Below are 56,919 nucleotides of genomic sequence, written 5' to 3' on the forward strand. Positions count from 1 at the left end.
AATTATTTTACCCACTGTTGCTACTGTGCCAACTAGTCATGAAAAATGCTGTAAAGCACACCATCATAGAAAGCGATTGAAGGGAAATAGTCATCTGTTTCTTCACCAGGTGGCAACGGATTAAATCCACCCCAGCTTTGCCCGCCATTGGTGCTAGATGCTACATAGTCCGTCCCATTGGTACCCCGAACTGTAATAAAGAGCGTGTCATCACCATCGTTCGTCATGGATGGGCTACTGTGGCTGAGTCCATCAAGTTCCTGTTGTGCAAAAGTATTACTGAGATCGCTGCCGTCAATGATTAAGCCATTATTCCCCGCAAGATTGGTTAATTTAAGGTTACCGTCGTCTGCCAGCCACTCATGGCCATAGACCACATACACCTGACCACTATAGGGGGAAGCCACGACCAGACTGTCGTAGATTTTGCCATTGGCATCTTGATCGTTCAGGTTACTTCCAGAAAACAGCGCACCTGCTGCCAGTCCCCCTGCAATGCCACCACTCAGCTTCATCACCCCAGCAGCAGCCCCCGGTTGGAGACTTTGATAGGTTGGGGTGCTCCCGTTAAATATATTATCTGAACCAAAAACAATAAAGGCTTCCCCGGTACTGTATTCGGAGTTGGGAGACCCTAAAACTAAATCTGCTAACCCGTCTCCATTTAAATCTCCGGATAAATTCAGGGTTTTACCAAGCTTGGCAAATGTACTACTACCGCCGAGGATTAAGTCTGCCTCCCGACTAAGGACATAGGTTGTTTTATTGAAGGGATTATTTTTGGATCTCCCTTGTAAGATAAAACTTAATCCTGTGGCATCGTTTCCTTCAGGAGCACCGAAAACAACATCATCAAAGCCATCTCCATTGACATCTCCCCCTGTACTCACGGCATATCCCAGTTGGGCATCGCTGTTTAGAATTGGAGCGCCATCAAGAATAATGCCATTACTGCCAGTAAGACTGTTTTCGGAGAGGTTGTAAGTGGGGTTTTGGCTACCAAAAACAATATAAGCACGACCAGTCTGCAAATTCTTAGAGTAGGAAGCACCTCTACCCGTACTTGGCACCGTTGTTAAAGTGGTTGAATAATTCTGGGCTTGGGTTCCGGTTGCGTTCTGGTTGACACCATCCCCATTAAACTCTACATCTTGACGATAATTCGGAGCCCCGATAATAATATCGGCAAAGCGATCTCCATTAACAGATAGAGGAGAGGCAAAATCAAAAAATGGCGGGGTTGGCTTCGGGCTTGACACGGCCACTGAAAAACCGACCTGACTTGTCCAAGTTTTATTCTGAATGTATTGGTCTGTATGACTGCCTGATGTACCTGTGAGGATGACATTGTCAGAGTCTAAGTTGACGGTGTTAGGGTTAGTGCTAGTGTCATCAAAGAACTTCTTGTTACCGAGAACAAGATACACTGCCCCCACTGCTTCATTCTTGTTATTAATGGTGTAGCTGGCATAGGGGGCGCCAACGACAATATCATCAATGCCATCGCCATTGACATCACCTATCGCAATCGAGAATCCGGACTGGCTTCCCTCTTGCCCAATCAGAGTCACCCCTGGATTATTCGCTAAATCAATGGTCTGGTTGGGGGTAATACTTGTACCAGAAATAATGTAAACATTACCGGATTTATCACCGTTGGCATTATTGGCCTGGGAGGCACCAATTATGAGATCATCAACTCCATCCCCGTCAACATCACCAACAGCTAAGACAGTGCCAATTTGTGGGGGAAAGCTGGTACTGCCATCAGGGTTGGAATGTTTAATCAGAACCCCATCTTGAGGAACTGTGGTTGTGGATAGTTCATTGACGTTATTAGCCTCAATGATGTCATTACTGCCAGCGGGTAATACCCAAACAATCCCTCTACCTGCATCAGCACTCGACTGCGAAACGACAATGGCATTTGCTAGATTGGTGCCCACGGAGTTAGACAACATAAAGTGACCCGCTGCAACCGCAGTTCCCGCATTATTGGGAACGTTTAAAATAGCACCACTATCTACCTGATTCAGGTTCGTGACTTCATTTTCTAGAATGGTACCAATGGCGATTTGTTCTTTCCCTGCTTCTGTGGCTTGGGCAATTGTGCTACTGGGGTTAGGAATAATCGTTGCAGTAATAGGAATTGTCGTAGGAATAGGAATCGTCGGCGTACTCTCGCCACTGTTGGTTGAGGTATAAAAGATGACATTAACGGTTTGCCCCGGAAGCAGGTCACTTTCAAACGACGAATCTTGAAAGTATAAATCCAGAGTAGGATTTTCTGACATCACGGTATAGCTAAAGTCAGTACTTGGATTCAGAGGATTGATCAACTGACCATTAACGATGACTCCAATCGCCCAGCCCGGATCGGGGGCATTCCCTACTGTCCAATTCGCGGTGTTATCGGATGAGACAACTTTTAGGATTTTTATGCCGGTAATGGTGGTGCCAGGGGCAATCGTTTCAGGTACTTGGATGCGTACCCGGCTATCAGGCTGGCCATCAGGCATGAGTTGGAAGGAATTGGAGACAATATCGACAACGGGTGAGCGTTCTAAAAGAGGAGATGTGGGCCGATCGGCGGCTTCCGTTGAAAATTGGCTGGGGGTTCCCCAAGTCCCGGAAGCGGCATCATAAACACTATAAAAAGTGGCATCTGTAGCGGCATTAGGACTGGAATAGCGGTTGTTGTAGTGGTTGGTGATTTGGCCAACACTGTTGAAGGTTAAGCTGTCCACTTGCCCGAGGTTATTGGTTGTCCCAACATTGGTATTGGGAGTAAGCAAACCGTTATAGTACGCCACCTCATCGAGTTGACCACTAAAGTTGTAACCCAGTACTAAGGGCACTGAACTGGGAGCAAATCGACTTCCCTGCTGTTGTTTCTTTAACTCCCCATTGATGTAGAGAGAAGCAACTTGGCTATTGGCATCATAGGTGGCAACAACGTAGTACCAGGCCTGGGGCGAAAGGGAATCTGCGACAATTTCTCCACCACCTGCATTAAACACAATGGAGTTATTGGAGCCAGTCCGGACATACCAGCCTGGAGTCTGGGTAAAGGTGAGTCCTTGGTTAAGGGTACTGGTGGTACTGGTTTGCCCTTGCGCGGCCGGATCGATAACAAAGGTTGTGCCTAGAATTTGCGTAACCGGGCCTGGGGTAATGCCAGCCAAGACCTGTGCTTGAATATCTAGGTCTAATTGAGGCACACCAGCGAGAGCGACTTGAGTATCATCGGGAAGGGTTAAAACTCTGTTAGGCAGAAGGCCTGCCAGGTCAAAATCTAGGTTAAAGGAAGAGAGCCCCGATCCTGGATTGTTAACGGTAATTGCTGTAGTTGGTAGCACTGCCACAGCGTAAGCAAAGCCCCAATTACCCTGTTCATCTTGGGTTGGTGTCTTAGTAACTGAGAGAGAAATTGTTGCAGTGGGCAGAACAGCATCAAGATTGTAACCCCCTTGATCCACTAAGCTTTGATTGGGACTTAAGTCATTAGCATTAACCCAGAACTCAACACTAAAATCCCCCAGGGAGGACTGTGTATCGGTGCCTGGGACGAGAATATACCCCTGTCCATTAAAGCCGACACTGGTATTGGGGTCGCCGCTGCCGTTGGCTGCTAAGAGCGCGCCGGGTTGGCCATAGCTCACAGTCCCAACATAGACAGCATTACTCCGTTGGCCACCAGTTGAACCGTTGGTCGCCACTACAGCCCCATTACGCTCATCTAAACGAAAATAAAGATCGGGTTTATCCTTGATCACGCTGTAGGCATAACCAGGATCGGTGGCATCGCTCCAGAAAATTGCGGGACTCCCTTGAAGCTCACCCACTTCGAGGCTGTCAATGCTCTGGCTTGTGGCCAGGCCACTGTTGGGAATGGCTACGGGGCTTGACCACTGCTGTGTGAGTCCATTAAAGATAGCTGTATAAATTGTTTGACCAGTGGTATCTGAGGTATTCACCCAGGCAGCAACTAACTCATTATCGGTGGGGCCTGGGCCTAATGTAACTTTGGTATCACTGCCTGAATTTTGAGTTAGGAGGATCGGGGTTTGCCAGCTATTGCCACTATCGGCATAGGAGTAGTAGATGTCTGTACTCAATAGAGCTTGGGTAATCTCACTACTACTGCTTTGAGAGTTGAGGCTGCTACCATCCGCATGGGCCCAGACCAAAAGACGACTGGGACTTGAACCATTTAAGTAATAACCAATGGCTGGATCAAAATTAAAGCCGCGGGAACCCTCATTCGGAATAGATTCGGGGGCTCCCCAGTCAGAACCAGAGAGTACAGCCGCTTGAACTCGGGAAGTGGGGACAGAATTTTGGGAAAGATTAGTCAGGGGAACTTGGTCATTACTGCCATCGGCTACCCAGGCCATGGTGGTAGCAGTCAGAACCGTGTCCCCTAGTGTTTGGGTGATGGAGCTAATGCTAGGGGGCCCATCATTGACAACATTTTGCACCTGATTGCTTGTCAACGTTGCTGTGGCTGAACCCCCAGTACCACCGCCCCCATTTTGACTAAAGTCAACTGAGACCTGGCCAGGCTGATACCCTGAACCCCCACTGAGGACATTGACAGCCGTAATTACACCATTGGTCACGGTTACAGACAACAGGCCTGGCAAAAAGGATTGCGCTGAAGGAGTAGTGGACTGGGTTGGCGAGACCACAAATATGCCTGATTTACCGCCTAGATAACCTGATCCCCCATTGGTAACAGTCACTTGTCCCAGGCGGCCCGTATTAGTTGTGGTATCAGTAACGGTGACTGTGATCTCTGCGGTTGCTCCAGACCCGCCACTAGAGTTAAGAAATGTATCAAGGGATAGGACTTGATTCGTGCTGTAGCCACTTCCCGGATCCACCACTGTGAAACCAGAAATGACTCCTTGATTGACATACACATTGACTAAGGCTGGATCACTAACCCCTAGAGCGGTGAGGGCAATTTGAAAGCTGCCGTTACGGCCATTGAGATACTGAGAGCCGCCGCTGCTGAGGGTAATATCCCGAATTTGATAGGTCGATGAGGGTGCAATTTGATTGGGGTTGGTGACACTGGAAAATGAATTTTGATAGTTATTTGTGCTGCCAGTATAGGGGTTGTAGCTGACTGTAACGCTGCCATTGAGGGGTATCAGACCACTGGCCAAGTTGTTGGGATTAAATGAGTTGGTTGTGGATGAGGCAGAGCCAGGAGCAGGATTCAGGAAGGTACCGCTAGTCCCCCAGCTCCAGCTCCACTTAAAAATTGCTGCCTGTAAGTCAACTTGAATCCCAACTTGCCACGGAATTGTAAATTGCAGATCGGGATCTACTTCTAAGTCAAAATCTAGACCAGCGGTAGCGATACTTTGGGCTTTGAAGACATTTTTCAGAATCCCGACAGTGCCAGTCAGGGTTAAATCCAGAGGAAGCTGAAAACCATACCCAAACTGCTGATACTCTTCCTTGGCAGGCCAGGGCCAGGGGGGCATACTGATGTCAAAGGCGGAGATTAAAATTGGGCCTGGGTCGAGCTTGCCGACTTCACCAATCGCTGCCCGCTCCACTTTTGAAAGTTTGGAGTAAGCAGGAACAGTGGACATTAGGTAAGCTGTTTCTGGCCCCCCAGAACTTGGGTTATCTATGGCTTTTAGGGCCCAATTAGGTAGGTAATAGGCAAATGGGGGGTTAGTATTGTTTTTGGGGTCGGTAAAGGTATAAGCAACACCCAATCCCAGAAAAAGATCTGCCTCCGCTTGCATTTGGCCAAGATTGATATTCTTCGTGCCGAGATTTACTTGATAGCTCTTATAAAGATCTAAATAAATATCAAAGGAGCGTTGTAGTCCGGCCAATTGCCCGGTTTGGGCTTGATAATTAATTCGTCCTGTTGAATCGATCCCAATATCTCTGACTCCCCAACCGCCAAGACTAATCAAACTACCCTTTCGTGCTTGATTGGAGAATGAAATCCCAGTGTCAGCTTTCTTCTTTCCGTCTTCCCTTGAGTATTTGTTAATTGCCGCAGCTAAACTGGCCTCGAGATACTGCTGATTCCGACTCATCTCAATGTTGCTATCAAGAGTCAGGCCGACAGTAGTTGTTTCGGCTAAGAAGGGTACTTTTAGATTTAGAAACTTGTGGGATAAGGATAGATTTAAGTTAAAGGAGCGGCTGATACCAGCGGGAAATGACTGCTCTGAGAGAGTTGGGCTAGTTTCAGAGCTAAGTCCTTGAACACCTGAACCCAAGGGATAGTAAATTGCCATTTCCCGAGATGAGTTGGGAAAGGTCAGCGGGATTGTCTGTCCACTGGAAAATAAAAGGGAAGTCTGACCAGTTTCACTATCTAGATCAATAGACAGCGCACTCCGATAGAGATCCGAATCATCGCGATTGGGATTTGCTGCATCCGTGCCCATCTGCAATGGATCCAGGGCATATTCAGGATTCCGGGGGTCTAGACCAAGTACCTTTTGATAAACCAGTTCAATGCCGCCATCGCCACTGAAGGTAACATCAGTACCTTGATCAGCAACCCCATCTTGGGTAATTTGAACTGCCTCTGACCAAATGACTGCGCCACTGGCATCGTAACGACCGACAACGGCATAAATTTCCCTAGCATTCCCAATTCCTTTTTCCCAAAATGCCATCAGGCCTGGGGCAAATTCATTTTCACCGTAGGGGATGATTGGGGCAGCGAGGAGCTTGAGATTCTTCCCCCCTTGGGCATTGGTAATGGACTTGGCTTGATCCCAAGTGCCAGAATTTTGATCGTAGATCGCATGAATCAGTTGGCCGTTGTTTTCCCAGATGATGTGATTTGTGCCTGCAATATCAACGGCGGTTGTGGCATAAGATGCGTAGGGATTCATCGGGTATTCCTAGGGAACAGTAAAGGCAAAGCGAGAAGATATCTAAATCTAAGTCAGGATAGATTTTACTGGGAAACCATGAGTAGTTGAACAGCCAGGTTCTAGTATTTCTAGGTTATCGAAAATTTATCAGGTTCATACTTAATTATTTTGACGTTTTCATAACCTCCAATAAATAAATATCCTGGCTAACTACGTCAAAGACGCATGGAAACCTTAATCGGTTCCTCAATGCTGGTAGTTTTAACACTAATTTATATAGTGTATTTTGGTTGACTCACTAAAAATTCAAGTAGGCTCAATGGTTAACACCCGGCGTATTTCATCAGTCGCAAATCCTAAGGCCATGGGTCGTCTGACCCCCGGTAAAACCGCAACATCATAAAGCTCTGTAATCACCCCATCTAAATGGAGCCAATGCACAATATCACCCCGCTTTAAATCCACCACACAAAGCCCACAGCGGGCCTCCGTCTTTAATTCTGCCAATCGTTCATCCAATGGCAACCCTGCGAAAGACTTCTCTCGGGGCTTAGATAAACCAACAATAGCGTAGTCATTACAAAAAGCCAGGCCCCGTAAATAGCCAGGACAAAAACAAACCGATTGAAACCTTGACCCATCCAAATAGCCAAACTCACCCCGACCCGAATTTAACAACCAGAGCCGACCTTGGTACCAGCGGGGGGAATGGGGCATTGAGAGTCCTTGCCCAACAATCTCCTGGGTCTGAACATCAATCACCAGGCCCCCATCGTAACGAAACTGTCGCCAACCATCATGGATATCGCTTTGACTGACTGCGGTGACATAGGCCGGTTGCCCCTCTTTCATCGCCAGGCCATTAAGGTGACAGCGATCTTCCGCCGCCAGTTTAGAAATAAAGTTCGGTTTCCATAGGGGCCTAAAACTGTGGGTAGGACTGGTGGTAGCTAGGCAACTAAAGAGGGTACTGACAAAGGTGATTTGTCCCTCTCGATCCAGGGCCACATCATGGGTATCTAAATCGCCAGTGGTAAAGGCCAGTTGGGGAATATAGAGGCGATCATAGTCCTTATAGGTTTCTCCGGGAGCTAGGGAGTTTTCTAATCGCCAAATCTGATAGAGAGTGCTGAGGTAGATTGTGTCGGGAGTGGCCCAAAGCCCCATACACCGCTGAAAAGTTCGTTCAAAGATTGAGAGTCGTTGTGATTGGCTCTGACCAATAAAGAAGAGTTTGTTGGCTTGATAAGTGCTAAAGACAAGACTAATCACTTCAGAGGATAACCAATCGAAAAACTGCCGTGATGCTGTTAGTTCTAAAGGAGATTCTGGAGAACTTGATGCAGGTGCTATCTGTGAATCGGTTGACATAGAAACCTATGGTGAATGAGCTAAAACAACCTGGCAACAAGATACATTAAATTAATTACAATAACCAACAAAATTTATGAAGCTTATTGGTGATCCAAATTAGGAATAAGACTCCTATCAGAAAGCGTTTGTATGATTTTAGAGACAGATTCCGCAATAGTTTCATCCGCCGTATGACAGATTAAATCCGGCTGTAAGGGAATTTCATAGGGATCGTTCATACCTGTAAATCCCTGCATATCTCCGGCTCTGGCTTGGGCGTATAAACCCTTAGGGTCTCTCATTTCACACACTTCTAAGGGCGCATTGATGAAGATCTCAACAAAATTATGGGTAGTTGCTTTGAGGTGGTTGCGAATTGCACGGTAGGGACTGATCATCGCCACAATCACGAGAATTCCATTGCGACTGAGTAAGTTTGCTACTATCCCCACCCGTTGCACATTCAAATCTCGGTCAGCTTTTGTAAAACCCAGGCCGGGAGATAGCCAGGTTCTAATCTGGTCTCCATCTAAGATTTCCACCTTGAGATTGGCCTGGATTAAGGTTTTGCAGAGATGAGTGGCAATCGTTGATTTTCCTGAACCACTCAATCCAGTCAGCCAAATAATCCCGCCGGAAATAGCCCTATTAATGCTCTTTTCATCGGTCATACTGTTAAAAACCTGTGTACTGACCACCCATCTCTGCCTAAAATGATGTCTAAACATCGGCTTAGATAATAGATTAACTTCAGCAGATACTAAACTGTGTTCATCCTGGGTTGTGGGTTTGCTGCGGGTTAGTCTTAGTCTATGGTTTGGGACTTTAGCTCCTCTCTATCCTCAATAATTGACGATTGCCATGGACAGGAGGGAGATTACCTGGATTAGCGATTTTAATGCCTACTTTCGTCAACCTCCTTAATTCAGTGCCCCCTGAGACGATGAGACCCGCTTTGAATTGCGTTGTGCAGGGAGAGTAAGGCTGCTCTAAGCTAGATAGAAGCTGAACAGGCTCAAGAGACACCGACTATTTACCTCAAGAGGAATGGAACTCGCTGTGTGGCATCGAATTAAGCAAGCGATTAAAAATGACCTGATTGCTGGGTTTTTGGTTGTTATTCCTCTGGCTACAACAATTTGGCTGACTTTTACCATTGCCCGCGCGGTCATTAGCTGGTTGACTCGCATCCCGAAACAGTTAAACCCCTTCACGGCCTGGAATCCAATCATTCTGGAGAGTGTCAATCTTTTTGTGGGTCTGGCTGTACCATTGTTGGGCATCTTGCTGATTGGCCTGATGGCTCGGAATATTGTCGGCCGTTGGCTGTTAGCAGCGGGAGAAGGGATTTTAACCAAGATTCCTTTGGCAGGAACGGTTTATCGGGTTTTGCAACAGTTATTGGAAACCTTGCTCCGAGATTCCCGGAATCGCTTTCGGCGGGTGGTTTTAGTCGAGTACCCCCGGCCTGGCCTGTGGGCAGTCGGCTTTGTCACCGGGGCAATTGCTGGAACCTTGGCAGAAACCTTTCCCAGCCCAATGGTGAGTGTGTTTATTCCCACCTCCCCAAATCCCACCACCGGCTGGTATGCCATTGCTCCAGAACAGGAACTCATTGGCCTGGATATTTCCATTGAAGATGCCTTTAAGCTAATTATTTCTGGCGGTATTGTCACCCCCAATTGGACAGCCATTAACCCCAGGCCTGAGGTTGCCCTCACCAACTTACCCTCTTAATCCCTTACCTTTTATTTTTCAGGAGTGTGAATCCGTGACATCCCCGCGTCGAATTGCCCGCGAATTAGCCCTCCTCAGTGTTGGCCAAGTTTTACGCCAAAAACAACCCCCCAGCAATCAGGACTATAAAACCTTGGTCTTAACGGGGATCCGCACCTTGGCTGGTGAAGCCCAAGAAGCTTTAGAAGTGGCCGGATCTGCGGTTCAAGAAAGTCATGCCACACTTTTGACTGGGGAACTTCAGGCCGCCACCCTCTCCCAGGCCCAGGCCACAGTCCAAAATGCCATCGGCCTGACTGAAAAAGCAATCAATCGTTTAGGCATTGCCCTTGAACTCCCGGAAATTCTCTATCTTGCCCATCAACCAGAAGTCCAGGCCCAGGCCGTGGAAATCTTAATCACCCTCTACAAAAACCATCAGGAAATTGACCAACGCATTACCGCTGCTCTCGTAGATTGGCAGTTAGACCGGATTGCCCAATTAGACCGCTACATCCTAGAAATTGCTGTTGCTGAAATTACCTACCACAACCTGCCCGTCCAAGTCGCCATTAACGAAGCCGTAGAACTATCCAAACGCTATAGCGAAGAAGGGGGGCATCGGTTCATCAACGGAGTCTTACGACGGGTCAGCGATCAACTCCAAGCCATGTCGAAATAACCGCCCTTGTGAAAATCCCTCCAGGCCTTACCATGCAAATATTGGGAATCAGCGATTGCTTGGGGCGTTGAACCCACACTAGAGACCCATTTCAAAAAAATCCAGCCCAATGCGTTGTTTTGCAAGTAGGCAGTCACCCTATGGCGATTAAAAACTCTCCTCAACCCTCCCGCTCCCGTTTGATCGGCAATATTCTCCTGCTGATTGGGGGCATATTACTCTTTATCAACATCTTTTTCCCGCAAATCTTTAGCTCTGGGGTTCCCCGCGTTCCCTACAGCCTGTTTATTCATCAAGTCCAAGAGGGAGAAGTCACCAGTGCCTATGTCGGTCAAAACGAAATTCGCTACCAAACCAAAGCCGAAGGGGAGACACCAGCCACCGTTTATTCGACAACACCCATCTTTGATCTCGAACTCCCGAAACTTTTAGAGTCCAAAGGGGTTGAGTTTGCCGCCGCACCACCGCCTCGAAATGGATGGTTTACCAGCTTATTGGGTTGGGTCATTCCGCCGTTAATTTTTGTCGCCGTGTTTCAGTTCTTTGCCAGTCGGGGGGCGGGTGGCGGTGGGCCACAAGGCGCGCTCTCGATTGGGAAAAGTAAAGCCAAAGTCTATGTAGAAGGGGATGCCCCCCGGATTACCTTTGATGATGTCGCCGGAGTCGAAGAAGCCAAAGCCGAACTGGTCGAGGTGGTTGATTTCCTTAAAAGTCCCGAACGCTATAAAGCCATTGGGGCCAAAATTCCCAAGGGTGTTCTCCTCGTTGGGCCGCCTGGAACCGGAAAAACCCTGCTCTCAAAAGCTGTCGCGGGTGAAGCTGGAGTTCCCTTTTTCTCGATCTCTGGCTCGGAGTTTGTGGAATTATTCGTGGGTGTGGGTTCGGCCCGGGTGCGTGACCTGTTTGAGCAGGCGAAGAAGCAAGCCCCCTGCATTGTCTTTATTGATGAACTTGATGCTATTGGTAAATCCCGCAGTAGCAATGGGTTTTATGGCGGCAACGATGAACGGGAGCAAACCCTCAACCAACTTTTGACGGAAATGGATGGCTTTTCCAATACCGCCACGGTGATTGTTTTAGCTGCCACCAATCGCCCCGAAAGTTTAGATGCCGCCCTCTTGCGCCCCGGCCGGTTTGATCGGCAAGTCCTCGTAGATCGGCCTGATTTGTCCGGTCGGGAAGCGATTTTGAAAATCCATGCCCAGGCCGTGAAACTCGGTGATGATGTAGATCTCCATGCCATTGCCACTCGCACCCCTGGATTTGCTGGAGCCGACTTAGCCAACTTGGTCAATGAAGCTGCCCTCTTAGCAGCCCGGAATCAACGTCAAGCGGTGGCTCAGGCAGATTTTGCCGAAGCGATTGAACGACTGGTGGCAGGCTTGGAGAAAAAAAGCCGGGTCTTAAGTGATCGGGAAAAAGAAATTGTTGCCTATCACGAAGTCGGTCATGCCATTGTCGGCTATGCGATGCCGGGGAGCAGTAAAGTCGAGAAAATTTCGATTATTCCCCGCGGGATGGCGGCCTTGGGTTATACCTTGCAACTGCCCACCGAAGATCGGTTTTTACTGGATGAGGCTGAACTCCGGGGCCAAATTGCGACTTTGTTAGGGGGTCGTTCCGCTGAGGAGATTATCTTTGGCAGTATTACCACCGGAGCCTCTAATGATCTGCAACGGGCCACAGACTTAGCCGAGCGGATGGTACGCAGTTATGGGATGAGTAAAGTTCTTGGCCCCCTGGCCTTTGAAGAACAACGGGCCATGTTTTTAGGGGAAGGTGCGGTGCAACGCTCGGTCAGTGAAGAAACGGCCCAGGCCATTGATCGGGAAGTGAAAGAAATTGTCGAAACCGCCCATCACACTGCCTTGGATATCCTCAAAGCCAATCGGGACTTGCTGGAAACCATCTCCAAAAAACTGCTGGAAAAAGAGGTGATTGAAGGGGCAATCCTACACGAACTCTTAGGGCAAATTCAGGCCAAAGAACCTCAAGTGGCATAGTTAATAATTTACTAACAATCTACAGTGGCCAGGTTGTGAGCAATCTACCTTGGAAATACTGACTACAATCCTTTTCTTATTTCTCAAACTAGAGAGGCTCAAGTAGTCACCCAGTCCAGGTTAGCTCAGATACACTGGCCACACTATTTTTTGAGCCGTTGATAGAAGTCCTAGGGATTAAGCTTTAGTCTGGAAATTCATGACGTTTTGTATCATATTCAACCATTGAAATTGAACTAAATCTAATCATCCCTCAAATACACCAGCATCAAATTAGATTGAGGTCAGATACGGAAGTGTCAAGCTGAGATTTTAGCGAGGTACTTTGTTCTTCAACAAGTAATTTAGGAGCGAATCATGGGACTTCAAGATAGAGTCAAAGCCGCCGCGAAAAATGTTGAGGGTAAAATTCAAGAAACTGTTGGAGATGTTACGGGTAATCAGAAGCAACAGATAGAAGGTAAGGCTAAGCAGGCAGAAGCTCAAGTCCAAAACACTGTAGAAGATGTTAAGGATGAAGTTAAGAAAATTGTTGACTAGTTTTGATTGACTCGGAAAGTCTTCAACGTCATTCCATGATTTAGTTGTTGTGAGCATTAATTATTTCATGGAATGACTTTTTATAAAAATTTTGCAATTGAAAACTTTAAATTCATAACTTAACTCTGTAACTTGAAATATCTTAACAATAAAGAATTGATTAGCCCAAAGTCAGAAATGGAATTCGGTTAATTAATTTTTGACTTTCGATACGTTCGACACTGATCATTGATTTTGAGGATTTAGTCATGTTTTTAACTCAGCGTTATCGCAATGCATTTCTAACTGCCACTCTAGTCATTGTCTTGGGAACAATCGTGCTGATTTCTGGCTGTCAACCGAGTTTTGCGGCTTCCCTGACTATACAATCTAATCCTGAGCCGATTGTTTGGGTAGTGGCAACAGACTCCTCTAACTCCATGATTGATCAGGCCAGGGCTAACATTAAGAGTGGAATTGAGCGGCTAACCAATAAAGTTGAACAGAAAGCTGCAGATGAAGTCAACCAAATGGAAACTAAAACCCGCGCGGCGATTAATACAAGCATTTCTAACCCTGATTATCAACCTCAGGGTAAATCCAAAGAAGCCAATCGCCAGGATCAGAAGGCCCTAGAAGGAATGGAAAACAAGGTTAAGCAAGCTTACAATTAGAATTCTTAATCTGAAATAAACGATCAATAAATAACCAATTCACCCATTGAAAAAAGGAACAAAATCATGATTTCACCTCAACAGTTTCGCCGATTTTTAATTACGATACTTTTAACGGCCATGTTTATGTTGACGCTTGGGTTTGATTTTGGCAAAACGAACACCTGGGCCTGGGCTGCAATGCCAGATTCAAGCCTGAATAATCAACCGTTACTAGCAAATATAAATCGGTCTAAAGCTGCCGCTAAAAACCTGGAAGGGAAAATTCAAGAAGCAGCCGGAAATTTGAGTGGTAATCCTCAAGAGCAACTCATGGGCAAAGCTAAACAAGCCGAAAGCCAGGCCCGTAATATTGTTGAAAATGTGAAAGATCAGATTAAATCCTCCGGTAGGACGCAAGCCTTTGGTAAAAATATTGAAGGTCATCTCCAAGAAGTTCGGGGCAATATTACCGGAAATCCCAGTGATCAAATTGCTGGTCGGGCCAAACAAGTAGAAAGCAAGGCCAGGAACATGGTTGAAAATGTTAAAGACTCGGTTAAGAAAACCGTTGAATAAGTTTGATTCAATCTTAAAAAAAAGGCAAGAAGAATATGTTTGATTTAGTTTGGACAATTGTGGTTGTACTGTTCATCCTTTGGCTATTGGGCTTTACGATTAATATTGGTGGCGGTCTGATTCACATCCTGTTAGTTTTAGTCTTAATTGGCGTGATTTACAACTTATTCATGCGACGGAAAATCTAATATTGCGACTACTCCCACTCCCGATCTTCTAACTCGGCCTGGTCTAAGAGTAAAGTAGATTCAATTTCCTGACGCACCGCCGCAGTAACTTCACAATTACTATTGAGGCAATCAACCAATAATTTATTTGCATCATAGTACTTATTGAGGGTTTCTTTTTGTTCTGGCGTAAAATCCCACTCGTGCAGAATGTTACGATGTGTCCTTAAGGCATTTTTAAGCTGTTCAACCCAGGCCTGGTGATGAATTTGCCACCATTTTTCATATTGTTTTTGATTATTATTATGTTCAGAAAGTTCGCTAGATAGCTGATCTAATGATTTTTTCAAACTAGCATCAATCACAACGCCTAGAATATTACTAATTACATTACTACAAACTATCGAAAACCTAAAATCCGGGCTTTCTTGAATGGCGCATTCCTGCAATAAATTATCTAATGCTACATCGAGTAATAAGCCCTGATCTAAGGTACAGGCTACGGCAAAGTTAGGAGCGAGGTGGGGGACATGAGCCACGGCCAAGTAAAAAGCACGGCGGGTTGCTTCTTTTTGTTCAGGAGGAGTAGATTGTGTTTTAGAATTTGCCCAGGCCAAGAATTCCTGTAAATAGGGATCTCCTGATACCAAATTATCAATTTGTTGCTTCATGGACTGCATCAAAGAATCCGCACTGCGTAACATCATTGTAGTTAAGAGAAAAATTTTATGCCAATGGGGATCGGTGAGATGACTGACCAGGCCATGCAATGCTTTTTCGAGGGCATTGATATTGTAACTGGCCACAATATTGCGAGCCGTTAAGTATTCCTGTAATGCTAAGTAGGAAAATGAGAAAATGTCCCGGGCCCGTTCTACTAAGATGCCGTGTTGAGACTCAATAGACTTGAGAACTCCTTCACTTTCTTGGCGCAACTCTTCACTATCGTCTGAAAACTGGGGCAATGTCCGAATAAAATCTTCAATATATTGCTCTAGTTTCCGCTGCTCAAAGAAGTATTGTCCCTGACTAAATGTTGTGGCGGCAATTCGACTTAGCATCTTCACTTTTTGAGGTAAGGCTAGACTCTGATAAATTGCATCCTGATCCATCCCTTTGGCTTCGTTCCATTTATCCAGGAGTAAATCTAATCCTTCTTTATAAAAATCTGTTTTACGGGTCGGAAATCCGCCTTTACTTCGATAGATCCAACAAGCCAGATGGAGAAATAAGGGTGTGACAATCAGTTGGCGAAACTTCCAATTATGGGGCAAGTCTAATTTGCGGATAAATTCTTGAGCTTCAGCCTGGCCCGCGACGGTAGTGGTTTCACTAAAGACAACAAACCATTTTTGGGCAAAGGCGGTAATTTGGGCTTCGGTAAAGGGGGCAATTTCAACATCCGTAAAGCCTCGGAATTTTTGCCGCTCTGCTGCGGTGCGGGAGGAAATAATAAACAGATTTTTATGATACTTATCCGTAAACCGGCGAATTTCCCTTAATGTATCCCCACTCTGATGCTGTTTAACTTCATCAAGTCCATCAATTAACAGCAAAACCCGCCCACCCTTCAGTAATAGCTCTGGAATCGCAGCATCACTCATGCCATTGGCCTGGAATTCCTCGACAATATAGGTGAGTAAATTTGGGGTTTGATCGCCAGTTACGGCTTCCGAAAAATGCAGCAGAGGAATGAAGATTGGCACATAATGGGCTAAAAATTCACCGGAGTTACACTGAATCGCTAAATGTTGTAAAAATGTGGTCTTGCCACTGCCCGGCTTGCCTAAGACTCTGAGTTTGTTATAGGTATTGACAGCTTCCAGGCCAGAGATTTTTCTTTGCTCAACTGTTCCCAAGCCAACTCGATCAAATGATTGTGGTGGCAGGCTTTGGAGCATATTGATATTTAATCGTTGTTGACTAGTAATAGACTCTAAAATATTGACATCAACATAAATATCATCAATACTAACCGGACGACTAATATCAAGTAATTGTAAATTGCCACATTGATCTTGAATCTTCTCATGCCGACAATCCCGCACCTGTTTGATCAAACTATCTAACCCCTGATCCGAGGATGAGCCATGGCTGGATAAATCTGGAAATTCGGCTGGGGGGTTGAGGGCAATTTCACGCCAGTCAAGATTAAGAATTTCACAAACTTCGCGGAAAATATGTCGATCAACAGGCTGTCCGGTAAAAAAACGCCAAATGGGTTGCCTGGTTTTGAGTCCGACTTCCCATGCCAAATTTTCCTGTGTCCAACCTTTTTGGGCAAAGGCCTTTCTTGAGAGTTGAATCCCAGTGAGTGAAGCCTGGAGTGATCGCTTTGCCATTTATTTTCCCTTTGAAGTTATATGACTTATGAACGGGGAGGGGAATCACAATAGATGACAAAAATGCTTGAGATTGTTACCCAAAACAAAGTTATCTTATAGAGTCTAAAAGATACGTTTTAAAATTTCCAGGAAAATATACATTTCTAATAAAATATGATTGAAATATAAAATATTCAAACAAATCAACCACGATCAAGCATTGCGTTTTGACGATTTTCCCAAAGATTTAAGCTCAGGACGCTTACACGGATTAAATAAACAGATTGGATACTCATTTTCTATCCTGGCAAGTCGGTGTTGTATTTATCGGTTGATTTTCGATTAAAAAATGTTGCAAAATCAAACCGTTGAGATTGACCCAAGCTGAAATATAAAATCAATCCACGAAATTGACTCAGTCTGATGACCGCTCATATTCCCTCGGTAACTTGATCAAGGATGGGGGTGTCTTGAGAGGATTGGACAGTCGCAAGTTGGTCAAATTCCTGCCAGGCCCCGCCCCATGTCGCAACTTCCATCTAAATCGCATAATTCATCTTGGTTGCCCCCTAATGTCTGAAGCAAGGATGTCTCGGTAGTCTCAAGCTATGCCTTCAGGACGGGTTCATGATCGGGTCACAGTGGTGTTATCTCCTTTGGCTGGCCTGGGGGCTGGAGTTTGGGGGCAACGCTGGGAATTAGCCACACTGGCCATAGTCGGTGTCCTCGTCAGTGGTTTTTTCTTAAGTCCCGATTTAGATATTCTCTCAAAGCCCTATCAACGCTGGGGTTGGCTGCGCTGGCTCTGGTGGCCCTATCAACGGTTCATTCCCCATCGCTCTTGGCTATCCCATGGCCCCATTATTGGTACAGTCTTACGGGTGGCTTATTTAATTGGCTGGCTGAGTTTGATCGGCTTTGGCTTGAGTTGGGTGGGGCAGGAGACTGGCTGGTGGACTTGGCAATGGGAGGCTACGTTAGCTTGGCTAGAAAAATCTTGGCAACAGGATAACCAGGCCTGGATCATTGGCTTTGTTAGCCTAGAAATTGGGGCCATGGGGCATTACCTGAGTGACTTTTTGGGCAGTGTTTTTAAGCGTTCGCGACCTCGTAAGCCCCACCAGGCCTAGTCCCATTCTGTAATCTGTCCCTGGGCAATTGTAATAGTTTCCCCCGAGGCCAAGCGTAAGCCCAACTGTCCTGATGCGTTAATTCCTGTGACTCTGCCCTTCACGATCTCTTGCTCCCGTTGAATTAAAATTTGTTGACCCTGCAAAATGTGGTAGCGGTTTAAGTCTGGTAATAATGGCGTTAACCCCTGATTGGTCATCACACTGTGGGCTTGGAGGAGATAAAATCTCATTTTGGCCAGCAGTTCATATGGGCCGGGGACTGTCTGACTAATCTCTGACAAACTAATGGCCTGGGACAGTTGCGGGGCCTGGGTCAAATCTACAGCCCGATTTAAACCAATCCCGACAATAACCCGCGTTCCTGGGTTCAATGGCATCGTTTCGCAGAGGATTCCCCCCAGTTTGCGATTATTGGCATAGAGATCATTGGGCCATTTGAGACCCACAACTCCCGGCTGAATTGGACATAGGGCTTCAACGGCATAGATCACACCCAGGCCAACTCCCAGGGTAAAACCCGGACGAACCACCCCTGGAACATCTAAGACAAAACTCACCGTCAATACCCCCGCCGGAGCTAACCAGGCCCGCCCCCATTGCCCCCGCCCGGCCGTTTGCTGTTGGGTAAAAACCGCTTGCCCATGCTCTAACCATGCTGAATTTTTCTTGGCCCAGGTATTAGTGCTCGGACATTCTGGAAGTTCCCATAGCCAATCCATGATTTGAACGCCCACAATAGAAAACAAACTTCAAGTATCGCCCTCTAGGCACGCAACGGGAGTCTTTCCATGAGATCAACCTTAGTCATGATTAGTCTTGGCCTGGCGGTCGGCATCAATCCAGTGCAGGCGCAAGCTCTCCCAATCCTGAAAAATGGCGTGTGTCCAATTGGTTATACCACCCAAGGCAATTATTGTGTCCCCGGCCGGCAAGCTCCAGTGGCGATTCCCAAGTTGGGGGTTTGTCCGATCAACTATGTCACCCAAGGGAACTATTGTGTCGGGAATCAAAGGGCTAAACCCGCCGTGATTAAATCGGGAGTCTGCCCCAGCGGTTATTTCACCCAAGGCAATTATTGTGTGAGTCAGTAGTAAAATCCTCCAAACCTCCCAGGCCAGGCGCGCTAGGATAGGTAACTAAGGTTATTGCGAGTTGCGGTGTATGTCCAGTCATGCTTTGCGAATTGGGGTGGCCGGGCCAGTCGGTTCGGGAAAAACAGCCCTGGTTGCCGCTCTTTGCCAGGCCTTGCGTCAGACCCATGAATTGGCCGTTGTGACCAATGATATTTATACCCAAGAGGATGCAAATTTCCTGGTTCGCAATCAGGCCCTTGAGGCAGAACGAATCCTGGGGGTCGAAACAGGCGGCTGTCCCCATACGGCCATTCGGGAAGATGCCTCAATGAATTTGGTTGCGATTGCGGAACTGGAAACTAAACTCAGCGGCCTAGACATCATTTTTGTTGAAAGTGGGGGAGATAATTTAGCCGCCACCTTTAGCCCGGAGTTAGTGGATATTACCCTCTATGTGATTGATGTGGCCGCCGGAGATAAAATTCCCCGTAAAGGGGGGCCTGGAATTACCAAGTCGGATCTCTTAGTGATTAACAAAATTGATCTGGCTCCCTACGTTGGTGCAGATTTAGAGATCATGGCCCGAGATGCTCACAAAATGCGGGGTCAAAAGCCTTTTTTAATGACCAACTTGAAAACCGGGGCTGGCCTATCCCAAGTAATTGAGTTTGTCTTAGCCCAACTTCCCCCCCGTCCTATCGCCGTCATGGCCTAAGTCTTGGGTAAACGGTATTGACTGACAATTTTCTTAGCAAATTCCGGGACATGGGCAGCTAATTTTTGAGCGTAGTGTCGTTTGACAAATAGATAATTGCGGGTGAAGTGAGAGTCTATGGAAAAGCGAGCATATTCCAAGCCTTTTGGGCCAATTTTCTCGATCACAACCCCCATTAACTTAGCCGCCCACATCGGTAATGTCACCCCCTGGTCGTAAGCGGGAATACTTTGCTGCACCGCGGCCTGGCGATTGCCTTGGGAGATCATTGGTTGGGTTTCTAATTGATTTTGGACAAGCTCTAGCATTTCCCGACCCGTTTGATTCCGCACCGTGATCCACTGCCAACCAAAGGGCGCGCCCATGTAGCCCACGACTAAATCCGCCAGGCCATTGACGTAATCAAAACAACTCATGCAAGAGGGGGCAAAGACATCTTTCAGTTCCTTGGTGTTCAAGCCAAAAAACGGCACGGTTTCTGTGGAGCCATCCTCATGCTTAAAATGCACCCGAAAATCCTGCATAAATTCGTAATAAACCACAGTATCGGGAGAACGGCTGGTGGTATCTAAAAACTTTTGCAGGCCGGCCCGCGTCACATTATCCACACAGGGAGTTCCTAACACATAGAGCTTTTCCAGCCCCAACTTATCTTCCACGGCCCGCAAGGCTTGGATCTGGCAACCCACCCCAATCACCAACAACCGTTTTAAGCCCGACTGTTCAATTTGTTCGAGAACGGAGAGATTAGGGGACAGGGTAGGCTTATTGACGCGGGCCGCGAGAATCTCCTCTGGGGTGCGGGCAATCACGGGCCGGGGCTGAAACCGATCCTCTGGGGTATTTTGGACACAAACCACACCTTCCACCCAGCCTTGATTGAGCATGGCAATGGCAATGGAACTGACAATCCCTGTCCACTGGGCCCCCGGAATTGGTTCAGTTTTGCGGGCGGTGATCATCTCCTCATGTACGCCAAAATAACATTCATCCCAATTGTCTAAATCGCGGGAACGGCCATGGGTTTGGGTTTCTAGATTGTCAAATTGTTGATTGATAAAGGCACAGGCTTCTTTGACGTAATGGATGTAATAGGTATCACACAGGCCACACTCACTACAGAGTTCCTTAGCGGGTCGGCGGCTATCAGGAGCAATGGCTTTGGCTTTTTTATGGGCGGGTGAGATGGTCATAGGGTATGGTGGCTGGGCAATGAGTTAAGGGGCCTGGTGGATGCAGAACTGAGGTCTTGCTGATCTCTACCTTTGTTCAGATTAACCTGGATTCCTGGGCCAAGGCTCCTTGGAGATTAGGAACTGAAGACAGGGAGAATAAAAGCGGCGATAATTCCACCCATGATCAAAATTTCCCAGGCCAGCAACAGCCTTGATGGGGTTAATCGCCAGCCTTGGAGCCACCTTTGCAGACGATCATTGGGGCGAATCTTGATCTGGACTATGGACAGAATTAGCGGCACTCCCCCCACCTTAATCCCCAGGCCAATGTGCAAAATCAACGCCACCAGCATCACGAGCCAGGCCAGCAAATGTCCCCCATAGGCCCAATGGTTCAGTTCACCCCGGGGTAACCATTCTTCTTGCATCAGTCGCCCCGTGATGGCCGCAAACGTAGCCGCAAGTAACATGACCGAATTCAAAATTTTCTGGAGGGCCGCCCAGCTACTTGGTTGTCCAATTTTGTGGAGTTGCTGCCAGGCCTGGGGTTGAATTAAACGCCGATAGCCCCAATGAAAACTATAGATTACGAATAGGGGTAAGAGAAGCAAAAACGTCAGGGCCCCGGTGCCATGGATCCCTTGAATATCCTCTAAGTTTGGCAGCGGGAGTTGGCCCCAACGCTGATCGTAGGTGTTATAGACCCAAAACCCAGAAACCAAGGCAAAAATTACCAAGGCGGTGATTAGCCCATGCAAAATTCGTAATAGCGCCGGTTGATAGGGCATGGATTTTCTGCTAACTCAGCAACAAAGGCTATCGTCGCGCAAATTATTGTAACGAGATTCTTCAACAACTCGTCATCGGGCCTGGGGAGTTGACCTTGTTACCGTGATTGATAGTGTTAAAAATCATTTCAGTTGAGCAAACTAGAGAGACAGAACGTTAATCACTAGGCTTGCGGGTAAACTACTCGGACTCAAGGAAATACTGCTACCCCCCACACGGCGGATGGTTGTCCCAGCCATGATCTCTAAAAAGGCTTCCAAGGGTTTAAGGTCACAGGCCTTCGGATCCGCTCCTTTTGTTAAGTAATGGCTAGGAATCACAATCCGGGGTTCAAGAAAATTGATCGCAGCTTTGGCTTCTTCTGGGGTGTAGGCTTTTTCACTACCGCCAACGGGAATAATCAGTAAATCGGGTTTACCCATGAGGATTCTTTGCTCTAAGGTAATGGGTGCAGCAATTCCGCCCAGTTGGAGGATTTTAATTCCCCCCTGCGTCCAGGCCCAGGCCACATTGGTGCCAAACCGATAGCCCCCGACTCGATCATGATTAGTCCGAACGCCTTGAAATTTAATCCCATTGACATTGTAGGAGCCGGGTTCAAAGAGCAATTTTGGCCGGCCGGGTAAGCCTTCCACAAAGCCTTCATCCAAGAGCCGACTGCTAATCATGACAATATTACTAGCGACTTTTGGGGCGGGTAGGTTTTTGGTACAGCCACGGGGTTGAAACGGGTTACTGAGAATTCGCTGCCCACTGCCCGTAAACAGAAAACAGGTATGGCCAAACCACTGCACCCCCAAAGAGCCACCAGACTGGGCCTGGGCCGACCAAGCAACCCCTAAGCTGGCAATTGCACCCCCTTGGACATAGTGAAAAAACTGACGGCGACGCATAAGACTCCTACACAAGACAAGGACTGTGGCTTAGAACAATGGCAGCAAACTTAGGGTATGGGTTGGGCGGGTCAAAAGTCTTAGCCAAGTTTACGGGATAATCCTGCATAAGTAACCACTTCAGGATCATAAAAGTTAGGTTCTTCCAGCGGGGCCTGGGGTTCGCTACCATAGGAACACACATTCCCCTGTGGCTGCTTATGACCGTTGTCTATCAAAGTCGGTTCCTCCGGTTTTGGCGGGTTCAAGTTCACCGCTGGCAACATCATTGGCAAATTCAACACCGCCGCTGGCAAAACTCTCTCAAGTGGACAGTCCAGGCCTGGGTTTATCCTCTCTATCGTCTCGTTCAATTAAACCAGTGGTTACCCAGGGGCCTCAAACAGGGCCTTAAACAGCAATGGCAAACCCTCCAGGCCCAAGCCGAACCGCCCCCGCCACCCGCCAGTGATACCCCGATTGTCAATCTGCTGCAATCTCTGGATAGTCCAGGTTTAACTCTGACTCACGCTGATGGGGCAACGGCTCCCCAGTTGATTCTCCATCCTCCCCAGCCTCCATCCAAACCAATTTTTCAGCCGGACTGGACTCGTCTCACTGCTTTGGGGATCATGGGTTGGAAGTCGTTAAAGGTCTGGTGGACTCCCAAACAACCCCGGCAATTACCAGTTATTCCCGCTCCCCTCGCCCTAGAACCGGCCCATTCCAGAGAACCATCTCCTGATCGCCCCCAAAGCAAACTGATGACCCCGATTCAGGCCTGGTGGCAATGGTTGGGAGCAAAATTTCAAAGCCAACGTCCTGAACTCCCTATTCCTCAAAGCAATCTGGAAACTTCTGCGGCCTTAGAACCCTTAACCGCCCCCTTAGATTTGACTCCCACTGCAAAATCGGGGACAATCACTCCTCCTGCGTCTCACCTGGCCTGGGGGTGGCTCAAAACTACAACCCTGCAACTTGCCCAAACAACTCAGACATTCTGGCAAAAACGAGATCAGATTAGCGATTCCTTCCAGGCCCTAACTCGAACGATTAAAACAGCCCTGGAACCCCATTCGGCCGCACTGCAACCCCGCGACTCCGCAGCCCTAGAAAAATTAGCGCGTCCATCAACAGCTGGATTAGAGCCTCAAACCATTCAAATTCAAGGTATTGCCTGTCAACTAACAAATCGGCATTTAGTCTTGGTGGGGGCAAATAATCAGATTTTTGACATTCTCACTGGGGCGCAACAAAAGCAACTGACCGAGCGGATTCTCTGGGAACTGGCTGGATATTACTATCAACTCCGGCAATGGCAGCATCTCACTGGCCAGTCTTTAGCGCGCTGGGGCTTAACGGCAACACCAGATTTATCCCTGAACCCATCTCCAGGCAAGCAACTCCGACCCAGCTCGCAAAACTTATCATTACCGGCTGGCCTGGCGAGCACACTTACGGGTTTATGGAGCCAACTCCAGGCCTGGTTATTGGGTTGGCCTACTCCGCCTCCTGAAGCCCAATCCCTGATCATTCCAGAAGCTCCAGTCAGGGCTATTGGCCAAAATCCAACCCAATTGATCAGTCCCTTATCCGGCTTGCATACACCAGACCTAGCCAACTCCAAGCAATCCCCAGGTCTAACCGCCACTCATCCATTCACCCTTGACATTGACTCAACCTTTTTAGGCTATGAACCCCAAGGCCTGGAAATAATTTGGTTGTGGCTGGATCGTCTCTTTCTGTGGTTGGAACGGGCCTGGGCCTGGTTGTGGGGATTAGGGCCAAAACTGGGAAATTTGGGCTAAGGCATCCTTTGAAGAAGAGTGGCGGATCTAGTGGTTGCTACCTCCTGGCCTGGGTGCGGGAGTGACTTAGATGTAGCCAAGACTACAAAGCACAATCTAAAAGAAAAGCGAACAAGGGAGAAAATGTATATTCAGATACAATTCCCAGTCCAGTCATCGCACTACTATCACTTAGCTGTGGCCAATATTCTCCAGTTTGAATAAAGCTGGCCAACATCTGTATGTATGAATTCTATGTGTGAATTTGGGAGATTAACTACATGACCAGGGGCATTCGGCGGCGTGACTTTATCGTATTTGGTTCCGTGGCGGCCGGGAGTATTCTCCTCAAGGCCTGTGGCGGCGAAACAACAACCACAACGGAGGGTTCTCCTAGCCCAGCAGCCGGTGGCGAAACCATTAAGGTTGGGATTCTGCACTCCCTCAGCGGCACGATGGCCATCAGTGAAAAAAGCGTTGTTGATTCCACGATGATGGCAATCAAAGAAATTAATGACGCAGGTGGTGTCCTCGGCAAGCAAATCGAAGCGATCCAAGAAGATGGGGCCTCTGACTGGCCAACCTTTAACGAAAAAGCCAAGAAACTGATCCAACAGGATAAAGTGGTGGCCGTTTTTGGCTGTTGGACTTCTGCCAGCCGTAAAGCCGTATTGCCTACCTTTGAAGCCGAAGATCATATGCTTTGGTATCCCGTCCAGTACGAAGGGCAAGAATGCTCGAAAAACATTTTCTACACTGGTGCGGCTCCGAACCAACAGATTGAACCCTCGGTGACGTGGTTAATGGAGCAATATCCCGGCAAACCCTTCTTCCTGGTGGGGTCTGACTATGTGTTCCCCCGCACCGCCAACACGATCATCAAGGCCCAGTTGGCTGCTAAAGGGGGCAAGGTCGTGGGTGAAGACTACATCCCCTTAGGCGGGACAGAAGTCACCCCGATTATTTCTAAAATCAAGGCGGCGATGCCCGATGGTGGGATTATCTACAACAGCTTAAACGGAGATAGCAACGTGGCCTTCTTCAAACAATTGCAAGGGGCTGGGATGGGGCCAGATAAATACCCCTCTATGTCCGTCAGTATCGCTGAAGAAGAAGTCCAGGCCATTGGGGTGGAATATTTGAAAGGGCACTTTGCCGCCTGGAACTATTTCCAAACCGTGGATACCCCCGCCAACAAGGTCTTTGTGGCCAACTTCAAGAAAATGTATGGGGAAGATCGGGTCGTCAACGATCCAATGGAAGCGGGCTATATTGCCGTCAATATTTGGAAACAGGCCGTTGAGAAAGCTGGTACTGCTGACGATCTCAATAAAGTCCGGATGGCGGCCCTTGGGCAAACCTTCGATGCTCCAGAAGGCAACGTCACGATGGAAAACAATCATCACCTCTCGAAATGGGTGCGGATTGGCAAAGTTCGGGATGATGGACTGTTTGAAATTGTCTATTCCACTGATGGGCCGGTTGCTCCCCTGCCCTGGAACCAATTTGTCCCAGAAACCAAGGGCTTTGCCTGTGACTGGTCTGATCCAGCTAAAGGTGGCAAGTTCAAAATGAGCTAATGGCTCCCCTGCCCTTAAGTAGCTTGTAATTTAGCATCTGGGGTTACAGATTTAAGTTCTGATTGGATTTAGACTGTACCCCAGTTTTTGTATCAAATTAAGGGCAATGTAATCAGTTTTTGCCTGGAGAAGGAGAACGTACCTTGACACAGCTTTTAGAGGCGGTTTTCGGTGGCTTAAGTATTGGTTCTGTTTTGCTCCTCTCTGCCCTGGGCCTGGCCATTGTTTTTGGCCTGATGGGAGTGATCAACATGGCCCACGGTGAATTGATGATGTTAGGGGCCTACACGACATTTGTGACCCAAAACATTCTCAAAGCCACACCCTTAGCTCCCGCTTATATCTTTTTGGCTCTAATTGCTGCCTTCCTGGTCACCGCTTTAGTCGGCTTGCTTTTGGAACGGACTGTGGTGCGATTTCTCTATGGCCGGCCCCTAGAAACCCTCTTAGCCACTTGGGGGGTGAGTCTGATTCTCCAACAGTTTGTCCGCAGTGTCAGTTGGCAATTTGTGACCGGCCTGGGGATTTTTTGCTTGCTCTATTTTGGCGCGCAATCGCTCCTGGCCTGGAAAACTGACTTTGACCGCGTCCGCAACTGGTTTATCGGCATCATGCTCCCACTGTCGGCCATTATTGCCCTGGTGGTCTCCAATGTCTTGGGCAATGCCTATAAGCTCGCTTTTACAAAACCCTGGTTTGGTACCCAAGGGGTGGATGTTACCGCACCGCAATGGTTACGGGGGGGATTAGTGATTGACACCTACCAGCTACCCTATACTCGTCTCTTTATCATTGTCTTGACCATTCTTTGCTTGATTGCGGTTTACTGGTTCTTAAATCAGACGGCCTGGGGCTTACGGATTCGCGCTGTGACCCAAAATCGTGCCATGAGTGCCTGCTTAGGGATTCCAACCCAAAAAGTAGATGCAATTACCTTTGCGCTTGGCTCAGGCCTGGCAGGGATTGCTGGTTGCGCGGTTGCTCTTTTAGGCTCTGTAAGTTCCAATACTGGCCAAGCCTACATTGTGGATACGTTCATGGTGGTGGTCGTGGGTGGGGTCGGTAAATTAGTCGGCAGTATTGTCGCGGCTGGGACTATCGGCACCCTGAGTTATGTGATCGGCTCCAATGCCCTTTCGCCCTTGATTGGGTTCAATGAGCAAATCAAAGCCGTACTTGAATTTTTTGCGACAGCCAGTATGGCCAAGGTGGTTGTCTTTGCCTTAATTATTGTTTTTCTCCAATTCCGGCCGGCGGGTTTATTCCCCCAAAAAGGCCGCACGGTGGATGCTTAGGAATAGCGTATGACTCCAACACTTGCTGCCCCAGCCCTCCCAAAGTCACCCCGCAGTCGCAAAAAGCAACTGATTACAGAAGCGATTGTTGTCGCCGTGATTGCCCTGATCTTGCTCTTTGTCATGCCTTGGATTTTTGCCCAGGCCGGTCAGGGGGTACGGGTCAACCAGTTGGGGCGATTTCTGGCTTTGGCTATTGCGGCTTTGGGGATTGACTTAATTTGGGGTTATACGGGGTTACTCAGTCTGGGCCATGGTTTGTTTTTTGCCTTGGGTGGCTATGCCTTGGCCATGTACTTACAGTTGCAGCCATTACCCGGCCAGACAGAAGTCCCGATCCCGGAATTTTTTACCCTCTATGGGGTGGACAAACTGCCCTGGTTTTGGGAGCCGTTTTATTCCTTTCCCTTTACATTAGCGGCCATTGTCGTCATCCCAGGCCTGGTTGCCGCAGCATTCGGCTATTTGATTTTCCGCAATCGGATTAAAGGGGTTTATTTTTCGATTCTGACCCAGGCCGCCTTAATTGTCTTTTTTAACTTCTTTAACGGGCAACAAAAGCTCATTAATGGTACCAATGGCCTGAAAACCGATACAGCCACAATTTTTGGAGTCTTAGTCGGCTCTCCCCCCGTTCAAACTACGTTTTATGCCCTTAGTATTCTCTTTGTCATTGTTGGCTATGTCCTCTGTCGGTGGTTAACCAGTGGGCGCATGGGGCGGATGTTAGTGGCGATTCGGGACGATGAAACTCGGGTGCGATTTTCTGGCTATAACCCCACCGGCTATAAGGTGTTTGTATTTGCAATTTCGGCAATCTTGGCTGGGATTGCGGGGGCCTTGTTTACGGTTCAGTCTGGGATCATTACCCCGAGTTCCTCCATGAGTGTCGCTTTCTCCATTGAAATGGTGATTTGGGTTGCGGTTGGGGGGCGGGGGACTTTGATTGGGGCAGTCCTCGGAACCCTGATTGTCAACTTTGCCAAAACCCTCTTAAGTGAACAGTTTCCAGCTTTTTGGCTGTTTTTCCAAGGAGCTTTATTCCTGATTGTGGTTACGGTCTTACCAATGGGGATTTTAGGCTGGTTCCGAACAACAGGTTGGAAATTCATTCAGGGACGCTTTGGACCACAACCCATCGAAACCTATCCCAGTCTTGAGCTAGATCCAGAGGTGGAATATGAGCGGGAAACTATTGAGCATCAGCAATCTGACCGTTAGTTTTGACGGCTTTAAGGCGATCAATAACCTTAACTTCACCATGAATGAAGGGGAGTTGCGGGTTGTGATTGGCCCGAACGGTGCCGGTAAAACTACGTTCATGGACTGCATTACGGGCAAAACTAAACCCACAGAAGGCATTGTCACCTTTAAGGGTAAGGATTTACGTCCCTATGCTGAACATGACATTGCTCGGATGGGGATTGGGCGGAAATTTCAAACTCCACGGGTTTTTCTGAAGTTAACCCCACGGGAAAATCTAGAACTCTCCTGTATTCGCCAGAAAAATGTTTTTGGCTCCCTTTTTGGTCAGACGACCCAACCTGAACGGCGGACTGTGGGCGGATTACTGGAAACCATTGGCCTGGATCATAAAGCCGATATGCCCGCTGAATTGCTCTCTCACGGGGAAAAACAACGTCTTGAAATTGGGATGTTAGTTGCTCAGTCACCCGATTTATTGCTGGTGGATGAACCTGTCGCTGGTTTAACGGACGAAGAAACGGAAAAAGTTGGAGATTTGCTCTTAGCTCTCGCCGAAAGCCACTCGATAATTGTGATTGAACATGATATGGAGTTTGTCCGCCAGATTGCCAAACAGGTCACGGTTCTACATCAGGGATCGGTTTTATTTGAAGGCAATATGGATCAAGTCCAGAGTGATCCCCAGGTGATTGAGGTCTATCTCGGCAAACAAGAAGATTAATATCAAGTATTATTCAACTCATGACACAACCTGGATTATTTGGCATCGTCCACTCAAATCGAAACTTTGCAGACCAGGAGAATTGGGGAAAAAATTGCTTTAATAGCTCATTTCCTATAGCTCTCTGCTGTTATATGAGTCACATGAATATTTCTCCTGTCTACATTTCTATTGATAAGAAACTGAATGTTAAGCATGGAAAGGTATCTGTATCTCAATTATTTGGTATTACTTCAAATTCCTCGGACTTGTTCTTTGGTTTTGAAACAGTATACTCACCATATCAAAATTTAGTTCACGGAATTTATTACTCTGCTGATGTTGTTTTGAGCAATAAGATAACTAAGCATCAATTCAGGTGCTTTGAAATTAAGCTTACGGCATTACCTGACAATACAACTTGTAGTTTAAGTGATAGTGAGTTTAGTTGTGAAATCGTAGTACGACCGAGCACTATCGCTTTTGTAGCACTAAGTATAGCTAATTATATTTATAACTCTGGATTAGTTCAGGTATTTTCTAAGTTACTAAGCCCAATTTGTAGTCCAATACAGAATTGGCAAGATAAGAATGAAATACTGATTCACCTTAGTCATTTTAAGCAAGGTATGATTGACGTTATATCTTGTTTGCTGAGTCAAAAAGAAAGGACATACACTCAACAGCCGCTAGTGATCCAACCAGTTTGGAAGACTGTAGGAAAATCATCAACATTACATGATAACTGTCTTGATACTTTTGTTTGGTCAGATTTGGCACTAATCTTGTTGCCGCTCAATCAAATGAATACATCAAGAAGAATTCAAAACGTATCAAGATCAGCCCGTACAATAATTTGGTTAATTAAGATGCTTTATGACTTTATAACTAATGGGCAAATTAATATAGCTCAAGTTATTGATATGCTAACGTATGACACCAAGAACGATAAAGCTTTTGCGGCTAGCGGACGTGTAACTCACTCATTCTTATCCAGTCCGGAACTAACTCAGCCACGGATCAAGAAATCCGAAATTAAAAATATAATCTTAAATGGTGGGCAAAATCTTTTAAGTCCTGAACGCAGGTTCGATGCCATTATCGTCAATACACCTGGGCTATTTTGAGGGCGATCTATGTTTCTCAAGCAAAGCTATAGGGTAATTGACTTATTTTCCGGCTGCGGTGGGATGTCCTTTGGATTTCAATCTGCTGGTTATGAATTAGTTGCGGCATATGACTATTGGCTTCCAGCGATTAACGTTTATCAACAAAACTTTGATCACCCAATATTTAATGTTGATTTAGGCGATCCTCTACTTGATTTCCACAAATTTAAGAGTTTCGATGCTCAGATCATCATTGGTGGACCACCTTGTCAAGATTTCTCCCATGCTGGAAAAAGAAATGAAGAATTAGGGAGGGCAGATTTAACAATAGCATTTGCAAAAATTGTTTCTTATATTCGGCCACGATTGTTTGTCATGGAGAATGTGGATCGCATCTTAAAAAGTAAGAAATATAAAGTTGCAAAAGATTTACTCAAGAAAACTGGATATGGTTTAACTGAAGTCATATTAAATGCTACTTTCTGCCATGTTCCACAAAATCGCAAAAGACTCTTTTTGATAGGTGATTTAGGTGCTTATGATAATTTTATGAGTAATTCCTTAGAACAAAATCTAAGTCTAACTCCTCTAACAGTACGTCAATATTTTGAAAAAGAGTTAGCTATAAACTTAGATATAGAATATTATTATAGACACCCTAGAAACTATTCTCGTAGAGCAATATATAGCATTGATGAGCCAAGTGCCACAATTCGTGGAGTAAATCGTCCGATTCCCAAAAACTATCAAATTCATCCTGCTGATGCTTGTAATTCAATTGAGAGAGTGCGCCCTTTGACGACAAGAGAACGTGCCACAATTCAAACTTTTCCCATTGATTTTTTATTTGCCGGTACAAAGACTGATATTGAGCAAATGATTGGCAATGCTGTTCCTGTAAACCTTGCCCATTATGTCGCCACATCGGTTATGAACTATATCAAGTGTAAAGAGCAGAATCAATCAACTACTTATGAGCAACTTTCCTTGCTTTCTTCTCAACTTCAATCTGCTTCCAGTCTTGTTTCTTTAAGGTAATACTCATGATTTCTCAAGACAACTCGAAGATCCAGTATTTAGATGATAATGGTCAACCCACCTTAAAAGTGGATGGACTTAATGTCTATTATGGTGAGAGTCATATTCTCCGGGATGTGGACATGGGGGTAGCTCCAGGGAAGATGGTGTGTCTGATTGGGCGTAATGGAGTGGGCAAAACAACCCTGCTGAAGACGATTATGGGCCTGCTCAAACCCCGTAGCGGTGACATTGCCTTTCAAGGAAAATCAATTAAGGGCTTAGCCTCAGATCAACGGGCCCGCGCCGGGATTGGTTATGTTCCCCAAGGCCGAGAAATTATTCCCCGGTTGACAGTGGGAGAGAACTTATTACTGGGCCTGGAAGCAACCAAAGGCGGTGTCAAACCCAATGCTAAAGTCCCTGATGAAATTTATGAATTGTTTCCAGTCTTGAAGACCATGCTGAATCGAATGGGTGGAGATTTGAGTGGAGGGCAACAACAGCAGTTAGCCATTGCTCGGGCTTTAATGGGGAAACCCCGCCTTCTGGTTTTGGATGAGCCAACGGAAGGAATTCAACCCTCAATCATTCTAGAAATTGAAGCCGCGGTGAAACGCATTGTTCGAGAAACAGGCATTTCGGTATTACTCGTGGAGCAGCATTTACATTTTGTCCGCCAGGCCGACTGGTACTATGCGATGCAAAAAGGGGGGATTGTCTCTCAAGGGCCAACCAGCGAACTGAGTAATGATGTGATCCAGAAATTCTTGGCAGTTTAACTCCAAAATTTAATCACCAGGCCCCCTGCAACTGCCAACATCGCGCCCACAGTCGTATTAATCCCATTCACAACTTCATTGGTCAACCAAGCATAGTTCTCCTGCCACTTAGCCCCAATGAGGCTCTCAACATAGTTGGCAATTAAAGCCGCCAAAACACATAGGCCAACACCCCACCAACTCACCAGGCCCAGGCCCGATCCGAGGAATGAAATCAACCATGCTGCCCCCAGGCCTGCTAAAGTTCCCTCTAAACTAACTGCACCCTCAGTACCGGGGGGAACGGGTTGAAAAGTGGTAATTAAGAATGTCCGCTTACCATAGGCTTTACCAATTTCGCTGGAGGTTGTGTCTGACAATTTTGTACTAAAACTAGCCACATAAGCCAGGGTTAGGTAAGGTAGCCATGTTTCAGGCGTAATCACAGTTAAAAGCCCACAAATAGCCCCCGTCAAGGCTGATCCCCAAACGTTTTCCGGCCCCCTGGCCCCATCGCGCTTTTCGGCAATTCCCTTGGCTTGCTTTTGTTCCAGGCCAACTTTTGTAACGGCTGAACCGACCAAAAAGTAAAACAGGACAATGACATAGCCCCGCCAGCCCAATGTCCCCCAAACCAACACCCCCAGACCCCAAGCATGAGCCAAACCCGCTGGAGTTAATAATTTCTTGGGGATTAGAATGGCGAGAACTGCTAACAGGGAATTCAAAACCAGGCCAACTACCCAAGGGGATGTTAACCAGAGGGGAAGATCAAGATTCACCATGACTATTACACCTCCCGTAGATCGTTAATCCTGTCTAGATCACAGACCAGTTCCCTAGAATTAAAGACTCTTCAGGTATAAGGGATTCAAGTCCAGGCCCTAAGATAGGATGGCAGATTTGACTGTAGCCCTTCAATCGTTCCTATATCCTAATTCCCTCTGTAGCCATCCCATGACCTTCTCCTTCCATGATCAACTTGAGCAAACCCGGCCGCGTCTCCAAGACCTCATGGGCCAATATCAACAGGCCAATATTTTAGTGGTAGGAGATTTAACGGTTGATGAGTTTCTCACCGGAGAAGTTGAACGCCTTTCCCGAGAAGCCCCTGTCTTAATTTTGCGCCATGAATCTACTCGTCAAGTCCCCGGGGGAGGAGCCAATGCAGTCTATAACGTGGCGAAGTTGGGCGCAAAGGTGAAAGCGGTGGGTCTGGTGGGAGATGACAGTCAAGGGGTGGCTCTGAAGCGAATTTTTGAGGCTGTTGGCATTGACACCAGTGGTATTTTTACGGATCCTGACCGACCGACCGTGACCAAAACCCGCATCTCTGGCCATGCCCGCCAATCCGTCACTCAACAAATTGTCCGAATTGATCGCAAATCTGATGCCTGGCCACCCACCCACCTCCAGGCCCAGATGGCAGAGTACATCAAAGCTCATTTAGAAACCGTCGATGCGGTCATTTGTTCCGACTATGGGGATGGAGTATTTTCCGCGCCCGTGATTCAAGCTGCCCTGGCCCATCACTATGCCATTGTCGATGCCCAACAGGGATTAGCCCGCTATCAAAAGGCCCACTTATTTACCCCTAATTTGCCAGAAGCAGAAGCTGCCGTTGGCTATCGGATCAAGACCTCCGCTGATGTTCTCCAGGCCGGTCGGGATTTATTAGAACTTACCCAAGCCCAACGAATTTTAATTACCCGCGGTGAAGATGGGATGAGTTTGTTTAGTCGAGATGGGGAACCCGAGCATATTCCGGCCTTTAATCGCACCGATGTGTTTGATGTCACGGGGGCTGGAGATACGGTTGTTGCAGCCTTAACCCTGGCCTTAGTTGCGGGAGGCAGTTTTCTGGAAGCTTCGATCTTGGGAAATTTAGCCGCCAGTATTGTTGTCCGCCAATTTGGGACTGCCACAACCTCAGCAACGGAAATGGAAACAACCTTACACAATTTATTGGGGAGTGAACTTCTGCGTTAGGGTTACTCTCCCCGCCCGGGTTGACAGTCTGTAAAACCTAATGCCTTGGTGTCTCGAAAACTGGCAATGGCCATCTCAATCTAGATCAAAAGTCCGGCAATACAAGCGGTCATAAAACAGGCCAAGGAACCCGCCACCAACGCTCTGACTCCTAAACGGGCTAAATCATGTTGCCGTTCTGGGGCCAGCGCGCCAATCCCCCCAATTTGAATCCCCACTGAGGCAATATTGGAAAACCCACAGAGGGCATAGGTGGCAATGATTTGGGAGCGTTCTGTGAGGGTCGGTAAGGCATTGGGTGGGGCCTGGTTAGCCGTCACTTTAGCGGTGTTCTCCATCAGGGTGCGGAGATCCAAATAGGCGATAAATTCGGTTAAAACAGTCTTTTTCCCTAATAAAATTGCCACTTGCCCGACATCAGCCCAGGAAACCCCCATCAACCAGGCCACGGGCGCAAACACCAAGGAAAAAATCCACTCTAGGGATAGTTGCGGTAAGTTTACCATTGGCCCCAAGACTCCTAAAATCCCATTCACCGCCGCCACCAAGGCCAAAAACGCAATTAACATCGCCACCACATTCAAAACTAACTTCATCCCATCCAAAGCCCCCACGGTAGCGGCATCAATGGCATTGGTATAGGGCTGTTCAATTTTGGTCTTGATGTGATCACCTGCTGTGACTGCGATTTCCGTTTCAGGGTACATCAGCTTAGAAATGGCCAGGGCCGCTGGGGCAGACATCACCGAGGCGGCAATTAAATGTTCTGGGGGAATCCCAAAGGCAATATAGGCTGCCATCACCCCGCCCGCAATCGTGGCAAATCCGGAAGTCATAACAGCATGGAGTTCAGAGGAAGTCATGTCCTTGAGAAACGGTTTAACTAAGAGAGGAGCTTCGGTTTGCCCGACAAAGATATTGGCCGCACAGACTAAGGATTCTCCCCCCGAAGTTTTCATGGTGCGGATCATCAGCGTTGCCAGGCGGGCAATCACCCACTGTAAAACCCCATAGTAGTAGAGAATGGCAATAAATGACGAAAAGAAAATAATCGTTGGCATCACCTTAAAGGCAATTAAATGATCCGTATAGGTTTCTCCAAAGACAAATTCTGCCCCGGCATCCGAAAAACTTAAGAACCACCCCACCGCACTCCCCAGGCCCTGAAAGAGTTTTAACCCTAAGGGCAAGCGCAAAATCACCAAACCCAGGAGTAACTGCAAGGCCAGGCCCCAAGCCAAGGTTCGCCAACGCACTTCTTGCCGATTTGTGGAAATTAAATAGGCAAACCCAACAAACACCCCCAGGCCCAACAGGGAAATCCACCGCTCCATAGTTGCCTCACATCCCAAAATTGTCGTTATGATCCCATACGTTTCATAGCTCAATTTCCCCCAGGAAACTGCTTTTTGGATCACCAAACTCGGAGTTGCAAGTTAGGATAACAATGATGAAGTGACCTTATGTGCGGAAAGCAAGCCCATGTTTGTGACTGAACTGTCTCCCCTGGCCCAAGAACTGACTCAAAAACCAGTTGCCTTTCTCGGCGGCTTTGTTTCGGGACTATTAGGTCTGAGCTTGTCCGAGGAACCCGTCAGCCAATGGTTAGCCAAACAAGGGGCAACCTCCACCAGTACCCCTAGCAGCACCCCCAAAAACTCAGCTTCGGGGCCCCAATCCATTTCCATTGACTAGGCCAGACCGCCCATCAGCTAATTACATCAGCATCATTGACCCAGCTAGTCCTTTCCCCAGGATTTCGACTCTGATTGGTCAACAAGTCCCTGTGACAAGTTAAGACTCCCTCCAGAGATTGTTACTATTAGTTAAGGACTACGACAAGGGTGTAACACATGACCATATCAGAGGCCTGGCATGGGGCGGCGTTGGGGATAGCAGGCTCAGGTCTGTGGGCGATTGCGCTGTACTTAGGATTTTACCCCATCGGACAAAAGATTATTGAGCGTCTGGAAACCTGGTTGGGCAAAGCAAAATCATCTCAGGCCGAGTTTTGGGCCGCAATGACAGGGGTTTTGCCCTTTGTTTTGTTGGGGGTGGGGCTATTTTATGGAATTACAGTTTCCTTAGGCCTAAGTTGGTCTGTCAGTTTGGGAATTATGGCTACCATTGGCGGCGGAGTTTATGAATTGGGGCGGCGAGATGGTGAAATTAACCGAGAATAGAGATTAGTCCCAGCTTCAACCAAGCGCGCCTAGGGGGTACTAACGACGATGAAATGGGCCACCGCACTCTCAACACATTTTTCCTTAGAACAAGCGGTTAAGGAAGTCACCGACCAGGCCCGCGAGCGATTGGGTAATCTCCAACCAGACTTAGGAATTGTCTTTATTTCCCAGGCCTTTGCCAGTGAGTTTTCTCGGGTCATTCCCCTATTGCAAACCAAGTTACATTTGCCGGTTTTGATTGGTTGCGGGGGGGGTGGCGTGATCGGGCGCAATTACCGCGATCAACCCCAAGAGGTGGAAGAAACAGCCGGCCTTTCCCTCACCTTGGCCCATTTACCCGATGTAAAGATTAAGCCCTTTACCTTGGTGGCCGATGACCTCCCAGACCCCGATGATTCCCCCCAGGCCTGGTGGAGACTGATTGGGGTTGACCCAGAGCAACAGCCGGAATTTTTACTCTTGGCTGATACCAGTAGTGCCCGAATTAATGACCTGTTACGGGGCTTGGATTACGCTTACCCCCAAGCCGTGAAAGTTGGCGGAATTACGGGCAGCAATCAGGGGTGGGGCCGGACGGGGCTGTTTTACCAAACAAAGGTGCAACGGGAAGGAACAGTGGGGTTAGCCTTGACTGGTAATATTCGCATTGATCCAATTGTTGCCCAGGGATGCCGCCCCATTGGCCCCCTCTATCGGATCGCCTCTGGGGAAAAGAACATTATCCTCACCCTTGAAGATGACCAGGCCAAGGTAGCCCCACCCTTAGATATGTTGGAAAATTTGGTGGCAAGGCTCCCCGAAGCGGATCGTGAATTAGCCCGCAGTGCTCTATTTATTGGCCTGGTGCATAATGAATTCAAACCTAATCTCGGGCCTGGGGATTTTTTGATTCGGAATTTGATTGGGATTGATCCACAAACGGGAGCTTTGGCCTTAGGCGATCGGGTGCGGGTGGGGCAACGAATTCAATTTCATCTCCGGGATGCAGCGGCCTCGGCGGCAGATCTCCAGGCCTGGTTAGAAACCTATTGCCACTCCTATCCCGGCCCACCCCCAGAGGGAACGATGATGTTTTCTTGTTTAGGGCGCGGCGTTAATCTTTACGGTGAACCGGATTTTGATGCCAATATGGTTGATAAATTCTTACCTAACATTCCGGTGAGTGGCTTTTTCTGCTTTGGAGAAATTGGCCCCATTGGTCAAGAAACTTTTTTGCATGGCTATACCTCGGCCCTGGCTATTTTCCATCCCCGCACTACTAATTCTTTGAGTTAAAGGTTTTGGCCTGGATGAGATTAATCTACTGCCGATCTGCCTATGGCTCTAAACGTGTCAGAGATGTTTTGACACAGGCCTTAACTCCTTGCCAATCCCGTTCTGACAAGTGACAAATCACAACCAAATTAGCAGACAATGGCAAGGTGACAATAAAGCAACGAAATATTGAAGTAGTTCGTAATCCGGCCATTGCCCAAGCTTGAAGGCGATAATCTGTAGCTCCGACAATCTTTGCCTGAGTTGTAATTAGGCCAACAATCACATCTGGCCGAATTGAATGATAAATTTCTGCTGATAAGACGACAGCGGGACAGCGTTTAATACCTGTAACTCCAGGGAAATCAACAGTCACGATATCCCCGGCACATAGATTCATTGTTCAGCCTCGTCTATCTCAGAGAAATTGCTGGCTGCGGACTGGAGCGAAAAACTGACCAGATCCCTTTCATCTTCTTCTGTCCAGGTATCACTTTCATCTATTGCGGTTGATTGCTGTTTAACAAGATCATTCAAAATCAGCGTGGCTAATCGTAACTGTTCTGCGAGGGACAAATTACGAACCACTTGAATATAAATTTCTTGGACAGTCGTTTGCATAATCGAACCTCTTGTCCTTGATTTTAGAGCTTTTCTTGGTTCTTGGTCAGGTTAAGATTTCTATGTGGAGGTTCTGCAATAGCCTCTGATGCCCCGTACAAAAAATCTTTTTGGCTAAGGATTTTGCTCTGAATCATGAACTCACTCCCTAACTTGTTAACCCGCATCACCCAAACCTCTAGTCAATGTGAGGGTCGTCCTTGGATTTGTGGCATGGGAAGTAGGGTTAGCGATATTCTGGAAATGTTGGCAGAGAATGTTAGTGTTGGCGGGATTTTAGCAAACCTTCTTGATCTTGAGATTGAAGACATTCAGGCCAGGTTAGTCATTCCATCTAAACTAATTGAAGACTAACTTGAGGGCTTAACTCTTGGTCTTAACCGCATCAAAGATTACGGAAATTCGACAGCAGTTTTTGGCATTGCAATCGAAAACCTATCTGAACTTTGGTGGTCAGGGGCCACTCCCAAACTCGGCCTGGGAGGCGATTCAAAACAGTTATCTCCATATCCAACAGGCCGGGCCATTTTGCACCAAAAACTATGCCTATATTTCCAGTCAAATTGCCGCCCTCCGCCAGGCCTTGAGCCAAGAATTAAACATTACTCCCGAGAGCCTCGCCTTAACCGATTCTGTGACAACGGGCTGCAATATTGTCCTCTGGGGCCTGGATTGGCGCGCTGGGGATCATTTGCTCTTGACAGATTGCGAACATCCAGGGATTTTAGCCATTGGTCAACAACTCCAGGCCCGCTTTGGGATTGATCTCACAGTTCTACCCCTCCTTCAACAGGCCCAGGCCGATTCAGAACACCTAGTCACCTGCTTTCGCCAGGCCTTGACTCCCCGAACGCGCCTAGTTGCCCTCAGTCATTTACTGTGGAACACAGGTACGACTTTACCCCTTCAGGAAATCGTTGCCGTTTGTCATCAACAGGGGGTGCTAGTTCTAGCTGATGCCGCGCAGTCCGTGGGGATGATGTCCTTGGATTTACCGAGCTTAGGGGTGGATTTTTATGCGTTTACGGGGCACAAATGGCTCTGTGGGCCGGATGGATTGGGAGGCTTATATATTCATCCTGAGCAGCTTGGACACCTGCAACCCACCTATGTCGGCTGGCGGAGTATTAAAAACGGCCCCCAAGGGTTTCCCGAAGCCTTCCAGGCCACGGCCGCCAAGTTTGAAATTGCCACCACTGCTTTTCCTTTGGTTTCAGGTTTAACCGCGGCCCTGCATTTTCATCATCACGTTAGCCCCACCTCCATCCGCTATCAACAGATTTGTGATTTAAGTCGCTATCTCTGGCAAGGCCTGGCCACCATTCCGGGGGTACGCTGCCTCACTTCAACCCCACCCCCAGCGGGCCTGGTGACATTTCAACTGGAATCGGGTAAACATGGGGCCTTAGTCGAATGGCTAGAAAATCAAGGCATTTTAGTCCGTCTTTTACTTTTTCCGAATTCCGTCCGGGCCTGTGTTCATTACATGAGTTTATTGAGGGAATGCGATCAGTTAATTGGGGCTGTGGCTGAATTTACCCGTGGTTAGTCAACCTGATTCATCCATTTCAACCTTAAGTTGAATCAGAACCCTAGTGCCTTCATCCTGATTGGAATAAATTTCTAAACGTCCCTGATGGGCGGCTAAGATGCGTTCTACAATCGCCAACCCCAGGCCGGTTCCCCCTGGTTTCCGAGAATAAAAAGGTTGGGTTAGTTTGGGAATTTCAGTTGCGGGAATCGGTTCGCCCCAGTTTTGAATGGTGACGGTGACTTGTTGAAGATTTTGCTGATTGAAACGATGCGCGGGGTTGTTAACTTGAATCGTGCAAGTAATTGGTGTATGGGCTGGGGCTGCTTCACAGGCATTTTGAATCACATTAAAAAAAACTTGCTTGAGCTTATCGCGATCTCCTTTAATCCAGACGGGCTGGGGGCCAGTTTGCCACATGATCGCGCGTCCTTGGGCTTCTGGTAAATCCTCTAAAATATGTTGTATTTCCAGGCCCAGAAAATTCAAATCAAAGCGAGACTTGTTTAAGGTTTGGGGTTTGGCATACAGCAGAATTTCACTCAGGAGCATTTCTAAGCGGTGGGCTTCCTCGAGGGCTAAGGTGAGGCGTTCTTGGGCTGCGGCTGGTAGGGCAAGCTTAAAAAAGTAATTCAGCCCCATTTTGATCGTAGTCAGGGGGTTCCGTAATTCATGAACAATCATCGTGGCAAACTCGCCAATCGCCGCTAAACGGGCCTGCTCTACCAGTTGATGTTGGGCCTGTTGGAGATCTGCTGTTCGTTTTTCCACTTCCTCGGTCAAACGCTGATTAAAGTCCTGCTGGGCCTGGTAAAGCAAGTAGTTATCAATTGCCGTGGCAGCCCGTTCTGCAAAGAGCTTGACTGTTTCTACCTCGGTGGGATGAAATGGGCGCGGCTGCATATTAAATGAGCAAATTGTCCCCATCACTTCCCCTTCCAGGGTACAAAGAGGCACACCTAAATAGGATAAATAGCCTTCGGGGAGTTCGCCAAATTCTGGTTGTTCTCGGACATCATTGACACAGAGGGGTTGGCGCGTTAAGACCACTGTATGGGTGACAGTGCCGTGGAGATCACAAACCCGATCTTCAGGATCAAGGGGAAGGTTACTGGCAATTAATTGTTCCTCATTCTCCTTACAAAGAGTCACCACTGTCCAATCCATCATCAAAAGCTCACTGACTCCGTAAGCAACGGCTTCTAAGTAATTTCTTAAGTCTTTGGTACGGCAACTGAGGGAAGCCAGAATTGAGAGAATTTTGTGACTTTTCTGCCAATGCTGATCAGCCATCTCTACCACCAAACTGATGATTTATGACTAAAATTATCGTAAGCTATAGCCCACACCCCGAATTGTTTGAATGAGTCGCGGTTGATTGGTTGATTCTAGCTTTAATCGTAAGTAGCGAATATATACTTCAATAATGTTTGAGTCGCCAATAAAATCATAACCCCAGACTTGATTGAGAATTTGTTCACGGGTAAAGACTTGTCGCGGCCGAGATAATAAATAAGTCAGTAAATCAAACTCTTTGACGGTTAAATCTATGGGCCGTTGTTGCCGATATACTTCTCTGGTGCGTTGATTCACCCGTAAATCTTCAAACTCCAACCAATCCGATTCTTGGGGATGTTTTTGCCGTAAGCGGGCTCGAATCCTGGCTAAGAGTTCTTCAATGCTGAAGGGTTTAATCACATAATCATCGGCACCCGCATCCAGGCCGGCAATCCGATCCGGAATATCGTCTCGTCCCGTTAACATAATGACTGGCATGACATTCCCTGTTGCCCGCAGCCGCCGACAAATTTCTACCCCCGTTAGGCCTGGTAACATCCAATCGACAATCATTAAATCTAACGGATGCTCACGGGCTAAAATTAATCCGGCCTGGCCATCATGACTGACTGTAATTTCATACCCCTCACTTTCAAGTTCCAACTGAATAAACCGAGCAATTTTGGGTTCGTCTTCAATCAGTAAAATCCTGCGGGTCATGGTCAAGAGCCTCCAGATTAACTCCAGATTAACAGGCCTGGCTGAGAGATGCCTGAGTCACTGGCAATTGTTAAAACTTTATAAAGCATCAATTTTTTCGGGAAATTCCCAGCTAATCCTCCAAATCTTCTCAGGACTTTCTCAGGCAGAGACCCCACTGTGTGGATATTGACTGTTGATTACAGGACTCCCTTCTCAAGCATTACGTTCAGATCATCACAGGAGAATAAACCTATGAATTTCTCTACTTTCGGTCGCATGAGTGCCTTGACCGTGACGTTTCTTTCCCTTAGCTCGATTGCTATTGCCTCCCCCTTACCCGGCCCTGGCCCCTCTCCCCGCCGGATAGTTCCCACCCTCTCCCCACCTGGTTCCGTTTACTCTTCTTCCCTCCCTGCGGCTCAATTCCCCAAAATCACCGGTGCAACAATTTCTGGTAGTACCCATGTGATTGGTATTTCTGGTAATGGTATGAGCTTAAGCAGTGTGAGCATTGGCCTGCCCCAGCAGATGGAGAGCTTTTCGGGGATTACGCTGCAAAATAAATCTGGGGGGAATATCCCGGCCCAAGTCAAAAAACAAGGGGATCGCCTGAACATTAGTTTTGATACGCCACTACAGGCCGGCACCTCATTTGATGTGCGGTTTAACAATGTGGCGATGCGGACATCTGGGGGTGAAAGCTTGCCCTACCAAGTCAGTGTTGTCCAGGCCGGTTCTGAGGGCGATATTAGCATTGGCACAGCCTTAATTAGTGTCCCGGTGCGTAATTAATTGTTGGCTTGACCCTTCGTTAACATCCTCAGCCTGAGTTGGGGGGATTTTCTAAAGCTGGTGTAATCGGCCAAGTTTCAGATGCCCCCTAGCTTTTTTGTAATTCTCAAGCCAAGATTCAGGCGATAACTCTACATACTTATGCTGTTGCGGACTCACTCCTCTGGAATTCCTCGCCAAGCCCTTACCTCAAAAACAGATTGGGGGATGACCCAGGCCCTAGCCTCTGATTAAGCCAGGCCTTGTGAAAGAATAGGATGGTCAGGGACAACCTCAGATATTAGGAATTGGAACTGGATACTTGGGAAACGTAAAAGCTCACAGACCGGTTTTACTCTGCGGCTACTACGGGTTTGGCAATGGCGGAGATGAAGCCCTCTTAGCCGTCTTATTACAACTGTTGCCTGCGGATGTCACCCCAATTGTGTTATCGGCGAATGTATCCGAAACCCAGGCCTTGCACAGAGTTAAGGCGGTGGATCGGCGACAACTGGGCAAATTACTCCAAACTATTCGTCAATGTCAGGGCTTTATTTGGGGTGGTGGTAGTTTAATGCAAGATGCAACCAGTGCCATCAGTCCGCTCTATTACGGGGGTTTAATGCTCTGGGCCCAACTCTGGGGCTTAAAAACCGTGGCCTGGGCCCAGGGAATTGGACCATTGACCCGACCCTTTTCTCAATGGTGGACGGCTTGGCTATTGTCCCGCTGCTCAGTGGTGACAGTCCGAGATTCCCAGTCGGCGGCTTGGTTGCAAAAACGTCAGGTTCCCTCCGCCCAGGCCCCCGATCCCGTTTGGGCATTAACCACCATTGCATACTCTGAAGAGTTACCCGAGCGACGGGTTGCCATTTGCTTACGTCCCCATAGTTCTCTAACGTCCGCTGGATTATCGAGGCTGACGGAGGCTTTAATAGATTTTCAAAAAGCAACAGATACGTTTATTCTCCTTGTCCCCTTCCAAAAATCTAAGGATGTTCCCCTGGCAACTCTCCTCCAGGCCCACCTGCCCAAAGTGAGTCAAACAGTCTATCTAGAAAATCCTCAGCAACTCAAAGGCTTGTTTGAGACAGTCCAAATGACCATTGCCATGCGTCTTCATGCCTTGATTATGGCGGCGGCGGCAGGTTCTAAATGCTTTGCCCTCAGTTATGATCCCAAGGTACAGGTTCTGGCCCAAGAACTAACCTTACCCCATTGGATTTTGCCCGATTTACCGAACACTGCTAGTGAAATGACCCAGGCCTGGTTAGACCTTTATAGCTACGGTCAAGCCCTCTCTCCCCAACGCATCCAAGGCATCTGCCAGGCCACTAAAACCCATCAAAAAGCTCTGAACATTTTCTGACCGTCTTTTCAAACCAGAATTTAATCCTCATCAAGCATGGGGCAGACTGTTCTAAGGGAGTTGAAATGTCAAAAAACTGCTCGCAGCACTTTCTAACTTGTCCCCGTCTCACCCTCAATCAGTAATGCTATCGGTTGATGTAAATTTTCAAAATAGTTATTCCATCACTTGAATTGCCGTCATCTCCCTAATCACTACATCCACCTCTCTGAGTTGGGGAGGAATTGACCAGCCCCAGGCCACGCCAATCATTCCCGCCGCGCCGGCCCCTCTGGCCATTTGCCCATCCACATCGGCATCCCCCACCATCAGGACAGTTTCTGGGCTTTCTCCTAACAATTCACAGGCCTGGAGAAAGGGGGTGGGATCGGGTTTACTGGGGCCATGATCTGTGCCTTTTTGGACTAAGAAATAATCGGCTAGGTCATATTTTTCCAGAAATGCTTGCACATTAACGGTGACATCTGCGGACAAAACACCTAGCTTTAATCCGGTTTGATGGAGGCCTTGCACGAGTTCTAAAATGCCTGGAAACACCGGGGTATGGTCGGCTTTGACTTGCATAAAGGAATCAACCTCGGCAAACGCGGCCTGGGCAATCCGCAAAGACTCTAACCAGGGGCGACCTGTTTCGGCAATATAGGCGGCGGCGGCGATTAGGTTTTCTTGACGGGTGCCCACGGCCTGTAATCCACTGGGGTTAAGGCGGCCATTCTCCAAGCCAAAGGCGGATAATAGGGGGTCTTGAACTCCGGGAATTTGGGCATCAATGAGGCGGGCTCGCTTGAAGGTGATGGTTTTGAGATAAGCTTCCGAATGAGCCAGGGTTCCATCCTGATCAAAAATAATGCCCCGAATTGAGGAAAACCGATGCCCACCACAAATAATATCCACCATAGCCCCAGCCTCTCAGTTCCCCATCTAGCATACCCCTCGGCCTAAAATGCCCGTTTATTTCTATTGGGGCGAAGATAGCTACCGCCTGAACCAGGCCTGTCAAACCTTACGGGAAAAACTTGTGGATCCGGCTTGGGAGAGCTTTAATTTTGAAAAACTGCCCGGAGAGCAATCCGACACCCTGATCCAAGCCATCACCCAGGCCCTCACGCCCCCCTTTGGCAGCGGACAACGACTGGTTTGGGTTCAGGAAACCACGGTGGGGCAACGCTGTAGTGCCGAATTATTAGCTGAATTAGAACGCACCCTGCCCCTGATCCCGGACACCTCCCATCTTTTGTTAACCAGTAGTGCCAAGCCCGATGGCCGCAGCAAAGCCGTAAAATTTCTCCAACAACAGGCCAAGTTTCTCGAATTTAGCTTGATCCCGGCCTGGAAAACGGAGGATCTAGAACAGCATATTAAAACCACTGCCAAGGGCCTGGGCCTGGAACTCACCTTAGACGCAGTGGAATTATTGATAGAAGCGGTGGGTAATGATACGCGCCAACTTGTCAATGAACTGGAAAAACTCCGGCTCTATCTCCCCCCGCAAACGGCCATTACCGCCCAGCACGTCCAAGATTTAGTCACCACCACCACCCAAAACAGCTTGGAATTGGCCAGCACGATCCTCAAAGGGCAAGTCGGAAAATCCCTGGATCTCTTGGGCGACCTCCTGCGCCAAAATGAACCACCCCTGCGCCTTTTAGCCAGCCTCACCCGTCAATTTCGCACTTGGTTATGGGTTAAACTCCTCAGCGATGCCAAGGAACGGGATCCGCAAGTCATTGCCAAAGCGGCGGAAATTGGCAACCCGAAACGCGTCTATTTTCTCCAAAAAGAAGTCCAGCCCCTCAGCCGTCAAAGCTTGGAACAGGCCCTCCCACTCCTATTGACCATGGAGCTACAACTCAAGCAGGGCAACGATCCCCAGATCACCTTACCGATGGGGATTATTCAACTGTGTCAGTGCTTTGGGCAGGCTGGACGGGGTTAAGGGTTTGGGCCGATGGCTCTGTGATCCCAGCATCAGGTGAGAGGGAAGTTGGGGCTAAGGATTCCTGGCGGCGTTGATTGAGGGAACGGTGGGGGGTGGGCCGATTCCAGGTTTGCCACGCGGCTTTGACTCCGGCCATCACGCTACGGGTCGTCACACTGGCCTGGCGGACTTGTTGCTTGGCAGAGTCTAAACTTTGATCCACTTGCTTGACAACTCGGCCCGCACTTTGCACCCCTTCGCTAATGTCATCGGTCAAATCACTAATTTCCAGGCCTGTCAACCGAATCGCCTCTAGGGTTGGGGGTAACTCTCGCCCGAGGGTATCAAACATTTTTTCGGCACTGCGGGCAGCCCGGCCCAATTCAGCAAATACGGGCAATGCCGCCAACAAGACCGCCGTTAAGCAGACCGCTACGAGCAGGAAGGAAAGGGCTAACCAGAAAATCGGTTCGGTCACAGCAATTGCCCCAGACCCCTAAAGTTTAACCACTTCTTCGTCATCCAGCGTTTCATCCACATCGGGTTGGTCGAGGGCGGTTTGGAGGGCTTGCCGTTGTTGTTGGGACACTTCCAGGCCATCTTGAATCGCTTCCCGCAGTCGTTCAAGAGTGTCATCCCAACTGACCCGCGCGGCTTCCGAAAGGCGATCCGTATGAATTTGCAAGCTATCGGCTAAATCTTCGACTAATTCTGGCAGGGCATCCGCAGATTTCTTGAGCATAGAGCGGGTTTCGCGCCCAGAGCGGGGAGCCAACAACACACCGACCACTGCCCCAATCGCTGTCCCGACCAGAACGCCACCTAAGAAAAATCCAGAACGTTGATTAGCCATAATTATCTTCCTCGTGGGGTGCGGCGGCCTTGGCCAGTGACAATAGGGATAGGACGAAACCGAGATTGCCAAATCCGCTGGGCCTGGTTGAGCAGAGTCAAGGTTAGCCTTAAGCGTTGCCAGGGGGAGGGTTTACCTTTGTCTTGATTGAGATTTTGCCGCAGGGACGCAACACTAACCTGACCAATGATAATCACATTCGGAGCCTCGCCCAAAATAGCATGGGTATCCCGTTCGACTTGTAATAGGGTATCGGCAATCCCACGGATCATGACGCGGGCCTGGAGCAGTTGCCATGCCGTCAGCAGACACAGAAGGGCAATTAAGACATTACTAGCAAGGACAATTGTGACCATCACTGTCCCCAATCACTAAGGGCCAAGGGAATCAAACTTTACCGCTGATCATACCCCCCGGCCCTGAGGAATTGGTTAATTGAGAGATAAATTAAAGCTGAAGAAATCTCCACCCGTTAAGCAGCATGTTGCCGATACCAATCAATCGTGTTTTTCAAGCCCTGACGTAAATCCATCTGCGCTGTAAACCCAAAAGCAGCTTTAGCCCGTTCCGTATCCAAGCATCGCCGTGGTTGCCCATTGGGTTGATCCGGTTGCCAGACAATTTTGCCTTTGAACTCCATCAACTCGACAATCAACTCGACTAAATCCTTGATCGAAATTTCAAAGTTAGTCCCCAAATTCACTGGCTCAGAGTCATCATAGGCGACCGTTCCCATGACAATCCCCCGGGCCGCATCATCCCCATAGATAAATTCCCTTGTCGGACTGCCATCCCCCCAAACAGGAATTTCCGCATCACCGCGAATTTGGGCTTCATAGACTTTGCGAATCAGGGCTGGAATCACATGGGAACTGCGCGGATCAAAATTGTCACCCGGCCCGTATAGGTTCACAGGTAACAAGTAAATCCCGTTAAACCCGTATTGCTGGCGGTAGGCTTGGAGTTGGACGAGGAGGGCTTTTTTGGCCACACCATAGGGGGCATTGGTTTCCTCCGGGTAGCCATCCCAGATATTTTCTTCCTTAAACGGGACGGGGGTAAATTTCGGATAGGCGCAAATCGTCCCGACACAGACAAACTTCTGCACCCTGGCCTGGTATGCCGTATGGATCAGTTGTGTCCCCATGATCAGGTTGTCGTAAAAGAGTTCACCGGGTTTTTCCCGATTCAAGCCAATTCCGCCGACATGGGCGGCCAAGTGGATGACAATATCTTGATCCTTGACTACGGCCTGGCAGGCTTCAAGAGACCGCAAATCATACTGTTTCGAGCGGGGAATCAGGATATTGTCTTTGCTCGCCCCGGCCTGGAGCAGTTGCTTGACGACGAGCTGGCCTAAGAAGCCGGCGCCGCCCGTAACCAGAATTTTTTGATCCGTTAAATCCAGCATGAATTAGTCCGCCTTACTGATTAACTGCCGACTTGCGACCACATCCAACACCGACTCACTGGTAATTGCCTGACCATTATTGCTGATGACACCCACGGCCTGAAGATCCGCATTCACCATCAGCGCCACCAATTCTGGAAATGTCACCGAGGGTTGCCAACCAAGTTTTGCCTGCGCTTTGGCCGGATCCCCAATCAATAATTCCACTTCCGCCGGACGCAGATAACGGGGGTCAAACTCGACATAATCTTCCCATTTCAGATTGACATGGTTGAAGGCTAAATCTAAGAATTCTTTGACTGAGTAGGTTTCCCCAGTGGCGATCACATAGTCATCGGGTTGATCCTGCTGGAGCATCAGCCACATCGCCCGGACATAGTCTTTGGCATAGCCCCAGTCCCGTTTGGCATCAAGATTCCCGAGGTACAGTTTTTTCTGTTGCCCCGCCACAATCCGCGCCACCGCCCGGGTAATTTTCCGGGTGACAAAGGTTTCGCCCCGCCGTGGAGATTCATGGTTAAACAAAATCCCGTTACAGGCAAACAGGTTATAGGACTCGCGGTAATTCACCGTCTGCCAGTGGGCATAAACTTTGGCACAGGCGTAGGGGCTGCGGGGATAGAAGGGGGTCGTTTCGCTTTGGGGGACTGCTTGGACTAAGCCATACATTTCCGAAGACCCGGCCTGGTAGTAGCGGACTGCTGCATTCGTGCGTTGCTGATAGTCCCGGAGTGCTTCTAGGAGTCGTAACGTCCCCACACCTACCGTATCCACCGTATATTCTGGGGCATCAAAACTCACCCGCACATGGGATTGGGCCCCAAGGTTATAAATTTCATCGGGCTGGACTTGTTCAATAATTTTCCGCAGGGTCGTCCCATCCGCCAAGTCCCCATAATGCAAGGTGAGTTGAGGATGCTCTTGATGGGGGTCTTGATAGACGTGATCAATCCGGTCGGTATTAAAGGTGGAAGTCCGGCGAATAATTCCGTGAACTTCATAGCCCTTCTCTAACAGCAACTCTGTTAAGTAAGAACCATCTTGGCCAGTAATCCCGGTAATCAGGGCACGTTTAGGTTGGGGCATAGAAGTTTAACAATCCTTAAAGTTCAACTCAGGTCAGAGGGGATTTACAAAAGTTTGCCATAGATTGGGATCAATAATTTTTATACGTTGAATCTTTAGTCTGAGCCTTAATCTAAGCCTGATACCTGAGTCCTTGTCACTAGAAATGGAGCCGTTCTGAGCAAGGTTTCACCTCAAGCCGTCATCAGAGGAACAGTATCAGTCAGAGTGCCATGATCCAGATGCCAAGTGGAGTCAGCAATGGTCTGCAGTTCTGGGGCTTCATGGGTAACAATCAACAAACTCCAGTCCTGCTTTAGTTTCCCAAGCAAAGAAATAAGTTGTTGGCGCATTGACCAATCCAGGCCAGCCGTGGGTTCATCCAAAAGTAGCAAGTAGGGTTGACGAATGAGTTGAACAGCCAAAGCCAAACGCCGTTGTTGACCACCACTGAGGGACTGGGGGCGGGTATGGAAAGGTAAGTCTGATAGTCCAACTGAGTCGAGGGCCTGTTCGACGCGATCGAGGGGAATTTCTGGATGTCCAAGGCGAAGTTCCTCTAAGATTGTCCCGCCACAAAAATAGCGATCTGGAAATTGAAACACCAGGCCCGCCAGTTGTTGTAAATGCTGTGGGGTTAACTCTTGGGTATGCCAAAAAATTTTCCCTGCGGTGGGAGAGGCCAGGCCCGCCAAAATTTCCAACAGGGTTGTCTTCCCGGAACCACTGGGGCCAATGATCAGTCCTAGCTGCTGAGGTGCCAACTCCAAGGAAATATCCCGCAAAATGGCCTGGGGGGTTGCTGGAGGATGGTACGAGAGTTGTTTTAATTTAAGCAAGACGTTTGCCCTCGGAGTTAAGACCCATGCCTAGCCAATTGTCCTCGATCAATCCCAAATTCCGCCAGACTGCCCAACGTGCCTTATTGACTTGTGCGGCCATTGTACTCACCCATACCAGCGGGGCCTGGGCTGCGGATCCCTTTCGGACTGGGGAAAATAGCCGTCCCATTTCTGATGCTACGTCAGCGGTGTTTGTGGCAGTCTTTCGCGATGGAAACTACACCAAGGGTCGGCAACTCCTTCCCGCTGCGTTGAGAGCTAGTGCCCAAGAACCCTTAACGTTAACAATGGCGGGGGGGATGGCGTTTCTTGATGGCAACTGGGCAGACCTGAATCGCTATGCCAATCAAACCATTCAAGCGGCTCAAAAACTCTCAGGGCAAGACCCGCTTCGAGGCAATCTCTACCAGGCCGTGGGAAATTTTCTCTTAGCCGCTCATGATATGTCCGAGGGCGGATCGGGGCCAGTGGCCGGAGCAGCGTTGGCATTAATGCGGGCCCAAGATGTATTTGGCTATCTCAACCAGGCCAAGGCCATCAATCCCAATGATCCGGAGCTAAATCTGATTCAAGGCTTTATTGAATGGGGCGTGGCCAATAACTTGGGGATTTTCAAAATTGAAGATGCCATTACCCGTCTCCAAACTCAGGCCGCGCCCCCCTATCTCAGCTATCGAGGAGTAGCCTTGGCCTATCGCGATTTGAATCAGTCCCAATTAGCCCTCGAAGCCATTGAAAAAGCCATTGCTGCTGCCCCCAATAACCCAGAGTTAATTTATCTTAAGGCCCAGATTCTCAGTCAGGCGGGCAACAAGCAGGCTTCTCTCTCATTGTTTAATCAGGCCCTAACCATGAGCGAACAACTTCCGGGGGATTTGGTCAAACAAATGAAACTGGAGCGCGATCAGGTGCAGGCAGCCTTACCCCAGTAGAGAGCATTTTGGGGGAGATTTTTGGGGACTCAGTGATTATCTCGTAAAGGAAAGGATAGAAGATCTGCTATGAAAGTTCTAAACTGATCAAGGGAGAATTTGTTTTGAATCCTACCGAGATCCAGTGGAAGGTAATTCAGGCTTACTGAGTGGCTGGAGTTATTTATGATGAGTATTATTTTCCTAGTCTGGGGATGTGGGCTGTCTGGATTGGAGATTTTAATGGCCGGTTAGTCTGGGTTTACCCTGATGGCAGAGTTAAGCGAGTGAGGGAGAATTTAGACATGACTGAATTAACCTCTAAAGAAGCTAAGAACAGAATTGACTCTCTTAGGAGATTAGCAGAACAGCGAGCTAGGGATAAGGGCCAGTTCTCTATCCCCTTTAGCCTTAATCCTTGGCTTACTCAGTCTGAACAGTCAGAGCTATCTAGGTATCTCGCGTCTCTTGAGTGGGAAGATGGCCCGACCCTAGAAGAATTTAGGCAATCTCGCAGTCTCCAGCGTCAAGCCATGCCAGAATAGGGATTTTATCATCTTGTTGTAGATAATATGCCGTTTTCTCTAAGGACAATCCCCCAGGCCTGGGTCACAATGGAAAAAATCCCTGATGATTGGGTTGAACTCAGGTTTGAGACGGTATTATGGCAGTTCTCGATGGCCCCTGGACACATAAATTCCTCATCAGTAACGGCATTAAGCTCCACTATGTCACCCAAGGGGAGGGGCCGCTGGTGTTGCTTTTGCATGGGTTCCCGGAGTTCTGGTATTCTTGGCGGCATCAAATTCCGGTCTTAGCAGCAAATTTCAAGGTTGTGGCGTTGGATTTACGGGGCTATAACGCGAGCGATAAACCACCGGATGTGGGCAGTTACACCTTGGAGGAGTTAATCCTCGATATTGAGGGGGTGATTTCGGGCCTGGGTTATGAGCGTTGTATTTTAGTCGGGCATGATTGGGGGGGCTTCTTGGCCTGGGGGGTGGCTGATACCTATCCAGAGCGAGTTCAAAAATTATGTGTCCTCAATGCCCCCCATCCAGCTAAGTTTCGCGAGGGATTGTTGAACCCACAGCAACTCCTCAGCAGTTGGTATATTGGCCTGTTTCAACTCCCCTGGCTTCCAGAAGCTCTCTTGGAATGGAACGACTACCAGGCCATTGTCACCATCCTCCAAAGTAATGCGGTCAATCAGGCTGCCTTTAGCCCCACGGATTTAGAGGTCTATAAAAATGCAGCCGGCCGGCGGGGGTGCTTAAGGGCAATGCTGAACTATTACCGAAATCTGGGGCCGGGTCTGGGGGAACGAGATTGGTCAATTTTGAATATGCCGACCCTCATGCTCTGGGGTGAAGGAGATAAAACCCTCAGCCAAAACTTAACTATCGGGACTGAAGCATATGCTCGTGATCTGAGAATTCACTACATTCCCCACTGTGGCCATTGGGTTCAACAGGAACAACCCCAGCTAGTAAATCAATATTTAAGTGAGTTTCTATGACGATTGCTACACTTTTCAAGATTTTATGGTCGATCTGCTAAGCTTCCCGTTGCCGCCACCAGCCCAGGAGGGTACTCGCACAGAAAATACTCGAGTAGGCCCCACTGACAAAGCCAATGATCAAGGCCAAGGCAAAAAAGCGGAGGGTTTCACCACCAAAAAAAACAATGGCAATTAGAGGCAAGGTTGTAGTCAAGGTCGTGTTGATGGAACGAGTCAGGGTTTGGTTCACTGAGTCATCCACAACATCATCAATGGAGTTTTCGGGATGGATTTTTAGATTTTCCCGAATCCGGTCATAAATCACGACTGTATCATTCACGGAGAAGCCAATGATCGTCAGTAAAGCCACGACAAATAAACTATCGACTTCCACGCCCAAGGTAATGCCCAAAATAGCAAAAATACCAATGGTGACTAGAACATCATGGACAAGGGCAACGAGGGCAAAGAAGGCATAGTCAAACTGAAACCGTAAGGTTAAGTAAACCGTAATCCCGACAAAGGAGACCAGTAAGGCGAGTAAGCCGGAATTGAGGAGTTGTCGGCCTAGGGTTGGCCCCACTGTTTCGATTTGGGTTTGTTTCGGGTCAAATTTTCCTAAGCCTTGGGCCAATTGGGAGACTAACTTGGTGCGCTGATCCACATCTAAGGGCTGGGTGCGAATGGAAATACCCGTTTGATCCACAACTTGTAAACTGCTGTTGCCTAACCCTTGCTCGCTAAGAATGGCCCGGACATCGGCTAAGTCAACCGGTTGATCACAGGCCCCGGCTTGAGCGCAATCCAAAACCACCTGTAAACGCGTCCCGCCAACAAAATCCAGGCCAAGTTTCAGGGGGGCTTGAATTTGCGGGTTCGTCCAGGAAATGACCATCGCCACCAGGCCAGCCACAATCGTCACGACCGACACGCCCCACCAGAGATAACGATTTTTGGTGACACTCCAACTCATCGGGCCGACTCCAGACGGGGACAAAACCAATTCGGTTTACGCAAACTCGGAAACGTCAGGGAAATAAACAATAGGGTACGGCTACAGGTCAAAGCGGTAAACATACTCACAGCGACCCCAATCGCCAAGGTCAAGGCAAACCCCCGCACCAGGCCCGACCCCAGCCAAAACAGAGCACCACAGGCAATCAATGTCGTCACGTTACTATCCAAAATACTGGCAAAGGCCCGCTCAAACCCCGATTCTACAGAGCGATAAAGGGTTCGCCCCGCCCATAATTCTTCCCGCGTCCGTTCAAAAATCAAGACGTTTGCATCCACCGCCATGCCAATACTGAGAATAAATCCAGCAATTCCCGGCAGCGTCAAGGTTACGCCCAACAGCAAAAACACGGCATAGGTATAGATGGCATAGAGCATTAAAGCAATGTTGGCAATCGCACCAGGCAAACGGTAATAGGCCACCATGAAGACTAAAACCAAAGCCAGGCCCCCGATTCCGGCAATGACACTACTGCGAATACTGTCTTGGCCCAGAGTGGCCCCCACGGTGCGGTTTTCGACCAGTTCTAAGGGGACAGGCAAAGCCCCGGCCTGGAGTTGGACGGCCAGATCATTAGCTGTTTGGGCGGTAAATCCCCCCGAAATTTCGGCACTGCCGCCTTGAATCCCCGTTTGGGCATATTCAACCGAGACAGTGGGGGAACTAATCAGCTTGTCATCTAGGAAGATCCCAATGCTCCGGCCAGTCCCAGCCACCCGCTTGGTTAAATCCGCAAAAAGAGTCGCCCCCTGCGTATCAAACCGAATCACCACACTCCAACTTTGGGAACCCGGCCCCACGGGACTAGCTAAGGCCTCCCGCACCATCGCGCCAGTTAGGTCGGTTTTTTCAAACAGGTTTTGGATCGCAGCGGCACTTTTGGCCAGGGACTCTTTATTTTTATCCAGAGCAGCCTGATTTTCAGCTAACTCTGTGGGTTTATTTTCACCTTCAAGCTGGGCCTGGGCGGCTAAGAGTTTAATCTGCTCAAATAACAGTTGCCCTTCTAACTGCTTTTCAATCGGGAGTTGGGCTTCTGTCCCAGGTTTTTGCCAGCGAAAATCCAGTTGGGCCGTGCCTTTTAAGACCCGCTCGGCTGCTTCTGGATCCGTGACCCCCGGCAGTTGAACTAATAGCTTATCGTCTCCCGCAGTTTGAACTTGGGACTCGGAAACCCCCAGGCCATTGATCCGATTCTCAACTACTTTGAGGGTGGCCTCTAAAATTGTCGGGGTAATTTGCCTCACCTTTTCGGTTGTTTTCACTTGCAAGGTCAATTGGGCCCCACCCCGTAAATCCAGGCCTAGGCGTGGCGGTGTTTGGACAATGACCCAGAGTGCAGCAATGAGTAACCCAACTATTACCAATAGAAATCCGCGGTGCTTACCCATAATTTCCGAATCCCTTGTCCCGCTTTCCTTAAATCTGATTAGCCGTTATTTTTTGCACCGCGTCCACAATCTGGGCCGGTTGGACAATGGTGAGGTTTTCTAAGCGACCGTTGTAGGGGGTAGGAATATCTTGGGAGGATAACCGCAACACAGGGGCATCTAGCTCATCAAAGTACCGCTCATGGATGGAAGCACTCAGTTCTGCCCCAATCCCGCCTGTTTTCATACATTCTTCCACAATCACCACCCGATGGGTTTTCTGGACTGAAGCCCCAATGGTGTCGTAGTCCAAAGGTTTGAGGGAAATTAAATCAATCACTTCTGGATCATAACCTTGGCTTTCCAGGGTCTTGACCGCTTGGAGAACATGGTGGCGCATCCGGGAGTAGGTCAAAATTGTCACGTCTGCACCCCGCCGCACCACTTCCGCTTTATCCAGAGGCAGCCAATACTCTTCTTCGGGGATGTCATCTTTGAGGTTATAGAGGAGGACGTGTTCAAAAAACAACACCGGATTAGGATCCCGAATCGCCGACTTCAACAACCCTTTGGCGTTATAGGCTGTGGAGCAAGCAACAATTTTTAACCCTGGCACGGCCTGGAAATAGGCTTCTAAGCGTTGGGAATGTTCCGCCCCCAGCTGCCGCCCCACACCCCCGGGCCCGCGAATCACCAGCGGAATTTTGAAATTTCCCCCGGAGGTATAACGCAGCATCCCGGCATTATTGGCAATTTGATTGAAGGCCAAGAGCAAAAAGCCCATATTCATCCCTTCCACAATCGGTTTTAAGCCCGTCATTGCGGCCCCCACTGCCATCCCCGTAAAGGCATTTTCAGCAATGGGTGTATCTAGCAAGCGTAAATCGCCGTACTTTTGATAGAGATCTTTGGTCACTTTATAGGAGCCGCCGTAATGCCCAACATCTTCCCCCATGACAAACACGGTGGGATCATGATCCATTTCTTCATCAATGGCAGCCCGCAGCGCATTGAACATTAACATTTCCGACATGGGCGCATCCTAAAAAACACCAGCTTAAAAAAAGATGACTATTGCTTACCTTATCAGAAACCCAGCCGATTCCTTCGCCCCCATTCCAGGCCAATTACTCCCCTCAAACTAGCCCTAAATCATATCCGCCCCGGCCGTTAACGGGGATTCGCACATCCTTGATAAACTTGGTTCTCAAAGACAAAAATGGCCTGGTAAGCGTGGGCTTGATCACTCATACCATCACTACAGTTGTTTTGGATGAGCGTCAGAGAATTACTGTTGCCCAAGTTGAAAAATAAAACAAGGTCTTCTGGGCGACCGACTGCATCGAGGGGCTGAACCGCGGGAAACTGAGCTTGAGTTCCTGCTGGCGTACTGTAAACAATCCCAGTCGGAGTCACATTCACGCCCCAAAAGGGTTCTGTCCCAAATGCCCGAAACTGCCAGGCCTGGACGGGTTCTGTGGTTGATTGTGGCTCTGATGGTAGCTGGGAATTGGCCGGACTGACTCCTCCTGAACTCTCCAGCGTGAAGCCAAGCCAGAGGATGGGGATGATCAAAGCCAGCCAGCGTTTTTTGAGGATCATGTTTGACCTGTTCTCTAGGTTCTCTACGTATATGGTGATTAATGGTGAGCAATCCAGTGGGTGTTGTCATTCACACTGAATATGACCTGGCCCGTGAGGGGGGATGTTCCAGACTATGCTCAAGCCTTAAGGAAGCTTCACGAACCACCACCCCAGGCCACCCTGCAAGAGTCCCATAACCAGAATTTATTGCCCCCACAGGCCGGCCATAAACCGCAAGCTGAGATAACGAAATAGGGCTACTCGTCCCAGGCCGTGTAAAATCAACCGCCGTAGTTGGACAATGCCCCAGGCCTGGTTGGAAAAGAGCCGATTGAGGATATCTGTAAATCCTAGGGTGAGCCAGTTTTGCCACAGCCGCCAGCGTTGATAGCGTTTTAAGACCGAGATTGCACCGATATCTTCCTCCTGTTCCCAGGCCTGGAGAATCACTTGGGCGAGGGCCGCTGCATCCCGAATCCCTAAATTTAAGCCTTGCCCCCCCACCGGATGACAGGTATGGGCCGCATCCCCCACTAGGGCAAACCGAGATTGGACATAGGCCTGGCTCTGGCGAAGTCTGGTGGGAAATTGAAACCGTGGCCCAAGGGTCTGGAACTCTCCCATGGCCGGATCCAGATGGGGCTGGAGGGCTTGGCAAAATTCTCCATCGGTCA

Annotated in this window: 55 protein-coding genes (1 of these 55 only partly in view); 29 read left to right on the forward strand and 26 right to left on the reverse strand. The window is 48.4% G+C overall.

What is annotated here, in order from left to right; all coding sequences use genetic code 11:
• Positions 1-32 precede the first annotated feature (32 nt).
• The 3 genes from RIF25_RS07770 to cysC form a co-directional block, all read right to left on the reverse strand.
• Entirely contained in the window at positions 33-6,884 is a 6,852-nt protein-coding gene (locus tag RIF25_RS07770) for an FG-GAP-like repeat-containing protein (protein ID WP_322877984.1), read from the reverse strand.
• Between the two features lie 288 nt (positions 6,885-7,172).
• Positions 7,173-8,237: a TIGR03032 family protein gene (locus RIF25_RS07775; protein ID WP_322877985.1), complete on the reverse strand. Its 1,065-nt coding sequence runs from the start codon at positions 8,235-8,237 to the stop codon at positions 7,173-7,175.
• Between the two features lie 83 nt (positions 8,238-8,320).
• Positions 8,321-8,890: an adenylyl-sulfate kinase gene (gene cysC / locus RIF25_RS07780; protein WP_407682368.1), complete on the reverse strand. Its 570-nt coding sequence runs from the start codon at positions 8,888-8,890 to the stop codon at positions 8,321-8,323.
• A gap of 376 nt (positions 8,891-9,266) precedes the next feature.
• Here cysC and RIF25_RS07785 point away from each other — a divergent pair, with 376 nt between their 5' ends.
• The 7 genes from RIF25_RS07785 (at position 9,267) to RIF25_RS07815 (ending at position 14,559) form a co-directional block, all read left to right on the forward strand.
• Positions 9,267-9,956, forward strand: a complete 690-nt coding sequence (locus RIF25_RS07785; RefSeq protein ID WP_322877987.1) for a DUF502 domain-containing protein — start codon at positions 9,267-9,269, stop codon at positions 9,954-9,956.
• Positions 9,957-9,990: 34 nt separating this feature from the next.
• On the forward strand, positions 9,991-10,617 hold the full coding sequence (gene nusB, locus RIF25_RS07790) for a transcription antitermination factor NusB (RefSeq protein ID WP_322877988.1): 627 nt from the start codon (positions 9,991-9,993) through the stop codon (positions 10,615-10,617).
• Positions 10,618-10,757: 140 nt separating this feature from the next.
• The gene (gene ftsH4 / locus RIF25_RS07795; protein WP_322877989.1) at positions 10,758-12,620 is read left to right on the forward strand and encodes an ATP-dependent zinc metalloprotease FtsH4; all 1,863 of its coding nucleotides are present in this window, start codon (positions 10,758-10,760) and stop codon (positions 12,618-12,620) included.
• Positions 12,621-12,977: 357 nt separating this feature from the next.
• Complete coding sequence (locus RIF25_RS07800) at positions 12,978-13,160, forward strand: CsbD family protein (protein ID WP_015122872.1); 183 nt, start codon at positions 12,978-12,980, stop codon at positions 13,158-13,160.
• A 248-nt stretch (positions 13,161-13,408) separates the two neighbouring features.
• A complete protein-coding gene (locus RIF25_RS07805; protein WP_322877990.1) occupies positions 13,409-13,813 on the forward strand; it encodes a hypothetical protein in 405 nt (134 codons plus the stop codon).
• Between the two features lie 66 nt (positions 13,814-13,879).
• Positions 13,880-14,371 (forward strand): CsbD family protein, encoded by a 492-nt coding sequence (locus RIF25_RS07810; RefSeq protein WP_322877991.1) that lies wholly within the window; start codon positions 13,880-13,882, stop codon positions 14,369-14,371.
• Positions 14,372-14,406: 35 nt separating this feature from the next.
• Positions 14,407-14,559 carry a lmo0937 family membrane protein gene (locus RIF25_RS07815; RefSeq protein ID WP_015122875.1) on the forward strand — a complete coding sequence of 51 codons (153 nt, stop codon included), beginning with the start codon at positions 14,407-14,409 and terminating at the stop codon, positions 14,557-14,559.
• 8 nt (positions 14,560-14,567) lie between these two features.
• On the opposite strand, the gene RIF25_RS07820 is transcribed toward RIF25_RS07815, so the two are convergent.
• Positions 14,568-16,880, reverse strand: a complete 2,313-nt coding sequence (locus RIF25_RS07820; protein ID WP_322877992.1) for an NACHT domain-containing protein — start codon at positions 16,878-16,880, stop codon at positions 14,568-14,570.
• A 590-nt stretch (positions 16,881-17,470) separates the two neighbouring features.
• Here RIF25_RS07820 and RIF25_RS07825 point away from each other — a divergent pair.
• Positions 17,471-17,992, forward strand: coding sequence for a metal-binding protein (locus RIF25_RS07825; protein ID WP_322877993.1), 522 nt, complete (start codon positions 17,471-17,473; stop codon positions 17,990-17,992).
• Here RIF25_RS07825 and RIF25_RS07830 read toward each other — a convergent pair.
• Entirely contained in the window at positions 17,989-18,714 is a 726-nt protein-coding gene (locus RIF25_RS07830) for a biotin--[acetyl-CoA-carboxylase] ligase (RefSeq protein WP_322877994.1), read from the reverse strand. The genes RIF25_RS07825 and RIF25_RS07830 overlap by 4 nt on opposite strands.
• Positions 18,715-18,783: 69 nt before the next feature.
• Here RIF25_RS07830 and RIF25_RS07835 point away from each other — a divergent pair, with 69 nt between their 5' ends.
• Positions 18,784-19,086, forward strand: coding sequence for a hypothetical protein (locus RIF25_RS07835; protein ID WP_322877995.1), 303 nt, complete (start codon positions 18,784-18,786; stop codon positions 19,084-19,086).
• Positions 19,087-19,156: 70 nt separating this feature from the next.
• Positions 19,157-19,783 carry an urease accessory protein UreG gene (ureG, locus tag RIF25_RS07840; RefSeq protein WP_322877996.1) on the forward strand — a complete coding sequence of 209 codons (627 nt, stop codon included), beginning with the start codon at positions 19,157-19,159 and terminating at the stop codon, positions 19,781-19,783.
• Here ureG and RIF25_RS07845 read toward each other — a convergent pair.
• The 3 genes from RIF25_RS07845 to RIF25_RS07855 form a co-directional block, all read right to left on the reverse strand.
• Positions 19,780-20,976: a Coenzyme F420 hydrogenase/dehydrogenase, beta subunit C-terminal domain gene (locus RIF25_RS07845; RefSeq protein WP_322877997.1), complete on the reverse strand. Its 1,197-nt coding sequence runs from the start codon at positions 20,974-20,976 to the stop codon at positions 19,780-19,782. The two genes, ureG and RIF25_RS07845, sit on opposite strands and share 4 nt — an antisense overlap.
• 116 nt (positions 20,977-21,092) lie before the next feature.
• Positions 21,093-21,746 (reverse strand): cytochrome b/b6 domain-containing protein, encoded by a 654-nt coding sequence (locus RIF25_RS07850; RefSeq protein WP_322877998.1) that lies wholly within the window; start codon positions 21,744-21,746, stop codon positions 21,093-21,095.
• A 141-nt stretch (positions 21,747-21,887) separates the two neighbouring features.
• The gene (locus RIF25_RS07855; RefSeq protein WP_322877999.1) at positions 21,888-22,640 is read right to left on the reverse strand and encodes an MBL fold metallo-hydrolase; all 753 of its coding nucleotides are present in this window, start codon (positions 22,638-22,640) and stop codon (positions 21,888-21,890) included.
• Positions 22,641-22,840: 200 nt separating this feature from the next.
• Here RIF25_RS07855 and RIF25_RS07860 point away from each other — a divergent pair, with 200 nt between their 5' ends.
• The 8 genes from RIF25_RS07860 to urtE all read left to right on the forward strand — a co-directional run bounded on the left by RIF25_RS07860 (position 22,841) and on the right by urtE (position 32,095).
• Positions 22,841-24,427, forward strand: a complete 1,587-nt coding sequence (locus tag RIF25_RS07860; protein WP_322878000.1) for a hypothetical protein — start codon at positions 22,841-22,843, stop codon at positions 24,425-24,427.
• 260 nt (positions 24,428-24,687) lie between these two features.
• Positions 24,688-25,986: an urea ABC transporter substrate-binding protein gene (urtA, locus tag RIF25_RS07865; protein WP_322878001.1), complete on the forward strand. Its 1,299-nt coding sequence runs from the start codon at positions 24,688-24,690 to the stop codon at positions 25,984-25,986.
• Positions 25,987-26,129: 143 nt separating this feature from the next.
• On the forward strand, positions 26,130-27,281 hold the full coding sequence (locus RIF25_RS07870) for an ABC transporter permease subunit (RefSeq protein WP_322878002.1): 1,152 nt from the start codon (positions 26,130-26,132) through the stop codon (positions 27,279-27,281).
• 9 nt (positions 27,282-27,290) lie between these two features.
• Positions 27,291-28,502, forward strand: a complete 1,212-nt coding sequence (gene urtC / locus RIF25_RS07875) for an urea ABC transporter permease subunit UrtC (protein WP_322878003.1) — start codon at positions 27,291-27,293, stop codon at positions 28,500-28,502.
• The gene (urtD, locus tag RIF25_RS07880; RefSeq protein WP_322878004.1) at positions 28,462-29,208 is read left to right on the forward strand and encodes an urea ABC transporter ATP-binding protein UrtD; all 747 of its coding nucleotides are present in this window, start codon (positions 28,462-28,464) and stop codon (positions 29,206-29,208) included. Before urtC ends, urtD begins: the two co-directional genes overlap by 41 nt.
• Before the next feature lie 20 nt (positions 29,209-29,228).
• Positions 29,229-30,314, forward strand: a complete 1,086-nt coding sequence (locus RIF25_RS07885) for a HindVP family restriction endonuclease (RefSeq protein ID WP_322878005.1) — start codon at positions 29,229-29,231, stop codon at positions 30,312-30,314.
• 9 nt (positions 30,315-30,323) lie between these two features.
• Positions 30,324-31,334, forward strand: a complete 1,011-nt coding sequence (locus RIF25_RS07890; protein WP_322878006.1) for a DNA cytosine methyltransferase — start codon at positions 30,324-30,326, stop codon at positions 31,332-31,334.
• 5 nt (positions 31,335-31,339) lie between these two features.
• Entirely contained in the window at positions 31,340-32,095 is a 756-nt protein-coding gene (gene urtE / locus RIF25_RS07895) for an urea ABC transporter ATP-binding subunit UrtE (protein ID WP_322878007.1), read from the forward strand.
• On the opposite strand, the gene RIF25_RS07900 is transcribed toward urtE, so the two are convergent.
• Positions 32,092-32,859 carry a TIGR00297 family protein gene (locus RIF25_RS07900; RefSeq protein ID WP_322878008.1) on the reverse strand — a complete coding sequence of 256 codons (768 nt, stop codon included), beginning with the start codon at positions 32,857-32,859 and terminating at the stop codon, positions 32,092-32,094. The genes urtE and RIF25_RS07900 overlap by 4 nt on opposite strands.
• Before the next feature lie 172 nt (positions 32,860-33,031).
• On the opposite strand from RIF25_RS07900, the gene RIF25_RS07905 reads away from it, so the two are divergent.
• Positions 33,032-34,063 (forward strand): bifunctional heptose 7-phosphate kinase/heptose 1-phosphate adenyltransferase, encoded by a 1,032-nt coding sequence (locus RIF25_RS07905; protein WP_322878009.1) that lies wholly within the window; start codon positions 33,032-33,034, stop codon positions 34,061-34,063.
• Between the two features lie 80 nt (positions 34,064-34,143).
• Here RIF25_RS07905 and RIF25_RS07910 read toward each other — a convergent pair whose 3' ends face one another.
• Positions 34,144-35,397, reverse strand: coding sequence for a NupC/NupG family nucleoside CNT transporter (locus tag RIF25_RS07910; protein WP_322878010.1), 1,254 nt, complete (start codon positions 35,395-35,397; stop codon positions 34,144-34,146).
• Between the two features lie 148 nt (positions 35,398-35,545).
• Here RIF25_RS07910 and RIF25_RS07915 point away from each other — a divergent pair, with 148 nt between their 5' ends.
• The 3 genes from RIF25_RS07915 to RIF25_RS07925 all read left to right on the forward strand — a co-directional run bounded on the left by RIF25_RS07915 (position 35,546) and on the right by RIF25_RS07925 (position 37,524).
• Complete coding sequence (locus RIF25_RS07915; RefSeq protein ID WP_322878011.1) at positions 35,546-35,758, forward strand: hypothetical protein; 213 nt, start codon at positions 35,546-35,548, stop codon at positions 35,756-35,758.
• A gap of 158 nt (positions 35,759-35,916) precedes the next feature.
• Entirely contained in the window at positions 35,917-36,246 is a 330-nt protein-coding gene (locus RIF25_RS07920; RefSeq protein WP_322878012.1) for a hypothetical protein, read from the forward strand.
• 48 nt (positions 36,247-36,294) lie between these two features.
• Positions 36,295-37,524, forward strand: coding sequence for an FIST signal transduction protein (locus RIF25_RS07925; RefSeq protein WP_322878013.1), 1,230 nt, complete (start codon positions 36,295-36,297; stop codon positions 37,522-37,524).
• A gap of 40 nt (positions 37,525-37,564) precedes the next feature.
• Here RIF25_RS07925 and RIF25_RS07930 read toward each other — a convergent pair whose 3' ends face one another.
• Both RIF25_RS07930 and RIF25_RS07935 read right to left on the reverse strand, forming a co-directional pair.
• Positions 37,565-37,903, reverse strand: coding sequence for a type II toxin-antitoxin system PemK/MazF family toxin (locus RIF25_RS07930; protein ID WP_407682365.1), 339 nt, complete (start codon positions 37,901-37,903; stop codon positions 37,565-37,567).
• Positions 37,900-38,124 (reverse strand): hypothetical protein, encoded by a 225-nt coding sequence (locus RIF25_RS07935; RefSeq protein WP_322878015.1) that lies wholly within the window; start codon positions 38,122-38,124, stop codon positions 37,900-37,902. Before RIF25_RS07935 ends, RIF25_RS07930 begins: the two co-directional genes overlap by 4 nt.
• 135 nt (positions 38,125-38,259) lie before the next feature.
• On the opposite strand from RIF25_RS07935, the gene RIF25_RS07940 reads away from it, so the two are divergent.
• Entirely contained in the window at positions 38,260-38,478 is a 219-nt protein-coding gene (locus tag RIF25_RS07940; RefSeq protein ID WP_322878016.1) for a DUF433 domain-containing protein, read from the forward strand.
• A 16-nt stretch (positions 38,479-38,494) separates the two neighbouring features.
• Complete coding sequence (locus RIF25_RS07945; RefSeq protein ID WP_322878017.1) at positions 38,495-39,673, forward strand: aminotransferase class V-fold PLP-dependent enzyme; 1,179 nt, start codon at positions 38,495-38,497, stop codon at positions 39,671-39,673.
• Here the strand turns inward: RIF25_RS07945 and RIF25_RS07950 are convergent, their stop codons facing one another.
• Both RIF25_RS07950 and RIF25_RS07955 read right to left on the reverse strand, forming a co-directional pair.
• Positions 39,674-40,948 (reverse strand): ATP-binding protein, encoded by a 1,275-nt coding sequence (locus tag RIF25_RS07950; protein WP_322878018.1) that lies wholly within the window; start codon positions 40,946-40,948, stop codon positions 39,674-39,676.
• 33 nt (positions 40,949-40,981) lie between these two features.
• On the reverse strand, positions 40,982-41,653 hold the full coding sequence (locus RIF25_RS07955; protein ID WP_015122907.1) for a response regulator transcription factor: 672 nt from the start codon (positions 41,651-41,653) through the stop codon (positions 40,982-40,984).
• A 234-nt stretch (positions 41,654-41,887) separates the two neighbouring features.
• On the opposite strand from RIF25_RS07955, the gene RIF25_RS07960 reads away from it, so the two are divergent.
• Together RIF25_RS07960 and csaB are read left to right on the forward strand one after the other, a co-directional pair.
• Entirely contained in the window at positions 41,888-42,427 is a 540-nt protein-coding gene (locus RIF25_RS07960; protein WP_322878019.1) for a hypothetical protein, read from the forward strand.
• Between the two features lie 301 nt (positions 42,428-42,728).
• Positions 42,729-43,775 carry a polysaccharide pyruvyl transferase CsaB gene (gene csaB, locus RIF25_RS07965; RefSeq protein WP_322878020.1) on the forward strand — a complete coding sequence of 349 codons (1,047 nt, stop codon included), beginning with the start codon at positions 42,729-42,731 and terminating at the stop codon, positions 43,773-43,775.
• 156 nt (positions 43,776-43,931) lie between these two features.
• On the opposite strand, the gene RIF25_RS07970 is transcribed toward csaB, so the two are convergent.
• Positions 43,932-44,672, reverse strand: a complete 741-nt coding sequence (locus tag RIF25_RS07970; RefSeq protein ID WP_322878021.1) for an HAD family hydrolase — start codon at positions 44,670-44,672, stop codon at positions 43,932-43,934.
• A gap of 46 nt (positions 44,673-44,718) precedes the next feature.
• Here RIF25_RS07970 and holA point away from each other — a divergent pair, with 46 nt between their 5' ends.
• The gene (holA, locus tag RIF25_RS07975; RefSeq protein WP_322878022.1) at positions 44,719-45,711 is read left to right on the forward strand and encodes a DNA polymerase III subunit delta; all 993 of its coding nucleotides are present in this window, start codon (positions 44,719-44,721) and stop codon (positions 45,709-45,711) included.
• Here the strand turns inward: holA and RIF25_RS07980 are convergent.
• From RIF25_RS07980 to RIF25_RS08005, 6 genes are all read right to left on the reverse strand, one after another.
• Entirely contained in the window at positions 45,668-46,171 is a 504-nt protein-coding gene (locus RIF25_RS07980; RefSeq protein ID WP_322878023.1) for a hypothetical protein, read from the reverse strand. The two genes, holA and RIF25_RS07980, sit on opposite strands and share 44 nt — an antisense overlap.
• Positions 46,172-46,189: 18 nt before the next feature.
• Positions 46,190-46,546 carry a YtxH domain-containing protein gene (locus tag RIF25_RS07985; RefSeq protein WP_322878024.1) on the reverse strand — a complete coding sequence of 119 codons (357 nt, stop codon included), beginning with the start codon at positions 46,544-46,546 and terminating at the stop codon, positions 46,190-46,192.
• A 2-nt stretch (positions 46,547-46,548) separates the two neighbouring features.
• Complete coding sequence (locus RIF25_RS07990; RefSeq protein ID WP_322878025.1) at positions 46,549-46,902, reverse strand: hypothetical protein; 354 nt, start codon at positions 46,900-46,902, stop codon at positions 46,549-46,551.
• Between the two features lie 116 nt (positions 46,903-47,018).
• Positions 47,019-47,957 carry a GDP-L-fucose synthase family protein gene (locus tag RIF25_RS07995; protein ID WP_322878026.1) on the reverse strand — a complete coding sequence of 313 codons (939 nt, stop codon included), beginning with the start codon at positions 47,955-47,957 and terminating at the stop codon, positions 47,019-47,021.
• Positions 47,958-47,960: 3 nt separating this feature from the next.
• Positions 47,961-49,043 carry a GDP-mannose 4,6-dehydratase gene (gmd, locus tag RIF25_RS08000; RefSeq protein ID WP_322878027.1) on the reverse strand — a complete coding sequence of 361 codons (1,083 nt, stop codon included), beginning with the start codon at positions 49,041-49,043 and terminating at the stop codon, positions 47,961-47,963.
• A 173-nt stretch (positions 49,044-49,216) separates the two neighbouring features.
• Positions 49,217-49,861 carry an ABC transporter ATP-binding protein gene (locus RIF25_RS08005; RefSeq protein ID WP_322878028.1) on the reverse strand — a complete coding sequence of 215 codons (645 nt, stop codon included), beginning with the start codon at positions 49,859-49,861 and terminating at the stop codon, positions 49,217-49,219.
• A gap of 26 nt (positions 49,862-49,887) precedes the next feature.
• Here RIF25_RS08005 and RIF25_RS08010 point away from each other — a divergent pair, with 26 nt between their 5' ends.
• Both RIF25_RS08010 and RIF25_RS08015 read left to right on the forward strand, forming a co-directional pair.
• A complete protein-coding gene (locus RIF25_RS08010; RefSeq protein WP_322878029.1) occupies positions 49,888-50,796 on the forward strand; it encodes a Sll0314/Alr1548 family TPR repeat-containing protein in 909 nt (302 codons plus the stop codon).
• 643 nt (positions 50,797-51,439) lie between these two features.
• Positions 51,440-52,294, forward strand: coding sequence for an alpha/beta fold hydrolase (locus RIF25_RS08015; RefSeq protein ID WP_322878030.1), 855 nt, complete (start codon positions 51,440-51,442; stop codon positions 52,292-52,294).
• A 37-nt stretch (positions 52,295-52,331) separates the two neighbouring features.
• Here RIF25_RS08015 and secF read toward each other — a convergent pair whose 3' ends face one another.
• From secF to RIF25_RS08040, 5 genes are all read right to left on the reverse strand, one after another.
• Entirely contained in the window at positions 52,332-53,249 is a 918-nt protein-coding gene (gene secF / locus RIF25_RS08020; protein WP_322878031.1) for a protein translocase subunit SecF, read from the reverse strand.
• A complete protein-coding gene (gene secD, locus RIF25_RS08025) occupies positions 53,246-54,682 on the reverse strand; it encodes a protein translocase subunit SecD (protein ID WP_322878032.1) in 1,437 nt (478 codons plus the stop codon). The genes secF and secD overlap by 4 nt, the downstream gene beginning before the upstream one ends.
• A 28-nt stretch (positions 54,683-54,710) precedes the next feature.
• Positions 54,711-55,694, reverse strand: coding sequence for an alpha-ketoacid dehydrogenase subunit beta (locus RIF25_RS08030; RefSeq protein ID WP_322878033.1), 984 nt, complete (start codon positions 55,692-55,694; stop codon positions 54,711-54,713).
• 137 nt (positions 55,695-55,831) lie between these two features.
• A complete protein-coding gene (locus RIF25_RS08035; protein WP_322878034.1) occupies positions 55,832-56,263 on the reverse strand; it encodes a COG3650 family protein in 432 nt (143 codons plus the stop codon).
• A 186-nt stretch (positions 56,264-56,449) separates the two neighbouring features.
• Positions 56,450-56,919, reverse strand: partial view of an FAD-dependent hydroxylase gene (locus tag RIF25_RS08040; RefSeq protein WP_322878035.1) — the final stretch only. The gene runs 757 nt beyond the window's last position; 470 of the gene's 1,227 nt are visible here — the last part of the coding sequence; its start codon lies off the right edge, out of view — the gene reads right to left on this strand; the stop codon is at positions 56,450-56,452.

It is taken from the genome of Pseudocalidococcus azoricus BACA0444 (genome assembly GCF_031729055.1).
Classification (GTDB): Bacteria; Cyanobacteriota; Cyanobacteriia; order Thermosynechococcales; family Thermosynechococcaceae; genus Pseudocalidococcus; species Pseudocalidococcus azoricus.

What these genes read in the sequence shown, in the direction of transcription:
- RIF25_RS08030 (WP_322878033.1), bottom strand. Translation starts at nt 55,694, where the DNA reads ATGTCGGAAATGTTAATGTTCAATGCGCTGCGGGCTGCCATTGATGAA.
- RIF25_RS07885 (WP_322878005.1), top strand. Translation starts at nt 29,229, where the DNA reads ATGACACAACCTGGATTATTTGGCATCGTCCACTCAAATCGAAACTTT.
- RIF25_RS08035 (WP_322878034.1), bottom strand. Translation starts at nt 56,263, where the DNA reads ATGATCCTCAAAAAACGCTGGCTGGCTTTGATCATCCCCATCCTCTGG.
- RIF25_RS07955 (WP_015122907.1), bottom strand. Translation starts at nt 41,653, where the DNA reads ATGACCCGCAGGATTTTACTGATTGAAGACGAACCCAAAATTGCTCGG.
- urtD (WP_322878004.1), top strand. Translation starts at nt 28,462, where the DNA reads ATGAGCGGGAAACTATTGAGCATCAGCAATCTGACCGTTAGTTTTGAC.
- RIF25_RS07925 (WP_322878013.1), top strand. Translation starts at nt 36,295, where the DNA reads ATGAAATGGGCCACCGCACTCTCAACACATTTTTCCTTAGAACAAGCG.
- RIF25_RS07860 (WP_322878000.1), top strand. Translation starts at nt 22,841, where the DNA reads ATGACCGTTGTCTATCAAAGTCGGTTCCTCCGGTTTTGGCGGGTTCAA.
- RIF25_RS07970 (WP_322878021.1), bottom strand. Translation starts at nt 44,672, where the DNA reads ATGGTGGATATTATTTGTGGTGGGCATCGGTTTTCCTCAATTCGGGGC.
- RIF25_RS07910 (WP_322878010.1), bottom strand. Translation starts at nt 35,397, where the DNA reads ATGGAGCGGTGGATTTCCCTGTTGGGCCTGGGGGTGTTTGTTGGGTTT.
- RIF25_RS07990 (WP_322878025.1), bottom strand. Translation starts at nt 46,902, where the DNA reads ATGGTCACAATTGTCCTTGCTAGTAATGTCTTAATTGCCCTTCTGTGT.
- RIF25_RS07770 (WP_322877984.1), bottom strand. Translation starts at nt 6,884, where the DNA reads ATGAATCCCTACGCATCTTATGCCACAACCGCCGTTGATATTGCAGGC.
- gmd (WP_322878027.1), bottom strand. Translation starts at nt 49,043, where the DNA reads ATGCCCCAACCTAAACGTGCCCTGATTACCGGGATTACTGGCCAAGAT.
- RIF25_RS07810 (WP_322877991.1), top strand. Translation starts at nt 13,880, where the DNA reads ATGATTTCACCTCAACAGTTTCGCCGATTTTTAATTACGATACTTTTA.
- RIF25_RS07940 (WP_322878016.1), top strand. Translation starts at nt 38,260, where the DNA reads ATGAACTCACTCCCTAACTTGTTAACCCGCATCACCCAAACCTCTAGT.
- RIF25_RS07855 (WP_322877999.1), bottom strand. Translation starts at nt 22,640, where the DNA reads ATGCGTCGCCGTCAGTTTTTTCACTATGTCCAAGGGGGTGCAATTGCC.
- RIF25_RS07950 (WP_322878018.1), bottom strand. Translation starts at nt 40,948, where the DNA reads ATGGCTGATCAGCATTGGCAGAAAAGTCACAAAATTCTCTCAATTCTG.
- RIF25_RS07845 (WP_322877997.1), bottom strand. Translation starts at nt 20,976, where the DNA reads ATGACCATCTCACCCGCCCATAAAAAAGCCAAAGCCATTGCTCCTGAT.
- RIF25_RS08010 (WP_322878029.1), top strand. Translation starts at nt 49,888, where the DNA reads ATGCCTAGCCAATTGTCCTCGATCAATCCCAAATTCCGCCAGACTGCC.
- RIF25_RS07930 (WP_407682365.1), bottom strand. Translation starts at nt 37,903, where the DNA reads ATGAATCTATGTGCCGGGGATATCGTGACTGTTGATTTCCCTGGAGTT.
- ureG (WP_322877996.1), top strand. Translation starts at nt 19,157, where the DNA reads ATGTCCAGTCATGCTTTGCGAATTGGGGTGGCCGGGCCAGTCGGTTCG.
- RIF25_RS07935 (WP_322878015.1), bottom strand. Translation starts at nt 38,124, where the DNA reads ATGCAAACGACTGTCCAAGAAATTTATATTCAAGTGGTTCGTAATTTG.
- ftsH4 (WP_322877989.1), top strand. Translation starts at nt 10,758, where the DNA reads ATGGCGATTAAAAACTCTCCTCAACCCTCCCGCTCCCGTTTGATCGGC.
- RIF25_RS07830 (WP_322877994.1), bottom strand. Translation starts at nt 18,714, where the DNA reads ATGGATTGGCTATGGGAACTTCCAGAATGTCCGAGCACTAATACCTGG.
- urtE (WP_322878007.1), top strand. Translation starts at nt 31,340, where the DNA reads ATGATTTCTCAAGACAACTCGAAGATCCAGTATTTAGATGATAATGGT.
- RIF25_RS07920 (WP_322878012.1), top strand. Translation starts at nt 35,917, where the DNA reads ATGACCATATCAGAGGCCTGGCATGGGGCGGCGTTGGGGATAGCAGGC.
- RIF25_RS07915 (WP_322878011.1), top strand. Translation starts at nt 35,546, where the DNA reads ATGTTTGTGACTGAACTGTCTCCCCTGGCCCAAGAACTGACTCAAAAA.
- RIF25_RS07785 (WP_322877987.1), top strand. Translation starts at nt 9,267, where the DNA reads ATGGAACTCGCTGTGTGGCATCGAATTAAGCAAGCGATTAAAAATGAC.
- secF (WP_322878031.1), bottom strand. Translation starts at nt 53,249, where the DNA reads ATGAGTTGGAGTGTCACCAAAAATCGTTATCTCTGGTGGGGCGTGTCG.
- RIF25_RS07960 (WP_322878019.1), top strand. Translation starts at nt 41,888, where the DNA reads ATGAATTTCTCTACTTTCGGTCGCATGAGTGCCTTGACCGTGACGTTT.
- RIF25_RS07815 (WP_015122875.1), top strand. Translation starts at nt 14,407, where the DNA reads ATGTTTGATTTAGTTTGGACAATTGTGGTTGTACTGTTCATCCTTTGG.
- RIF25_RS07850 (WP_322877998.1), bottom strand. Translation starts at nt 21,746, where the DNA reads ATGCCCTATCAACCGGCGCTATTACGAATTTTGCATGGGCTAATCACC.
- RIF25_RS07905 (WP_322878009.1), top strand. Translation starts at nt 33,032, where the DNA reads ATGACCTTCTCCTTCCATGATCAACTTGAGCAAACCCGGCCGCGTCTC.
- urtA (WP_322878001.1), top strand. Translation starts at nt 24,688, where the DNA reads ATGACCAGGGGCATTCGGCGGCGTGACTTTATCGTATTTGGTTCCGTG.
- RIF25_RS07775 (WP_322877985.1), bottom strand. Translation starts at nt 8,237, where the DNA reads ATGTCAACCGATTCACAGATAGCACCTGCATCAAGTTCTCCAGAATCT.
- RIF25_RS07800 (WP_015122872.1), top strand. Translation starts at nt 12,978, where the DNA reads ATGGGACTTCAAGATAGAGTCAAAGCCGCCGCGAAAAATGTTGAGGGT.
- RIF25_RS07805 (WP_322877990.1), top strand. Translation starts at nt 13,409, where the DNA reads ATGTTTTTAACTCAGCGTTATCGCAATGCATTTCTAACTGCCACTCTA.
- RIF25_RS07890 (WP_322878006.1), top strand. Translation starts at nt 30,324, where the DNA reads ATGTTTCTCAAGCAAAGCTATAGGGTAATTGACTTATTTTCCGGCTGC.
- RIF25_RS07995 (WP_322878026.1), bottom strand. Translation starts at nt 47,957, where the DNA reads ATGCTGGATTTAACGGATCAAAAAATTCTGGTTACGGGCGGCGCCGGC.
- RIF25_RS07985 (WP_322878024.1), bottom strand. Translation starts at nt 46,546, where the DNA reads ATGGCTAATCAACGTTCTGGATTTTTCTTAGGTGGCGTTCTGGTCGGG.
- RIF25_RS07820 (WP_322877992.1), bottom strand. Translation starts at nt 16,880, where the DNA reads ATGGCAAAGCGATCACTCCAGGCTTCACTCACTGGGATTCAACTCTCA.
- RIF25_RS07825 (WP_322877993.1), top strand. Translation starts at nt 17,471, where the DNA reads ATGCCTTCAGGACGGGTTCATGATCGGGTCACAGTGGTGTTATCTCCT.
- RIF25_RS07900 (WP_322878008.1), bottom strand. Translation starts at nt 32,859, where the DNA reads ATGGTGAATCTTGATCTTCCCCTCTGGTTAACATCCCCTTGGGTAGTT.
- cysC (WP_407682368.1), bottom strand. Translation starts at nt 8,890, where the DNA reads ATGACCGATGAAAAGAGCATTAATAGGGCTATTTCCGGCGGGATTATT.
- holA (WP_322878022.1), top strand. Translation starts at nt 44,719, where the DNA reads ATGCCCGTTTATTTCTATTGGGGCGAAGATAGCTACCGCCTGAACCAG.
- secD (WP_322878032.1), bottom strand. Translation starts at nt 54,682, where the DNA reads ATGGGTAAGCACCGCGGATTTCTATTGGTAATAGTTGGGTTACTCATT.
- RIF25_RS08015 (WP_322878030.1), top strand. Translation starts at nt 51,440, where the DNA reads ATGGCAGTTCTCGATGGCCCCTGGACACATAAATTCCTCATCAGTAAC.
- RIF25_RS07835 (WP_322877995.1), top strand. Translation starts at nt 18,784, where the DNA reads ATGAGATCAACCTTAGTCATGATTAGTCTTGGCCTGGCGGTCGGCATC.
- urtC (WP_322878003.1), top strand. Translation starts at nt 27,291, where the DNA reads ATGACTCCAACACTTGCTGCCCCAGCCCTCCCAAAGTCACCCCGCAGT.